Annotated in this window: 48 protein-coding genes and 2 pseudogenes (1 of these 50 cut by a window edge); 24 read left to right on the forward strand and 26 right to left on the reverse strand. The window is 64.7% G+C overall.

Annotation, left to right across the window (positions count from 1 at the left end; genetic code table 11):
• Together AOQ71_RS47240 and AOQ71_RS46230 are read left to right on the forward strand one after the other, a co-directional pair.
• Positions 1-542: pseudogene (locus AOQ71_RS47240) on the forward strand (carboxylesterase family protein); the annotation flags it as partial.
• A gap of 107 nt (positions 543-649) precedes the next feature.
• Positions 650-808 (forward strand): hypothetical protein, encoded by a 159-nt coding sequence (locus AOQ71_RS46230; RefSeq protein ID WP_167353964.1) that lies wholly within the window; start codon positions 650-652, stop codon positions 806-808.
• A gap of 17 nt (positions 809-825) precedes the next feature.
• Here the strand turns inward: AOQ71_RS46230 and AOQ71_RS05735 are convergent, their stop codons facing one another.
• Both AOQ71_RS05735 and AOQ71_RS05740 read right to left on the reverse strand, forming a co-directional pair.
• Positions 826-2,142, reverse strand: coding sequence for an MFS transporter (locus AOQ71_RS05735; RefSeq protein ID WP_057742950.1), 1,317 nt, complete (start codon positions 2,140-2,142; stop codon positions 826-828).
• Between the two features lie 245 nt (positions 2,143-2,387).
• A complete protein-coding gene (locus AOQ71_RS05740) occupies positions 2,388-3,224 on the reverse strand; it encodes a transporter substrate-binding domain-containing protein (protein ID WP_057742952.1) in 837 nt (278 codons plus the stop codon).
• Positions 3,225-3,495: 271 nt separating this feature from the next.
• Between AOQ71_RS05740 and AOQ71_RS05745 the strand changes: the two genes are divergently transcribed.
• The 4 genes from AOQ71_RS05745 to AOQ71_RS05760 all read left to right on the forward strand — a co-directional run bounded on the left by AOQ71_RS05745 (position 3,496) and on the right by AOQ71_RS05760 (position 7,986).
• Positions 3,496-5,157: a thiamine pyrophosphate-binding protein gene (locus AOQ71_RS05745; protein WP_057742954.1), complete on the forward strand. Its 1,662-nt coding sequence runs from the start codon at positions 3,496-3,498 to the stop codon at positions 5,155-5,157.
• Between the two features lie 3 nt (positions 5,158-5,160).
• Entirely contained in the window at positions 5,161-6,426 is a 1,266-nt protein-coding gene (locus AOQ71_RS05750; RefSeq protein ID WP_057742957.1) for an NAD(P)/FAD-dependent oxidoreductase, read from the forward strand.
• Between the two features lie 9 nt (positions 6,427-6,435).
• Positions 6,436-7,179, forward strand: coding sequence for an aspartate/glutamate racemase family protein (locus AOQ71_RS05755; RefSeq protein WP_057742960.1), 744 nt, complete (start codon positions 6,436-6,438; stop codon positions 7,177-7,179).
• A 102-nt stretch (positions 7,180-7,281) separates the two neighbouring features.
• Positions 7,282-7,986, forward strand: a complete 705-nt coding sequence (locus tag AOQ71_RS05760) for a GntR family transcriptional regulator (RefSeq protein WP_245316731.1) — start codon at positions 7,282-7,284, stop codon at positions 7,984-7,986.
• Positions 7,987-8,111: 125 nt separating this feature from the next.
• Here AOQ71_RS05760 and AOQ71_RS05765 read toward each other — a convergent pair whose 3' ends face one another.
• The 3 genes from AOQ71_RS05765 to AOQ71_RS05775 form a co-directional block, all read right to left on the reverse strand.
• The gene (locus AOQ71_RS05765) at positions 8,112-8,903 is read right to left on the reverse strand and encodes an IclR family transcriptional regulator (protein WP_057742965.1); all 792 of its coding nucleotides are present in this window, start codon (positions 8,901-8,903) and stop codon (positions 8,112-8,114) included.
• A gap of 77 nt (positions 8,904-8,980) precedes the next feature.
• Complete coding sequence (locus tag AOQ71_RS05770) at positions 8,981-10,714, reverse strand: FAD-dependent oxidoreductase (protein ID WP_057742968.1); 1,734 nt, start codon at positions 10,712-10,714, stop codon at positions 8,981-8,983.
• Positions 10,715-10,722: 8 nt separating this feature from the next.
• Positions 10,723-11,937 (reverse strand): ABC transporter substrate-binding protein, encoded by a 1,215-nt coding sequence (locus tag AOQ71_RS05775; protein ID WP_057742971.1) that lies wholly within the window; start codon positions 11,935-11,937, stop codon positions 10,723-10,725.
• Between the two features lie 373 nt (positions 11,938-12,310).
• On the opposite strand from AOQ71_RS05775, the gene AOQ71_RS05780 reads away from it, so the two are divergent.
• From AOQ71_RS05780 to AOQ71_RS05800, 5 genes are all read left to right on the forward strand, one after another.
• Entirely contained in the window at positions 12,311-13,612 is a 1,302-nt protein-coding gene (locus tag AOQ71_RS05780) for an MFS transporter (RefSeq protein ID WP_057742973.1), read from the forward strand.
• A 210-nt stretch (positions 13,613-13,822) separates the two neighbouring features.
• Complete coding sequence (locus AOQ71_RS05785; RefSeq protein WP_057742975.1) at positions 13,823-14,284, forward strand: Hsp20 family protein; 462 nt, start codon at positions 13,823-13,825, stop codon at positions 14,282-14,284.
• A gap of 74 nt (positions 14,285-14,358) precedes the next feature.
• Positions 14,359-14,850, forward strand: a complete 492-nt coding sequence (locus AOQ71_RS05790) for an Hsp20/alpha crystallin family protein (protein WP_057743190.1) — start codon at positions 14,359-14,361, stop codon at positions 14,848-14,850.
• Positions 14,851-14,935: 85 nt separating this feature from the next.
• A partial coding sequence (locus AOQ71_RS05795) for a hypothetical protein (protein ID WP_245316732.1) occupies positions 14,936-15,229 on the forward strand: 294 nt, incomplete at its 3' end.
• A gap of 220 nt (positions 15,230-15,449) precedes the next feature.
• The gene (locus AOQ71_RS05800; protein ID WP_057743192.1) at positions 15,450-16,526 is read left to right on the forward strand and encodes a trypsin-like peptidase domain-containing protein; all 1,077 of its coding nucleotides are present in this window, start codon (positions 15,450-15,452) and stop codon (positions 16,524-16,526) included.
• A gap of 70 nt (positions 16,527-16,596) precedes the next feature.
• Here AOQ71_RS05800 and AOQ71_RS46235 read toward each other — a convergent pair whose 3' ends face one another.
• Complete coding sequence (locus AOQ71_RS46235; protein WP_167353965.1) at positions 16,597-16,773, reverse strand: hypothetical protein; 177 nt, start codon at positions 16,771-16,773, stop codon at positions 16,597-16,599.
• On the reverse strand, positions 16,770-16,988 hold the full coding sequence (locus tag AOQ71_RS05805; RefSeq protein WP_057742981.1) for a hypothetical protein: 219 nt from the start codon (positions 16,986-16,988) through the stop codon (positions 16,770-16,772). Before AOQ71_RS05805 ends, AOQ71_RS46235 begins: the two co-directional genes overlap by 4 nt.
• A 396-nt stretch (positions 16,989-17,384) precedes the next feature.
• On the opposite strand from AOQ71_RS05805, the gene AOQ71_RS05810 reads away from it, so the two are divergent.
• Positions 17,385-17,801 carry a hypothetical protein gene (locus tag AOQ71_RS05810; protein ID WP_057742983.1) on the forward strand — a complete coding sequence of 139 codons (417 nt, stop codon included), beginning with the start codon at positions 17,385-17,387 and terminating at the stop codon, positions 17,799-17,801.
• Between the two features lie 66 nt (positions 17,802-17,867).
• Here AOQ71_RS05810 and AOQ71_RS05815 read toward each other — a convergent pair whose 3' ends face one another.
• Entirely contained in the window at positions 17,868-18,719 is an 852-nt protein-coding gene (locus AOQ71_RS05815; protein WP_057743195.1) for an HpcH/HpaI aldolase/citrate lyase family protein, read from the reverse strand.
• A 249-nt stretch (positions 18,720-18,968) separates the two neighbouring features.
• Between AOQ71_RS05815 and AOQ71_RS05820 the strand changes: the two genes are divergently transcribed.
• Positions 18,969-20,135: an acyl-CoA dehydrogenase family protein gene (locus AOQ71_RS05820; protein ID WP_057742985.1), complete on the forward strand. Its 1,167-nt coding sequence runs from the start codon at positions 18,969-18,971 to the stop codon at positions 20,133-20,135.
• On the opposite strand, the gene AOQ71_RS05825 is transcribed toward AOQ71_RS05820, so the two are convergent.
• From AOQ71_RS05825 to AOQ71_RS05850, 7 genes are all read right to left on the reverse strand, one after another.
• Positions 20,132-21,706: an AMP-binding protein gene (locus AOQ71_RS05825; RefSeq protein ID WP_057742987.1), complete on the reverse strand. Its 1,575-nt coding sequence runs from the start codon at positions 21,704-21,706 to the stop codon at positions 20,132-20,134. The genes AOQ71_RS05820 and AOQ71_RS05825 overlap by 4 nt on opposite strands.
• 33 nt (positions 21,707-21,739) lie before the next feature.
• Positions 21,740-22,375, reverse strand: coding sequence for a uracil phosphoribosyltransferase (gene upp / locus AOQ71_RS05830; RefSeq protein ID WP_057742989.1), 636 nt, complete (start codon positions 22,373-22,375; stop codon positions 21,740-21,742).
• Positions 22,376-22,469: 94 nt separating this feature from the next.
• Positions 22,470-22,598, reverse strand: coding sequence for a hypothetical protein (locus AOQ71_RS49625; protein ID WP_283809573.1), 129 nt, complete (start codon positions 22,596-22,598; stop codon positions 22,470-22,472).
• A 100-nt stretch (positions 22,599-22,698) separates the two neighbouring features.
• Positions 22,699-23,076 (reverse strand): hypothetical protein, encoded by a 378-nt coding sequence (locus AOQ71_RS05835; protein WP_057742991.1) that lies wholly within the window; start codon positions 23,074-23,076, stop codon positions 22,699-22,701.
• 18 nt (positions 23,077-23,094) lie between these two features.
• Positions 23,095-23,286, reverse strand: coding sequence for a hypothetical protein (locus AOQ71_RS05840; protein WP_057742993.1), 192 nt, complete (start codon positions 23,284-23,286; stop codon positions 23,095-23,097).
• Between the two features lie 127 nt (positions 23,287-23,413).
• Positions 23,414-23,770: a dihydrodipicolinate synthase family protein gene (locus AOQ71_RS05845; protein WP_083513969.1), complete on the reverse strand. Its 357-nt coding sequence runs from the start codon at positions 23,768-23,770 to the stop codon at positions 23,414-23,416.
• 67 nt (positions 23,771-23,837) lie between these two features.
• Positions 23,838-24,296 (reverse strand): hypothetical protein, encoded by a 459-nt coding sequence (locus tag AOQ71_RS05850; RefSeq protein WP_057742996.1) that lies wholly within the window; start codon positions 24,294-24,296, stop codon positions 23,838-23,840.
• A 437-nt stretch (positions 24,297-24,733) separates the two neighbouring features.
• Here AOQ71_RS05850 and AOQ71_RS05855 point away from each other — a divergent pair, with 437 nt between their 5' ends.
• The 6 genes from AOQ71_RS05855 to AOQ71_RS05880 all read left to right on the forward strand — a co-directional run bounded on the left by AOQ71_RS05855 (position 24,734) and on the right by AOQ71_RS05880 (position 32,993).
• A complete protein-coding gene (locus AOQ71_RS05855; RefSeq protein WP_035698142.1) occupies positions 24,734-24,823 on the forward strand; it encodes a K(+)-transporting ATPase subunit F in 90 nt (29 codons plus the stop codon).
• A 111-nt stretch (positions 24,824-24,934) separates the two neighbouring features.
• A complete protein-coding gene (kdpA, locus tag AOQ71_RS05860; protein WP_057742999.1) occupies positions 24,935-26,638 on the forward strand; it encodes a potassium-transporting ATPase subunit KdpA in 1,704 nt (567 codons plus the stop codon).
• A 31-nt stretch (positions 26,639-26,669) separates the two neighbouring features.
• Positions 26,670-28,784 carry a potassium-transporting ATPase subunit KdpB gene (kdpB, locus tag AOQ71_RS05865; protein WP_057743002.1) on the forward strand — a complete coding sequence of 705 codons (2,115 nt, stop codon included), beginning with the start codon at positions 26,670-26,672 and terminating at the stop codon, positions 28,782-28,784.
• Positions 28,785-28,938: 154 nt separating this feature from the next.
• The gene (locus tag AOQ71_RS05870) at positions 28,939-29,544 is read left to right on the forward strand and encodes a K(+)-transporting ATPase subunit C (protein WP_057743004.1); all 606 of its coding nucleotides are present in this window, start codon (positions 28,939-28,941) and stop codon (positions 29,542-29,544) included.
• 39 nt (positions 29,545-29,583) lie between these two features.
• Positions 29,584-32,307: a sensor histidine kinase gene (locus AOQ71_RS05875; protein WP_057743006.1), complete on the forward strand. Its 2,724-nt coding sequence runs from the start codon at positions 29,584-29,586 to the stop codon at positions 32,305-32,307.
• Entirely contained in the window at positions 32,304-32,993 is a 690-nt protein-coding gene (locus tag AOQ71_RS05880; protein WP_057743008.1) for a response regulator, read from the forward strand. The genes AOQ71_RS05875 and AOQ71_RS05880 overlap by 4 nt, the downstream gene beginning before the upstream one ends.
• A 95-nt stretch (positions 32,994-33,088) precedes the next feature.
• Here the strand turns inward: AOQ71_RS05880 and ku are convergent, their stop codons facing one another.
• Positions 33,089-33,973 carry a non-homologous end joining protein Ku gene (gene ku, locus AOQ71_RS05885; RefSeq protein WP_057743010.1) on the reverse strand — a complete coding sequence of 295 codons (885 nt, stop codon included), beginning with the start codon at positions 33,971-33,973 and terminating at the stop codon, positions 33,089-33,091.
• A gap of 118 nt (positions 33,974-34,091) precedes the next feature.
• Between ku and ligD the strand changes: the two genes are divergently transcribed.
• Positions 34,092-36,740, forward strand: coding sequence for a DNA ligase D (gene ligD, locus AOQ71_RS05890; protein ID WP_057743197.1), 2,649 nt, complete (start codon positions 34,092-34,094; stop codon positions 36,738-36,740).
• 125 nt (positions 36,741-36,865) lie between these two features.
• On the opposite strand, the gene AOQ71_RS42675 is transcribed toward ligD, so the two are convergent.
• Complete coding sequence (locus AOQ71_RS42675) at positions 36,866-37,030, reverse strand: DUF3309 family protein (RefSeq protein ID WP_083513970.1); 165 nt, start codon at positions 37,028-37,030, stop codon at positions 36,866-36,868.
• Between the two features lie 185 nt (positions 37,031-37,215).
• On the opposite strand from AOQ71_RS42675, the gene AOQ71_RS05895 reads away from it, so the two are divergent.
• Positions 37,216-37,533, forward strand: a complete 318-nt coding sequence (locus AOQ71_RS05895; protein WP_057743012.1) for a polyhydroxyalkanoic acid system family protein — start codon at positions 37,216-37,218, stop codon at positions 37,531-37,533.
• Positions 37,534-37,536: 3 nt separating this feature from the next.
• On the opposite strand, the gene treY is transcribed toward AOQ71_RS05895, so the two are convergent.
• Genes treY through AOQ71_RS05925 form a run of 6 tightly spaced genes read right to left on the reverse strand, consistent with a single transcriptional unit; the run spans position 37,537 to position 51,545 of the window.
• Positions 37,537-40,320, reverse strand: coding sequence for a malto-oligosyltrehalose synthase (gene treY, locus AOQ71_RS05900; RefSeq protein WP_057743015.1), 2,784 nt, complete (start codon positions 40,318-40,320; stop codon positions 37,537-37,539).
• A gap of 1 nt (position 40,321) precedes the next feature.
• Positions 40,322-42,076 carry a malto-oligosyltrehalose trehalohydrolase gene (treZ, locus tag AOQ71_RS05905; RefSeq protein ID WP_057743017.1) on the reverse strand — a complete coding sequence of 585 codons (1,755 nt, stop codon included), beginning with the start codon at positions 42,074-42,076 and terminating at the stop codon, positions 40,322-40,324.
• Entirely contained in the window at positions 42,073-44,151 is a 2,079-nt protein-coding gene (gene glgX / locus AOQ71_RS05910; protein WP_057743020.1) for a glycogen debranching protein GlgX, read from the reverse strand. Before glgX ends, treZ begins: the two co-directional genes overlap by 4 nt.
• A gap of 3 nt (positions 44,152-44,154) precedes the next feature.
• The gene (gene glgB, locus AOQ71_RS05915; RefSeq protein ID WP_057743022.1) at positions 44,155-46,302 is read right to left on the reverse strand and encodes a 1,4-alpha-glucan branching protein GlgB; all 2,148 of its coding nucleotides are present in this window, start codon (positions 46,300-46,302) and stop codon (positions 44,155-44,157) included.
• On the reverse strand, positions 46,295-49,588 hold the full coding sequence (gene treS / locus AOQ71_RS05920; RefSeq protein ID WP_057743024.1) for a maltose alpha-D-glucosyltransferase: 3,294 nt from the start codon (positions 49,586-49,588) through the stop codon (positions 46,295-46,297). Before treS ends, glgB begins: the two co-directional genes overlap by 8 nt.
• A gap of 10 nt (positions 49,589-49,598) precedes the next feature.
• Entirely contained in the window at positions 49,599-51,545 is a 1,947-nt protein-coding gene (locus AOQ71_RS05925) for a maltotransferase domain-containing protein (RefSeq protein ID WP_057743026.1), read from the reverse strand.
• Positions 51,546-51,749: 204 nt separating this feature from the next.
• Between AOQ71_RS05925 and malQ the strand changes: the two genes are divergently transcribed.
• The 3 genes and pseudogenes from malQ to AOQ71_RS47250 all read left to right on the forward strand — a co-directional run.
• On the forward strand, positions 51,750-53,711 hold the full coding sequence (gene malQ, locus AOQ71_RS05930) for a 4-alpha-glucanotransferase (protein WP_057743029.1): 1,962 nt from the start codon (positions 51,750-51,752) through the stop codon (positions 53,709-53,711).
• Positions 53,712-53,738: 27 nt separating this feature from the next.
• The coding region (locus AOQ71_RS47245; RefSeq protein ID WP_245316733.1) for a glycoside hydrolase family 15 protein at positions 53,739-54,635 on the forward strand (897 nt) is incomplete at its 3' end.
• Between the two features lies 1 nt (position 54,636).
• Positions 54,637-55,545, forward strand: a pseudogene (locus AOQ71_RS47250) (glycoside hydrolase family 15 protein); the annotation flags it as partial.
• Between the two features lie 149 nt (positions 55,546-55,694).
• Here the strand turns inward: AOQ71_RS47250 and AOQ71_RS05940 are convergent.
• The 3 genes in view from AOQ71_RS05940 to pgl are tightly spaced (each overlapping or abutting the next) and all read right to left on the reverse strand, a layout consistent with a single transcriptional unit that may run on beyond the window.
• Positions 55,695-56,507, reverse strand: coding sequence for a Cof-type HAD-IIB family hydrolase (locus AOQ71_RS05940; RefSeq protein WP_057743031.1), 813 nt, complete (start codon positions 56,505-56,507; stop codon positions 55,695-55,697).
• Positions 56,504-57,046: a gluconokinase gene (locus AOQ71_RS05945; protein ID WP_083513972.1), complete on the reverse strand. Its 543-nt coding sequence runs from the start codon at positions 57,044-57,046 to the stop codon at positions 56,504-56,506. The genes AOQ71_RS05940 and AOQ71_RS05945 overlap by 4 nt, the downstream gene beginning before the upstream one ends.
• On the reverse strand, positions 57,033-57,051 hold the final stretch of the coding sequence (gene pgl, locus AOQ71_RS05950) for a 6-phosphogluconolactonase (RefSeq protein ID WP_057743036.1). It continues 731 nt past the right edge of the window; 19 of the gene's 750 nt are visible here — the last part of the coding sequence; its start codon lies off the right edge, out of view; it ends in the stop codon at positions 57,033-57,035. Before pgl ends, AOQ71_RS05945 begins: the two co-directional genes overlap by 14 nt.

A 57,051-nucleotide genomic window follows, 5' to 3' on the forward strand; every position in this document is an offset into this window, starting at 1 on the left:
CCGCCGCGATGATCCGCACCACCGAGCGCAATTTGCGCGTTGCTTTCGGCGATGCCGGCTGGGAACGGCTGCTGGCCTGCTATCGCGGTTCAGTGCGTCCCGACGAGGACCCGTACGAGGCGCTGCTGTCGGATGCGTTCTGGCATCGCCCGATGGCCGATCTGGCGCGGAGCCACGCGGAAGCAGGCGGCGCGGTGTGGCTCAGCCGGTTCGACCACCGCCCGGCGCTGGAGCCGTTTCTGTCGCAGGGGCCGACGCATGGCGCCGACAATGCCTGCCTGTGGGCGCATCTGCCTGATTTCATCGATCGCCCGATCCTGAAGCGCAAGGGCGGCCCGATGACGCCTGCCGATATCGACGTCGCAGCACGGTTTCAGACCAGCCTGCTGCGCTTTGTGACATCAGGCATGCCCGATGTTGCGGAGGCCTGGCCGCGGTTCGAGCCTCACAAGGAATCGCTCGCCATCTTCGGTCAGCCGTTTCATGTTGTGCCCCTGAACGAAGGCGCACGTGCCCGCCTGTGGGCGGAACTGAGCGCGTGAGACGGGGTGCTCGAAGCCGCGCCCTGTAATCTGCTTCACAGGCGAATGCGTCGATCTGCGCTAGATGAAGTCAGGCCCTGTCCAAGCGGCCGAGTTCGGAGTTGGCGATGATTGCTGCACTGGCAAGAGCAATATCCCGCGCGACGGGAACCAATGTCGATTTCGAAACCCTGAAGATCCTCGTGATCTTCTCGGGCGCGGGCCTCCTGGTCTCGCTCGTCGCCGCGATGATCTACGGACAGGCTCTCAACGCCGCTCTGTTCTGAGCGCGTCGCAATCCCCGTCAGGCCACGGGTTCCTTGGGACGGCTTCGCTCACGCGGCGCCAGCGGCGGCGCCTGCTTCAGCGGAGCTGCTTCGCTTGGCGCGGCGTCGCTGCCTGAGACATGTTCGAGCTGCGCAGGGCCGTTGTCGCGCCAGGCGATGAACCAGATCAGCAAGCCGAGCACTGCCAGCCCCGCGCCGACGGGACCCGTCGACGTCCAGCCGAGCCCCTGACGAATGGCAAGGCCACCCAGGAACGGGCCGAGCGCATTGGCGGTGTTGAACGCCGAATGGTTGAGCGCGGCGGCGAGCGCCTGCGCATCTCCGGCAACATCCATCAGCCGGGTTTGCAGGACAGCACCGAGCGCGACACTGGCTCCAATGGCAAAGATGTCGATCGCGAGCAGCCAGGGATTGCCGGCCACAAGCGGAAACACCAGCAGCGCCACGGCCGCAAACACCAGGATGCCGCCCGCGGTCGGCATCAAGGCGCGGTCGGCGAAGCGCGGCACGAACAGATTGCCGAGCGTGGCGCCGATGCCGAAGATGGCCAGGAAGAACGGGATGACCTCGGTGCTGACCTTGGTGACCTCGATCAAGGTCGTCGCGAGATACGTGTAGACGGCGAACATGCCGCCGAAGCCGATGGCGCTGATCGCGAGCGTGGTCCAGACCCGGCGGCTTTTGAGCGCGCCGAGTTCGCGCAGCGGATCCGACCGGCCGGCCCGGTCGCGCGGCGCGAACGACGCGCACAGCAGCATCGTGAGCAAGGCCAGCACCGACACGAGGCCGAAACTCGCGCGCCAGCCGACCATCTGGCCGATCAGATTGGCCAGCGGCACGCCGATGATGGTGGCGATAGTCAGGCCCAGCATCACCTGGCCGACTACCTGCGAGCGGCGGTGTTGCGGCACGAGCGAGGCCGCAACCAGCGCGGCGATGCCGAAATAGGCGCCGTGGGGCAGGCCCGAGAGGAAGCGGGCCGCGACCATCGAACCGAAGCCGGGCGCCAGCGCGGTGAGGGCGTTGCCGAGCGCGAATACGGCCATCAGCGCCAACAGCTGCGTGCGCCGCGCGAATTTTGCGCCGAGCACCGCGATCAGCGGTGCGCCCAGCACCACGCCGAGCGCATAGGCGCTGATCGCGTGTCCGGCGGTCGGTTCGTCGATATGAAGGTCGGCCGCGAAGAACGGCAGCAGGCTCATCGACGCGAATTCGGTGGTCCCGATCGCAAAGCCGCCCATCGCGAGCGAGAACAGGACGACGGCGAGATGAGGGGGCGCTGAATGGGATTTCGGTTTCGCGCTTGGCGAGGTCGCGTGAGGCGAGGTCGTCATGTGTCCTGCTTAGGTGACGGCAACGGGAACCAGCCCAGCAAACGTCGCCATCCCTGCAGTCTTTGTCTCACCTACTTAAACGCGCGTGGATCAGCGTCAACACCGGAAGCGCCACGTAAGGCGGAGCGCATATCAGCCTCCCGGTTTATTCAGGGCATCCGCGTCAATGTGTCCGGTGCAACCGGCTCGAGCACGTGATCAGCCGCTGGCTGCGCGGCTGACGCGTCCCCGACATGATTGACCGATCAGAACTGCACTTCGCCGGGAATGTCGTCGGCGCTGAGGCCGACGGTTTGATAGGCCTTCAGCAGCCATTCGCGGGTCTGGCCGAGCGACCGGTTGTAGTCGGCCCAGGCGCTGAGGAAATCCTTGTAGCGGCGGTCGGCTTCGGCGCGGATGCCGAGATTGGTCGGCAGTGTCAGGATCGGCCGCGGGATCGCGAGCTCGCCGAGCGTCGGATTCTTCTTCAGTGTGAAGATCGACAGCACCGCGAGCGAGACGTTGCAGTCGGCGCGGCCGGTCGACACGGCGAGGATCGCCTCGTCGCGGGTCTTGAAGCCGAGGATGTCAGCCTTCGGGCAGTAGCGGCGCGCGATGGTCTCGTGCGTCGAGCCGATGTCGACGGCGATCTTGACCTCCGCCTTGTTGAGGTCGGTCCAGGTCTGCGGCTTGGCAAAGCCCTTCTTGGTGATGACGGTGAACGAGTGCACCAGGATCGGGGTCGAGAAGTCGATGACGAGCGAGCGCTCCGGCGTCGGATTGACGGCGAAGGCGAGGTCGACCTTGTCGGCCTGAAGATCGAGGATCTGGTTGCCCCAGGTCGATTCCAGCATCTCGACCTTGGCGCCCAGCTTGCCCGCAATGTCATTCGCCATGTCGATGCAGGCGCCCGACCATTGATTGGTGGCGAGGTCCTTGTGGAAATAGGGGTCCTGGCCGGCGATGACAGCGATGCGCAGCACGCCGCTCTTCTTGATGCGATCGAGCGTGGAGGTCGGCGCGGTGTCGGCCTTGACTGGCGCGGTCGCGGCCATTGCGGCGCCCGCCAGCGCGACGGTGGTGAGTGCGTCCCTGCGGTTCATTGTCGGTACTCCCTGGGGATGGGATCTGGCCCGGCAGGCAGACTATTTCTGTATTCAGAACATAATGCAATATGGTATTGCGGCCTTGCCGGGGATTTGAGCGATGAGGCAGGTTAGAGCCTACTTCGTTGGCAAAGCGAGAGAAAACTTTGTGAAGCCGTGGCGCGCCGATGCTCTCTGCACTGTCAGCATCGGCCTTGCACCTCATGTCCGCCTGTCCTACGCCACCTCGGAACAACAGCGCGTTCGCTAAAGCTTGCAGGGAGCCGTCATGACCATCAGAAACACCCGAACCGGGGGCCAGATCCTGATCGATCAGCTGGTCGCGCAAGGCGTCGAGCGCGTCACCTGCGTGCCGGGCGAGAGCTATCTGGCGGCGCTCGATGCGTTGCACGACAGCCCGATCGACGTCGTGATCTGCCGCGCCGAAGGCGGCGCTGCGATGATGGCGGAAGCCTATGGCAAGCTCACCGGGCGCCCCGGCGTCTGCTTCGTCACCCGCGGCCCCGGCGCCACCAATGCCAGCCACGGCGTCCACATCGCGATGCAGGACTCCACGCCGATGATCCTGTTCGTCGGCCAGGTCGACACCGGCATGCGCGAGCGCGAGGCGTTCCAGGAGCTCGACTACAAGGCGGTATTCGGCTCCATGGCGAAATGGGCCGTCGAGATCGATCGCCCCGACCGCATTCCCGAGCTGGTCGCGCGCGCCTTCCGCGTCGCCATGCAGGGCCGTCCGGGTCCGGTGGTGATCGCGTTGCCGGAGAACATGCTGACCGAGACCGCCGCTGTGGCCGACGCCATGCGCATCGAGCCCGCGGTGAGCTGGCCGGCGCCACCAGACATCGAACGTGTCGGTGCGCTGCTCGCTGGCGCGAAGGCACCCCTGGTCATTCTCGGGGGCTCGCGCTGGACCGATGAGGCTACCAAGAGCATCGCGCGGTTTGCCGAGCGCTTCGATCTGCCGGTCGCGACCTCGTTCCGCCGGGCCTCGCTGATCGATGCCGATCATTCGCATTATGCCGGCGATCTCGGCATCGGGCCGAGCCCGGGCCTGAAGGCGCGCGTCGACAACGCTGACGTCATTCTGCTCATCGGCGGCCGCATGTCGGAGATGCCGTCCTCGTCCTACACGCTGCTCGACATCCCCTCGCCGAAGCAGAAGCTGATCCATGTGCATCCCGGCTCCGAAGAGCTCGGCCGCATCTATCAGCCGGAGCTGGCGATCCAGGCGACGCCGGCCGCGTTCGCCGCTGCCGTGGAAGCGCTGAAGCCTTCGGGCACTGTTGCCTGGAAGGGCGAGGCCGCCAAGGCGCATGCCGATTATCTCGCCTGGACCGAGAAGGCGCGGGAGCTGCCGGGCAATTTCCAGTACGGTCAGGTCATGACCTGGTTGCGTGACCGCTTGCCGAAGGATGCGATCGTCTGCAACGGCGCCGGCAATTATGCCGGCTGGATTCATCGCCATCATCGCTTCCACAGCTTTGCCTCGCAGCTCGCGCCGACCTCGGGCTCGATGGGCTATGGCGTGCCGGCCGGCGTGCTGGCGAAGCGGCAATATCCTGACCGCGTCGTCGTCGCCTTCGCCGGCGACGGCTGCTTCCTGATGAACGGCCAGGAGTTTGCGACCGCCGTGCAGTATGACGCGCCGCTGATCGTGATCGTGGTCGACAACTCGCAATACGGCACCATCCGCATGCACCAGGAGCGCGACTATCCCGGCCGCGTCGTCGGCACCCAGCTGAAAAATCCTGATTTCGCGATGTACGCGAAAGCGTTCGGCGGCCATGGCGAGCGGGTCGAGCGCACCGAGGAATTCGCACCGGCATTCGAGCGCGCGCTCGCTTCCGGCAAGCCGTCGATCCTCCACTGTATCATCGATCCCCGCGCGATCTCGGTCGGCAAGGATTTCACCCCGGCGGTGAAGACGTAAGCGATGGCAGAGGGTCGCCACGTCGCCATCATCGGGGCCGGCGCGATCGGCGTGATCAGCGCCATCGAGGCGCTGCGCGAGGGGCATCGCGTCACGTTGATCGATCCGGGCGAGCCCGGTGGCGAGCAGGCGGCGAGCTACGGCAATGCCGGCTGGCTCTCGTCGCATTCGGTGATCCCGCCGGCCGAGCCCGGCGTCTGGACGAAGGTGCCGGGTTATCTGATGGACCCGCTCGGCCCGCTCGCGATCCGCTGGTCATATCTGCCGAAGGCGCTGCCCTGGCTGATCAAATATCTGCTGTCGGGCTGGACCGAGGCGCGTGTCGAGAAGACAGCGTTCGCGCTGCGCGACCTCCTGAAGGACGCGCCGCTGTTGCACCGGAAGCTGGCGGAAGAAGCTGGCGTGCCTGAGCTGGTCGAGCGCAACGGCGTGATGCATGTGTTCCCGTCGCGCGGCAATTTCGACAACGATCTCGGCTGGCGCCTGCGCAGGAAGGTTGGCGTCGAATGGCTGGAGCTGAACGCCGACGAGATGCGTCAGCGCGAGCCGGATCTGCATCCGCGCTATACCTTTGGTGTGGTGGTGGAGGAGGCCGGACGCTGCCGCGATCCCGGCGCTTATGTTGCCGCGCTTGCCCAACACGCGCTGGCTGGTGGCGCGAAGTTGGTTCGTGCCAAGGCAACCGGGCTCAAGCTGAGCGGCAACAAGCTCGTCGCCGTTCTCACCGACACCGGCGAGATTGCTTGCGATGCCGCTGTGGTGGCCGCGGGCGCGCGGTCGAAGCAGCTGACTGCGTCTGTCGGCGATTCCCTCCCGCTCGAAACCGAGCGCGGCTATCACGTCATGATCGAGAACCCGGAAGTAGGTCCGCGCAGCTCGATGATGGCCTCCGACGCCAAGATGGTGGCGAACTGGACCAACAAGGGCTTGCGCGCCGCCGGCACGGTCGAGATCGCGGGCCTTGCGGCCGCGCCGAACTGGAAGCGCGCGGAGATTCTGCGCGACCACCTTCTCAGCATGTTTCCGAAACTGCCGAGGGACATTCCGGCCTCGCGCATCAAGATGTGGTTCGGCCATCGTCCGAGCATGCCGGACGGACGTCCCTGCATCGGCTACTCCCGCGCCTCGCGCGACATCGTCTATGCCTTCGGCCATGGTCATGTCGGCCTGGTCGGCTCGGCGCGCACCGGTCGCCTCGTCGCCCAGCTCCTGAGCGGCAAGCCGCCCGAAATTCCGCTCGCGCCGTTTTCTCCCGATCGCTTCCTCTGAGCTTGCAACATGACTTATACGTCCAGTTCCTCATCCCGCATCGCTCGTGGCGGCAAGGCCATCTACGGCGCGCCGCTCGGCATTTTGATGCTGGAAGCTCGCTTTCCGCGCATCCCCGGCGACATGGGCAACGGCACGACCTGGCCCTTCCCCGTGCTCTATCGCGTGGTGAGCGGGGCGTCGCCGGAGAAGGTGGTGCTGAAGGGCGCGGCTGGCCTGCTGCCTGATTTCATCGATGCGGCGAAGGACCTGGTGCGGCTCGGGGCCGAAGCCATCACCACCAATTGCGGCTTCCTCTCCCTGTTCCAGAAGGAGATCGCCGCTGCGGTCGGCGTGCCGGTTGCGACCTCGTCGTTGATGCAGGTGCCGTGGGTGCAGGCGACCCTGCCGCCTGGCAAGCGCGTCGGCCTCGTCACGGTATCGGGCTCGACCCTGACGCCGGCCCATCTCGAAGGTGCCGGCGTGCCGCTCGATACGCCGGTGGTCGGCACCGAGCACGGCAAGGAGTTTTTCCGCGTCCTGATCAAGGCCGAGAAGGATGACATGGACGTCGCGCAGGCCGAGCGGGACGTGGTCGGGGCCGGCAAAGAGCTGGTCGCGAAAAACCCCGACGTCGGCGCCATCGTGCTCGAATGCACCAACATGCCGCCTTATGCGGCAGCGCTGCAGGCCGAAGTCGGGTTGCCCGTTTACGACATCTATTCCATGATCACCTGGTTTCATGCCGGACTGCGCCCGCGCACCTTCGGCTGATTCCTGATGTCACACAGCTCCTCGCACCTCTGCTGTTGTTTGCATTGCAATCGCCGCCGCAGCCCCGGTATATTTGGCTGTGTTCGGGCATGAATGCAGTTGATGATGAGCAACGTGGAACTGGCCTCCGACAGTATCGTCGATCGCGTCTATGAACAGCTCAAGGCCATGGCCGTGAGCTATGAGTTCAAGCCGGGCGAGCGGCTCAACGAAGGCGAGCTGGCCAAGCGCCTCGGCGTCAGCCGCACGCCGCTGCGCGAAGCGCTCAACCGTCTCAACACCGAAGGTTTTCTGCGTTTCACGCCGGGCAAGGGCTTCTTCTGCCGCGAGCTCGACGCCCACGAGATCTTCGATCTCTACGAGCTGCGCAAGTCGATCGAAGTCGCCGCGGTCCGCCTCGCCATCAAGCGCGCCAAGGACGAAGATATCGACGCGCTGCTGAAATTCCTCGAGGCCACCGGCCCCGATCCCGGCGACCGCACGTCGGTCGAGCTCGTCGAGCTGGACGAGACTTTTCACGAGCGGCTGATGGCGATGTCGAACAATGCCGAGATGCTGCGCGTCTTGCGCAACGTCAACGCCCGCATCCGCTTCGTGCGCTGGATCGACATGGACAGCATCAACCGTACCAACACCCAGGCCGAGCATCGCGCGGTGGTCGAGGGTCTGATGGCACGCAACGAAGAGGTCTGCGTCTCGGTGCTGGAGAAGCACATCGACCGCCGCCTCGATCGCATCACCTCCGCGATCAAGGAAGGCTATGCGCAGATCTATATGCCGGCGGCGCTGAGAGCTGGGGCGAGTTGAGGTTCTTCTGCAGTATCGTAGGGTGGGCAAAGCGAAGCGTGCCCACCACCTAATCGTGGGCACGGCGCAAGTGCGGCTTTGCCCGCCGTGCGATTTCTGGCTTCCGCCACGACGACTGGGCGAGTTTACTCCGCCGCGACCGTCATCCCATGGCCGAGCCGCTTCGAAATACCCCCCGCGCAATCGCGCAGCGCGTGCGCGATCGGGCTGTCCCAGCGCGCGTCGAACGTGCCTTCCGGCCCCATCGCGGTGATGACCAGCGCGACATGGCCAGCATGATCGAACACCGGTGCGGCGAACGCGTTCACGCCGGGCAGGGGATCGCCGAGCGCGCGGGCGAGCCCGTGCTTGCGGACCTCGGTCAGCATCTCCGCGACCTTGCCTTTCACCGGCCGCTTCGGATTGTAGCCGACGCCCTGGCGATCGAGCCCGCTTTCGAGCGCGGCGTTGATGGTCTTCTCCGGCAGGAACGCTGCGAAGGCACGCCCCGTGGCCGTCTCCAAGAGCGCCATCACCGATCCCGCGCGCATGACGATGTGGACGGGCTGGCCGGGCTCTTCCAGCTGCACCACGGTCGGGCCGTGCGTGCCCCAGACCGCGAGCGAGACCGCGTGGCCGATCTGGCTTGCGAGCGCCGCGATCTTCGGCTGCGCGATGCGCACGCCGGAGAGGCGGCGCAGGCTGATCAGTCCGAGCTCGAGCGCCAGCGCGCCGATCTCGTAGCGGCCGGTGGTCTCGTCCTGCTCGATCAGCCCGATGCGGGAGAAGCTGGCGAGATAAGGATGCGCCTTGGCCGGCGTCATGCCGGCTTCGCGCGCGAGATCGCGCAGCATCATCGGCTCGCCGCATCTCGCGAGCGCGCGCAGCAATTCTCCGCCGACCTCGATCGATTGGATGCCGCGGCTTTCTTTCTTCATGCGTTCCCGATGCGCTTGAGTCCTTGTTTGAGCATGATCTCTTCGGAAAACCACTGCACACTTTTCCGGATCATGCTCTACGCCGCGTCGCGCTTGGTGGCGCAGTCGGCAAGGTGTCGCCCGGCAATGTAGCCGAAGGTCAGCGCCGGCCCAAGCGTGATGCCGGCGCCGGGATAATTGCCACCCATGATGCTCGCCATGTCGTTGCCGGCGGCATAGAGCCCGGGAATCACCCGGCCTTCGGCGTCGAGAGCGCGCGCGTTCTCGTCGGTGACGATACCGGCATAGGTGCCGAGATCGCCTGTTACCATCTTGATGGCGTAGAACGGGCCGTTCTCGATCGGCGCGACGCAAGGATTGGGACCGTGTAGCGCGTCGCCCTGGTAGCGGTTATAGGCTTTTGAACCTTTGCCGAAGGCGGGGTCCTGTCCGAGCGGCGCGGTCGCGTTGAACTGCCTGACTGTCTCCGCAAAGCCCTTCGCGTCGATGCCGGCCTTTGCCGCCAGCGCTTCCAGCGTATCGCCGCGCATGAGATAGCCGCTCGCGAGATGATGTCCCAGCGGCATCGGGAACGGCGGCACGCAGCCGAGGCCGTATTTGCGCAGCGTCTTGTGATCGCAGACGAGATAGGCGGCGATCTCCTCGCCGGGCCTGGCCGCCTTGATCATGGCCTGGACGAAGTCGTGGTAGGAATTGCCTTCATTGGCAAAGCGCTTGCCATCGCGCATCACCGCGATCACGCCGGGCTTGGCACGATCGATGAAGTGCGGCATCACGCCTTTCGAGCCGTCCTTGCGCGTCGTGAGCGACACCGGGACCCAGGCCGCCGCGTTCGGCAGGCGATCCTCGATATGTCCGCCCGCGCTTTCGGCGAGGCGCAAGCCGTCGCCGGTATTGCCTGTCGGCCCCGGCGAGAAATGCTCGGCGCCGGTCGGTGCATGCGGAAACATCTTCTTGCGGCGCTCGACATCATGCGGGAAGCCGCCGCAGGCGAGCACGACGCCCCGCCGCGCGCGGACGCGGACGTCGCGTCCCTCGCGCGACACGATCGCGCCGGTCACCGTGCCATTCTCGACCGTCAGCTCGCGCACCGGCGAGGACAACCACATCGGGATCTTCAAATCCTGCGCGGACTTTGCGAGCCGACCCGCCAGCGCATTGCCGTTGGTCAAGGTCATGCCGCGGCCGTGGCGCAGCACGTCCATCAGGTGGCGCGATAGCCGCTTTGCGACATAGACCGCTGACGTCAGCGACTTCGTGACGCGCATGAAATGGATGATCTCTTTGCCTGACCCCAGCATCATGCCGAACACGGTGAGCTCGGGCAGGGGCATGCCGAGCGTCTTGATGAGGTCGCCCAGCTCACGGCCATCGAACGGGCGTGTCACCATGGAGCGACCGCCTTGCGCGCCGCCGGGCGCCTCGGCGTGATAGTCGGGGAACACCAGTGGCATGTCGAAGCGGAGCGCGGTCTTGGTGGTGAAGAAATCCACCGCCTCGGGACCGGCGCTGAGGAACGCATCGACGCGCGCCGCATCGAAATTGTTGCCGGCCTCGTGGCGCAGATAGGTACGGGCCTGCTCCGGCGTCTCCTCGATGCCGTAGGCTTTCGCCAGGGCGGTGCCGGGAATCCACAGCCAGCCGCCGGAGCGCGCGGTGGTGCCGCCGAAGCGCGGTTCCTTCTCGACGATCAGCACGTCGAGGCCGCGATATCTCGCGGTGATCGCCGCCGACATGCCGGAGCAGCCTGATCCGGCCACGAGCACGTCGCACTCGTATATTTCGCTTGCGCTATGCTCGCTGCCGGCCATGTCTCACCTCACTGCTTCAGCAGCGGACATTTGGATTCGGAGACCGGGCGGAAGGCATCCTCGCCCTTCACGGTCTTGATGATGTCAAGATAATCCCAGGGCTCCTTGGACTGCTCGGGCGCCTTCACCCTGGCCAGATACATGTCGCGGATGACGCGGCCGTCCTCGCGCAACTTGCCGCCATGGACGAAAATATCCTCGATCGGCAGCTCGCGCATCTTGGCCATCACCTTGGCGGGGTCGTCCGTGCCTGCAGCCTTGATGGCCTTGAGATAATGCAGCACCGAGCCGTAGACGCCGGTATGGATCATGGTCGGCATCACCCTGGTGCGCTCATAGAATTTCTTGGACCATGCCCGCGTGGCCTCGTCCATGTTCCAGTAGGACGCCGTCGTCATGTAGGTGCCCTGCGCCGACTTCAGGCCGATCGCGTGCACGTCGGTGTCGAACATCAAGAGGCCGACGAGCTTCTGGCCGCCTTGCACCAGGCCGAACTCGCCGGACTGCTTGATGGCGTTGTCCGTATCCTGGCCGGCATTGGCGAAGGCGACGACGTCAGCCTTGGAGCTCTGCGCCTGCAGCGCAAAGGACGAAAAATCCGCGGTATTGGTCGGGTGCTTGACGCCGCCGAGCACCTTGCCGCCCATCTCGTTGATGAAGCGCGTGGCGTCCTTCTCGAGCTGCTGGCCGAAGGCGTAGTCCGCGGTGATGAAGTACCAGGATTTTCCGCCTTCCTTGATCACGGCGGACGCCGTCACCTTCGACAGTGCGTAGGTGTCGTAGGTGAAGTGCACTGTGTTCGGGCTGCACAGCTCGTCGGTGAGCGAGCTCGCGCCGGGGCCGGAGAGCAGGGCGATCTTGCCCCGCTCGCGCGCCATGTTGTGCACGGCGATGGCGATGCCGGAATTGGGGATGTCGACCACCGCGTCGACCTTGCCATTGTCGAACCAGCCGCGCACGATCTGCACGCCCACGTCCGTCTTCATCTGGTGGTCGGCGCTGATGATCTCGATCGGCTTGCCGAGCACGGTCGGCCCGAACTCCTCCACCGCCATCCTGGCGGCCTCGACCGAGCCCGGCCCGGAGTTGTCGCGGCCCCAGCTCGACAGATCCGTCAGCACGCCGATCCGCACTGCATCGTCGGAGACCTGCGCGCGCGCGACATGGGTCATGACAGCCGAAGTCATGGCCGCGAGCATGGCGCAGGCCAAAAGCCCTCTCATCGATGTTTCCTCTCGTTATTGGCCGCTTGGGTGCGGCCGGTTGTTATGGCGGTAAATTAGATATTAGCGAATAAGTTTGTCAATGACAAATACAGGCGTCAATGAGAGTTCCTTGCTCGCCGAGAAGCGCTGCGGAGACGTGTGCGCAACTGCCTCAGCACCCGTCATTGCGAGCGACGCGAAGCCATCCAGAATCTTTCCGCGGAGACAGTCTGGATTGCTTCGTCGCAAGGGCTCCGCGCAACGACGTTGTTGAAGCAGTTGTGAGCATCCTCTCCCGCTGTGATCCGGGTTGACGGCATTGCGCGGACAAGTTGCAACCCACACCACGATTGGCCATGATGCTCCCGGGATCTCTTGGGGCGGATGGGCAATGACGGCGGCAACAGGGGTCTCCGGCGAAACGGAGCGATCGACGACGACGCATGTTGTGTGGGCGAGTGCGCTCGGCACTGCGATCGAGTGGTATGACTTCCTGATCTACGGCACGGCGGCCGCGCTCGTGCTCAACAAGCTGTTCTTCCCGAGCTTCGATCCCTTCGTCGGCGCGCTGGCGGCATTCTCCACTTATGCGGTCGGTTTCTTGGCGCGGCCGATCGGCGGCGCCATCATCGGGCATTACGGCGACCGGCTCGGCCGCAAGAGGATGCTGGTCGCGACCATGATCGCGATGGGGCTCGGCACCTTCCTGATCGGCTGCCTGCCGACCTACAGCCAAATCGGCGTATGGGCGCCGATCCTGCTTGTCATCCTGCGCTTTGTGCAAGGCATCGGCCTCGGCGGCGAGTGGAGCGGCGCGGTCGTGATGGTGGTCGAGCACGCCGGTAACAGGCGCGGCTTCTACGGCAGCCTGGTGCAAATCGGCTTTCCCGTCGGCGTGGCTGCCTCCACCGGCATGTTCGGGCTGATGACGCAACTGCCCGAGGCCTACTTCCTGAGTTGGGGCTGGCGCGTGCCGTTCTGGATCAGCATTCTGCTGGTCGGCGTCGGTCTCATCGTACGGCTCAAGCTTGCGGAGACGCCGCACTTCAAGGAGGTGGTCGAGCGCAAGGAGGTGCTGGCGCAGCCGGTGTGGGAGGTGCTTCGCCGCGACTGGCGCAGCTTTCTGCTGGCGATCGGCATCACGATCTCGGAAGTCGGGCTCGCTTATCTCCTCACTGTCTTCACCGTGCTTTATGCCACGACAAAACTCGGCCTTCCGCGCCAGGTGATCCTGAATGCTGTCGTCTATGCCGCGCTCGTCGAGTTCGCCACGTTGCCGCTCGCCGGCTGGCTCTCCGATCTTTTCGGCCGCAAGGCGCTGTATGTTGCCGGCGGCGTATTCACGGTGGCGCTTGCCTTTCCGCTGTTCTGGTTCCTCGACACCAGGGAGCCGGTGCTGATCACGCTCGCGCTCGTCGTCACGATGACGCTGACGCATGCGCTGCTGTTCGGGCCGAAGGCGGCGTTCGTGCCGGAACTGTTCCGCACAAAGGTGCGCTACAGCGGCGCCTCGCTCGGGGCAAATGTCGCGGCCGCCTTGAGCGGCGGCTTCTCGCCGCTGATCGCGACCGCGCTGCTCGGCTGGACCGGCACGTCCTGGCCGGTGTCGCTCTACATCATCGCGCTGTCGGTCATCACGATCATTGCGACCTTGATGACGCCGGAGACGGCGCGCGACGCGCTGAAGTCCTGAGGTATCCCGGGGGACCGGCTGGGCGGCCAAAAATTTTTCGAGCCTCCCCCTTGAAATCGCCAGCCGTTTTTCTAATTGATTTTTCGCCGCGAGAGCGGTGTGCCGGGCGCCAGATCGGGCCCGGTGCGGGCGCCGGGCCGGTCGTCGGACCCGTCTGATACCCTGTCCTGCGCTCCTTCGTATCCATCTTGCTCTTTGGAGGACTTGGTTATGAGGACCAGTTTTGACTTTGCGCCCCTGTGGCGCTCCACCATCGGCTTCGATCACCTGGCCGACCTCGTCGACAGCACGCTGCGCCAGGCGACCGAGGACAACTATCCCCCCTACAATATTGAGCGCTCCGGCGAGGACCATTACCGGATCAGCCTTGCGGTGGCGGGTTTCAGCACCAGTGATATCACCGTCACGGCCGAGCAGAACGCGCTCACCATCGAGGGCAGGAAGCCCGAGACCGCCGCGCGCGAATACCTGTACCAGGGCATCGCCGCGCGTCCGTTCCGGCGCGTGTTCAATCTCGCAGATTATGTCCAGGTGAAGCAGGCCTCGTTCCAGGACGGGCTCCTGATCATCGACCTCGTCCGGGAGGTCCCGGAAGCCATGAAGCCGCGTCGGATTCCGATCGCGGGCGGCGCTCCTGCGGCATCGCAGATCGAGCAGAAGAAAGCAGCCTAAAGCGCTCGATCGGTCCAACGGCGGAACGCGGCGTGCAATGCGCGCCGCGCTCCCGATGCATGAAGGAGACAAGCATGGCTTTTCGTGACCTCATTCCCTGGTCGAGAAACCAGGAGCTTGCGCCCACGCGGGACTATTTCGACCCCTTCCTGACGCTTCACCGCGAGATGAACCGTCTGTTCGACGACGTTTTCCGCGGCGTCAGTGGGTCCGGTCTGTCGCCGCTGATGGAAGGCCGTTTCGGCTGGCCGAAGGTCGAACTGAGCGAGACCGACAAGACACTGACGGTGTCTGCCGAGCTTCCCGGCTTGACCGAGAAGGACGTCCAGGTCGAGATCGCCAATGGCGTCCTGACTGTCCGCGGCGAGAAGAAGGCGGAGCGCAACGGCGAGGGCCGGTACTTCACCGAGCGCTATTATGGTGCCTTCGAGCGGCAGATCCCGCTGGAAGGCGTCGAGGAGGACAAGGCCGAGGCGTCGTTCAGGAACGGCGTCCTGACCGTGTCGCTGCCGAAGTCCGAGAAGGCGCGCGAAGGCGTCAAGCGCATCGCGATCAATACGCAATAGCAACAAGCCGGACGGCGGCCTTTGGCGCCGCCGTCCCCCGTCAACGAACCCGTCCCTGAAAGGAGCATGAGGGAGGCAACCGCCGATGACCAACGTGAATACCAATTTCGGCAATCTCAATCCGCTGTTTCATCCCGCCGCCCACTACGATTCACCTACCGAGGTCCTGAATGCACAGGATCTCTCCACGCCGGAGAAGCGGGTCATTCTGTCGTCCTGGGCGTCCGACATGTACGCGGTGGAATCCTGTCCCGCCTTGCGCGAGATCCCCGGCATGGGCCACACGGTCCGGCTCGCCGATATCCTGGCCGCCCTGCGCAAGCTCGACGGCGACAACGACAATGACGACCCGCCGCGCGGCGGCGGCGTCCCGATGCGGNCATGGGCCGCCGCCGAGGGTCAAAGCGCATGATGCTCACACAGACTGTTCTCGGGCTCGTGCTGCTCGGCCAGGCTTCGGCAGTCTGGGCGGTTCCATTTCTGGCTCTGCAAGGCCTCGTCGCCGGGGCGCGTGCCGAGATCTGAGGCAAGAGCTTTTACGTTCCAATCCCAGGCAAGGTAGCAGGTACTGAAGACGCGTGCGTTTGCTCCTGCTGGCGATGCTGGTGCTGACGCCCACGGCGTTGCAGCCTGCTGCCGGCCAAATTCCCGACCTGAAGACCGGCGGCTCGTTGCCGACCCTGGCGCCGCTGGTGCGTCAGGTGACGCCGGCCGTGGTCAACATCTCCGTGCACGGCCGCGTGCGGGAAGATAACCCGCTGTACCGCGACCCGATGTTTCGCGAGTTCTTCGACGTCCCCAGGCAGATCGAGAAGGAGGTCAACGCGACCGGCTCCGGCGTGATCGTCGATGCCCAGCGCGGCTATGTCTTGACCAACAATCACGTGGTCGAAGGCACCTCCGCCGTCCAGATCACGACCAAGGATGGCCGGCAGTTTTCCGCGAAGGTCGTCGGACGTGATCCACCCACCGATGTCGCGGTACTCCAGATTCAGAACCCGACCGGGCTCAGGGCACTCCCCTTCGGCGACAGCGACGCGCTCGAAGTCGGCGACTTCGTGCTCGCGATCGGAAATCCATTCGGGCTGGGCCAGACCGTGACGTCAGGTCTCGTCAGCGCGCTGGGCCGGACTGGAATCGGCAAACAGGGCTATGAGGATTTCATCCAGACCGACGCCGCCATCAATCCGGGCAATTCCGGCGGGGCCCTGGTCAGCCTGCGCGGAGAACTCGTCGGCATCAACTCGGCGATCATCTCGCCGGCCGGCGGCAATGTCGGCATCGGCTTTGCCATTCCGGTCAACATGGCACGCAAGGTGATGGAGCAGATCATCGCCAACGGTCGCGTCGAGCGCGGCCGTATCGGCATCTCGCTGAACGATCTGCATCCCTCGGCCAACAGGGGATTGATTCAAGGCGCCGTCATTGCCGAAGTGGCCGCGGATTCGCCTGCGGAAAAGGCAGGCCTGCGCAGGGGGGATGTGGTCACCGGAGCAGACGACCGCCCGATCCGCACCGCCGCCCAGCTCCGCAACACGATCGGCCTTGCCCGCGTCGGCGAGGATGTGAGGCTCTCGGTCTCGCGGAACGGCGTTCCGCTCACCGTGAGCGTCAGGATCGCGCCCGCGAGTGAATCCAGCAGCGCCCTCGCGGGGCCCAATCGCCTCGTTCGTTGAATCGGTCGCAGCGGGCCGAGGATCAGCGGTGTATCCCCTGCGAGGGTAGTGAGCCGCATGACATCGCGGCTCAAGCCGCGCGGTGATCCTGCTCGCCTTGCAAGTCGCGGATCAGCCTTCGCTCGCGTTCGATCCGCTGGAGATAGAGCTCGCGCTCCTGCTCGGACTTTGCGCCTGCCAGGAGCAGTTCGTAATGGCCGATCACCTTTTCGCTGCCGCGAATGAGCAGCTCTCGCTGGCTGATCATTGCATTGCTCCTCTCACATCGATCGGCGCCTGGGTGGCAGAGAGAGCAACCGGGAAAGTCGCCGCGGTCAGGCTTTCGAGCGCCGACCTTTCTTCCGTGAGACGTCTCTCGATGAACTGGCGTTCGAGCTCCGACAGCCTGGTCTTCAGAAGACGCCGGTAACGGTGGATGTTGTTACGATGTGCACGAATCCGGGCCAAATTCTCATCGAGCATCGTCGTCTCTCCAGACGGTCGCGTTGGATCCTTTGATTTCCCAGGGTGAGAAACACTGTTCTCGCCGCAAAAATATGCAGCGCGAATTTCGTGTCAAGAGATTTGCCAAACGCCGGCCACCACGAGGTCGAGCTCGTCGCCGTAGTGAAATCCGCCGGCTCACATCGTCATGGCCGGGCTTGTCCCGGCCATCCACGCCTTGTTACGCGGCACAAAGAACGTGGATGCATGACGACCTCCGGTGAACGTCGATCTGCGACGCCTAGCGCTCGCGAGGTTAAGGTCATCGCCGCTTCCACCGCCGGGTTCCCCCATCGATTGCCTTTTGTTGGCCGGCAAGCGAACCTCCTGTGGCCATATTTGAGAAGGAGTGGTTTCCGGTGAGGGAGGCACTCCATGAACAAAGCTCTGATCACCGCCGTTGTGATGCTGGCCGCCGTGCCCGCAAGCGCCGTTGCGCAGGAGCGCGCCGGCTCGGCGGCGCTCGGAGCCGTGTCCGGCGCGGTCGTGCTGGGGCCGGTCGGTGCCGTCGCGGGCGCCGTGATCGGCTATACCGCCGGTCCTGCCATCGCCCGGTCATGGGGCATGAGAGGTTCGCGCTCGGCAAGACACCGGCAGCCGCCACGTCGCGAGGCGTATGGGGCGAGGGCCGCCGGTGCGCCCCCACGCACCCGCGAGGCGATGGAGGCCAACGGTCAGATGAGCGCCGCCGGCAATCCGCCGGTCCAAGCCGCTCCCGTGTCGCAACCGGCTCAAGTTGCGCCTGCGGCGCCAGCGGCAACCACGACGCCACCCGTTCAGGGATTCGACTGAAACCAGGCCGCGGTGGTCTTCGGCCGCAGCCGATCCACCGTCCGCGCCATCAGCGCGACCACTTCTCTAGATCTGGCCCAGGATCTTCTTCGCGGCGCGAAGGTGCGGCTTGTCGATCATCTGGCCGTCGAGGCGCAGCGTGCCGGCGTTTGGATGGCTCGCGAACGCGGCGATGACCTTCTCCGCCCATGCCCGCTCGGCGTCGGTCGGCGCGAACGCCGCGTTGACGATGTCGACATGCTTGGGATGGATCAGCGCCTTCGCCGAAAAGCCGTCGCGCCGCGCGGCGCGGGTTTCCTGCTCGAGGCCTGCGAGATTGTCGATGTCGGTATAGACAGTGTCGATCGGCGCCACTTCTGCCGCGGCCGCCGCCATCAGGCACAGATCGCGCGCGAGGCGGTAGGGGCTGTGAAACACGCCGCCCGACGCCTTCTCGGTCGCGCCGAGCGAGGCGGAAAGATCTTCCGCGCCCCACATCAAGCCGGCAAGGCGAGGGGAGCAGCCCCTGTAGCTGCCGAGCCCGAAGATCGAGCTGGCGGTTTCCGTCGCGACACAGACGATGCGTGTTGCGCCTGCTGTGATTCCGGATGCTGCTTCCAGCGCTTCAAGCCAGGTCGCAACCTGGCGCACGTCATCGCCGCCTTGCGATTTCGGCAGCACGATGCCGTCAGGCTTGCCCGGCATGATGGCCGCGAGATCGCTCAGCGTCATGCCGGTGTCGAGCGCGTTGATGCGGACATAGAGCTGGTGCGGGCCGGGGCGGCTCCTGAGCATCGCAAGCGTCAGGGTCCGCGCCTCGGGCTTCTTGTCGGTGACGACGGAGTCCTCGAGATCGATGATCAGGGCGTCGGCCTTGCCTTCGCTCGCCTTCTCGAATTTGCGCGGGGAATCGCCTGGCACGAACAGCATCGAACGCATCAGGCCGGCCTCTTGTGCATCATCGCGGTTTCCCTCCTTACGAAATAACGGCGCGCGTCGCTTTGCGCCGCATGACGCCATGCATGTTAGACACAGTTGATGGACAAATTCACGTATCGGTATGCGGTTTTTCGAGCTAAAAAACCGAAAAGCCAGGGCATGTCGGGCGCGGCAAGCGCCATGGCCTTTACGCGGGGAACGCGATCGGGAGATGGCGCAATCGCGGCTCCCAACAGGGAGACCAAGACCATGGATTTCGCGCTCACCGATCAGCAGGAAGCCATTCGCGACGCCATCGCCAAGATCTGCGAAGCCTTCCCCGACGCCTATTGGCTGAAGAAGGACCACGACGGCGGCTTCCCGCACGATTTTCACAAAGCGCTGGCCGACGCCGGCTGGCTCGGCATCTGCGTTCCCGAAGAATATGGCGGCTCGGGCCTCGGCATTACCGAAGCTGCGATCATGATGCGCACCATTGCCGAATCCGGTGCCGGCATGTCCGGCGCGTCTGCCGTGCATATCAACGTGTTCGGACTCAACCCCGTGGTCGTGTTCGGCACCGAGGAGCAGCGCAAGCGCATGCTGCCGCCGATGGTCGAGGGCCGCGAGAAGGCGTGCTTCGCCGTCACCGAGCCGAACACCGGGCTCAACACCACCCAGCTCAAGACCCGCGCCGTTGCCAAGAACGACCGCTACATCGTCAACGGCCAGAAGGTGTGGATCTCGACCGCGCAGGTCGCGCACAAGATCCTGCTGCTGGCGCGCACCACGCCGCTGGAGGAGGTGCGCTCGCCCACCCATGGCCTCAGCCTGTTCTACACCGATTTCGACCGCAACAGGATCAAGGTCCACGAGATCGAGAAGATGGGCCGCAAGATCGTCGATTCCAACGAGCTGTTCTTCGAGGATTTCGAGATCCCGATCGAGGACCGCATCGGCGAAGAGGGCAAGGGGTTTCAATACATCCTCGAAGGCATGAACCCCGAGCGCATCCTGATCGCGGCGGAAGCCGTCGGCCTCGGCAAGCTCGCGCTGTCGCGCGCGACCGAATACGCCAAGACCCGAATCGTGTTCAACCGGCCGATCGGGAAGAATCAGGGCATCCAGCACCCGCTCGCGGTGAACTGGATCGAGCTCGAGGCGGCCTGGCTGATGGTGATGCAGGCCGCCTGGCAATACGACAAGGGCTTGCCCTGCGGCGCTGGCGCCAATGCCGCAAAATATTTCGCGGGCGAAGCCGGATACCATGCCTGCGAGCAGGCGGTGATGACCCATGGCGGGTTCGGCTACGCCAAGGAGTTTCACGTCGAGCGCTATCTGCGCGAGATCCTGATCCCGCGCATCGCGCCGGTCAGCCCGCAGCTCGCACTGAGCTTCATCGCGGAAAAGGTGCTGGGGCTTGCCAAGTCGTATTAGCTCGGTTCGGCCGCGATCCGCTCCATCGCGATGGTGCGGAGCTTTGCGCGCTGGATCTTGACGCCATTGGCGCTGTCGGTGACCGGGAAGGCATCCACGACATAGATCCGTGCCGGAATCTTGTAGCCGGCGAGCCGCTGGCGCAGGCGCGCCGTCAGCACCTCCTGACGCGGCGGAGCTCCGGCCGCGATCACGAAAGCGACGCAGCGCGCCTGGCCCTTCAGATCGACTGCGACGACCTGGGCGTCGGCAACGCCGGCGCAGGACTTGAGCTCGTCCTCGATCTCCCCGGGCGCGACCAGGAAGCCGCCGAGCCGCATCGCATCGCCTGCGCGGGTCTCATAGACGAAGGCGCCGCCGCGCAGGCGGCCGATATCGCCGGTGCGGAAGAAGCCGTCCGCAGTGATCGCATCCCCGGTGGCTTGCGGATTGTTGAAATAGCCGAGGAAGCACGATGGCGCGCTGATTTCGATCTCGCCGGAGACGCCTTGCGGCGCAAGCTCGCCGGTCTCGGTGTCGCGTACGCGGACTTTCGCATCCGGGGACATCGGCCAGCCGCCGCCCTCGATGCGGTCGGCGAAGGCGTCGCTGGCGCGCCCGATCGAGAACAGCGCCTGCACCTCGCTCGAGCCATAGAGGCCGAACAGCGGCAGGCCGCGTGCCTCGGCCTCCGCGGCCAGCTCGCGCCAGCCGGGCTGGAACGCGGCGAAGCCGCAGACCTGCAGATGCGGGAACGGCCGCCTTGCGTCGGTCAGCGCAAGGATACGGCGGAACATCTCGTCGGAGCCGAAGCTGTGGGTGATCTTGTGCTCGGCAAGGATCTTCAGCGCCGGCGCCGCCTCGAAGGCGTCGAGCACGTGGACGGTGGCGCCGGCGGCGACGAAGCCGAGCAGGCTCGTCATGCCGAAGGTGCCGCAGAACGGCAGCATCGCCAGCAGGGCATGACGCTGCGGCGAAAGCTGAAGCGCTTTGGCAACGGCCTTGGCGTGGCTCGCCAGCGTTCGCTGCGAATGCGTCACCAGTTTTGGCCCTTTGGTCGTGCCCGATGTGGTGTAGAGCAACACGGGCAGATCGATGTCGTGCTGAGCTGGAGCCGGGGGATAATGCTTGTCGAAGGCGTCGAAGCGCACACTGGGCCATTGCGCAGGAACCGCATCCGCGCCGACCACCGCGAGCTGTTGCAGCGCGGGGACATCGGTCTTGGCGATGTCGGCGAGAATGGCAGCGAAATCAATCGAGCGGAACGCCGCCTCGATCACCAGCAGCTTTGCGCCTGACAGCTTCAGCAGATGCGCGACTTCGGCGCTGCGATAACGGGTATTGACGGCGGCGACGATCGCTCCCAGCCTGGCGGCGGCAAACAGCAGCGCAATCCATTCCACGCGGTTGACCAGCCAGACCGCCACGACGTCGCCTTTGCCGATGCCCTGTGCGGCCAGCCAGGCCGCGGTCTGTTCGGCCTTCCGTGCAAACTCCGCGCGCGAGACGGGCGTGCCGTCGAACAGGAAGGCTGGATCGGCAGCTGTGTCCGATTCGATCAGCGAATGCAGTGAGGCATCGTCGGCATGCATGGCAACCGGAGTAGCCCGATCGCGCAAACCTGTCTACTTGGTGCCGAACATCCGGTCGCCGGCATCGCCGAGACCCGGCACGATGTAGCCGTGATCGTTGAGCCGCTCGTCGATCGCGGCGGTCCAGATCGGCACATCAGGGTGCTCGCTCTCGAACTGCGCGATCCCTTCGGGGGCCGCCAGCAGACAGACGAAGCGGATGTCGCGGGCGCCGCGCGCCTTGAGCAACGTGGCGCCGGCGCAGGCCGAGTTGCCGGTCGCCAGCATCGGATCCATCAGGATCACGGTACGGTCCGACAGGTCCTGCGGCGCCTTGAAGTAATATTCCACGGCCTGCAAGGTTTCGGGATCGCGGTAGAGCCCGATATGAGCGATGCGCGCCGAAGGCATCAGCGCCAGCATGCCGTCGAGAAAGCCGACGCCGGCGCGGAGGATCGGCGCCAGCGTGAGCTTCTTGCCGGCGATCTTCGGCGCCTGCATCGGGGCGATCGGCGTCTCGATGTCGACCAGCTCCAGCGGCAGGTCGCGCGTCACCTCGTAGCCGAGCAGCATCCCGATCTCGTTCAGGATATCGCGAAAGCTCTTGGTGGAGCGGTCCTTCTCCCGCATCAGCGAAAGCTTGTGCTGGACCAGGGGGTGGGCGACGACGTTGACGCTAGATGTGCTCATGCGGCCGATCTAACACGGTTCCGCGAAGCTGCGCCAGATCGGCCGGGGCGTTTTCCGCAAGGGACGAAACCCTGTCAGGGCGGTGCGACGGGAGCTAGACGCCGAGGCCGCGCGCCGCGAGCGTGATCACGATCGTCAGGATCGCGCCCCAGATCAGGCTCAACGTCATGGTCAGAATCGTCGTGGTGACCGCGTGCTCGAGATGTCCCTTGAGAAGTGGCATGCTAGCTGTCCGAGGCGGGCGCAGCGGTGACGCGCAGGCCGAGCAGCAGCGCGGCCACCAGTACGAACAGGATGACGATCTTGAGCTCGACCATGGCACGTCACCTCGCAGCGAGCCGCTTCAGGACTCGCCCGGCTAGCGCGGCCAGCACGATCAGCGGATTGCCGCGATTCTCGATGTCGAGCTCGATAGTCTCGAGGGGGAACACCAGCGCGCACCGCGCCGGCGCGCTCTGACGGCTGGCAAAGTCGACGGCCGAGCTTTTGAGCACGAACAGGCCGCCGATGCGCCCGCGCGCCTCGCGTGCGACCCAGAGGCCGGCAGCGTTGCGGCCGATGAAGAAGGCCGGAATGGCGTCGCTGACGACATCAGGGTCCAGCGGCTTGAGTTCTGGCGCCGGCACCTGTCGCGGCTGGCGATGAGTGGTCTGAAGAGCAATCGCGGCCATGGCGGCCTCCTCACACATCTGCAGGGTCATTGGGGTCTCCATTGCCGGTCAGGCGTGAAGGTGCCAGACATAGATGGCGGTCTTCAGCGCGATGAACGCGGCAAGGACGCCGCCCATCGTGAGCACGGCCAGCGCGCGCAATGCGACGTGCTTGAGCTTGGCCTTGCGTTCCCTGGAGGTCAGCGCCGGGCGCTCAGCCCAGCCGGACGGCCGTTCAAACCCCTGCGTCAGCATCGACATGTCGGTCGTCCTTGCCCGTGGGGCGACGCGACGGTCGCCCCAACCTGCCTCTCATGATGCGCATTGCAGCATAGGAATGCGAGAGGGGCGGCGGTGCAGTCATATAGGAGCGCCATAAAGGCGCCTCCTACGCGCCGATGCCGTCGATCAGTTCCTCATCGGCAATCGCCACGAAGGCTCTGATGACCTCGGCCCGCGCGGCGTCATCCAGCGGCACGATCGGCAGCCTGGTTGCCGGCGACATCAGGCCCAGCGTGCTCAGCGCATATTTGAGCGCCGCCGGGCTCTCTTTGCCGAGGCACGCGATCAGCGGAACGAGGCGCTTGTGCAGGTAGCGCGCTGTTTGCAGACGGTCCTGCCTGATTTGCGAGAAAATCGTGCGGCAGAGATCGGGCGCAATGTTGCAGACTTCCGAGATCGCGCCGTCGCCGCCGCCGGCGATATAGGCAGCCGCCCGATCAATATCTTTCTCAGTGGATAGGATTTCGAGAGAGAGCGCGCAGCGATCTCATAGGAACGCCATAAGCCTTCGCACGAGGCTTGGCGCTTGGTCAGCTGAAATTCTCGCAGGCCGCCCGCTCGTAAAGCGCATCCGCGGTGGGGCGCACGCTGGGAACGCTGGGCAGCGAGGTTTCCGCGGTCAGTACCTGGACTTCCACGAAAGCTGACGTCAGCGCGATCGCGAGGTCGCCATGGCACCCCTCGACCGCCGCGTCGAGCCAGTCCGGCAGTTCGCGTTCACGCGATAGCGCGCAGTGCCATTCACCTTCGTCGTAGGCGATACGGCGGATGTGCCACAGGGGCAGCTCCAGCTCTATCAGTGCAAGGGCGGCGTCGGTCCAGGCCTCGGCGTCGATCAGGCGCATGAGTCGGGCGGTGCGCTCGGACTGTCCGAGTGAAGGAATGCGGCGGCAGGCCTTGTCGATGATTTCGAGCATCAAGGGCCGCGTCATGCCTTGCGCCTTGCGCAGGCGATCGCTGAGGAATGGTGGGTCGAAAGCGAAGGTCATGTCAGGCCTCCCGGAAGTGGCGTCGGTCAGTCGGCCGGCCTCTTCAGGATGGCGGGACGGGCATTGGAAAACGAGATGGGACGGGCGGGGGAGATATAGGAATTCCATAAAGATGGGACCCGTCGGCCAGGGGCACAACGAGTCCCTGGCAGCTTGGCCTTTATGAGATTCCTATAACTTTGCCATAGCCCTCGTCTCGAAAACCTATGTCCGTGGTGGCACGTCAGCACGGTCAAAAGTCCAGGCGGTGTGCGGATTCAACTGCTTTTGATTTAGCGCAAATCGCCCAACCAAAACTGCGGAAGAGTTGCGCTGGAACCACGCGCAACGAGGAGCATCCTCATGATGGACATTCTCATGCTGGCGCTGGGCTTCGGCTTCTTTGCCCTTGCGATCGGCTACACCTACGCCTGCGAACGGCTGTGACGGAGCGGACCATGATCTTCGATTATGCGCTCGCCGGTGCCGTCTCGTTCGGCCTCCTGATCTACCTCACTTATGCGCTGCTGCGGCCGGAACGGTTCTGAGCGGTGCTGCTGCTTGTCGAATGCTGCCGGCAGAGGCCTCGCTGTTCGCCTGCCTGTTGATGGTGCCGCTGCCGCAGTTGCGCCGGGCACCTAGCCTGAAGGGTTGATTCCATGACTGTGATCGGTTGGCTCCAGATCATTCTTTTCTGCCTCATCATCGTCGCGCTGACAAAACCGCTCGGCTGGTACATGACGCGCGTGTTCAATGGCGAGACAACGTTTCTCTCGCCGGTGCTGCGTCCGATCGAGGCCGGCATCTACTGGATCTCAGGCGTCGACGAGAAGCGCGAGCAGCATTGGCTGACCTATACGGTCGCCATGCTGCTGTTCCATGTCGGCGGCTTCCTGATCATCTACGCCGTGATGCGTCTCCAGGCCGTTCTGCCCTTCAATCCGGCCGGGCAGACAGCGGTCGCCGAGGATCTGTCCTTCAACACCGCGATCTCCTTCATCACCAACACCAACTGGCAGAACTACGGCGGCGAGAGCACGATCTCCTATCTCGTGCAGATGCTGGGCCTGACGCACCAGAACTTCCTGTCGGCTGCGACCGGCATCGCGCTTGCGGTCGCCCTGATCCGCGGTTTCTCGCGCGCATCAGTGCGCACCGTCGGCAATTTCTGGGTCGACGTGACCCGCTGCACGCTCTATGTGCTGCTGCCGATCTGTGTCGTCTACACCCTGTTCCTGGTCTGGCAGGGCATGCCGCAAACGCTCGGCGACTATGTCGAAGCCACGACGCTCGAAGGCGCCAAGCAGACCATCGCGGTCGGCCCTGTCGCCTCGCAGGTCGCGATCAAGATGCTCGGCACCAATGGCGGCGGCTTCTTCAATGCCAATGCGGCGCACCCGTTCGAGAACCCGACCGCGCTGTCGAACTTCGTGCAGATGCTGTCGATCTTTGCGCTGGGCGCTGCCTTGACCAACGTGTTCGGTCGCATGGTCGGCAACCAGCGCCAGGGCTGGGCGATCCTCGCCGTGATGGGCGTGCTGTTCATCGCCGGCGTCGCCGTGACCTACTGGGCTGAAGCCAGCGGCACCTCGACGCTCCAGGCGCTCGGTCTCACCGGCGGCAATATGGAAGGCAAGGAGGTCCGCTTCGGCATCGTTGCCTCCTCGCTGTTTGCCGTGATCACCACCGCCGCCTCCTGCGGCGCGGTCAATGCCATGCATGACAGCTTCACCGCGCTCGGCGGCATGATCCCGCTGATCAACATCGAGCTCGGCGAAATCGTCGTCGGCGGTGTCGGCGCCGGCATGTACGGCATGCTGCTGTTCGTCATCCTGGCGATCTTCGTCGCCGGTCTGATGGTCGGCCGCACGCCGGAATATGTCGGCAAGAAGATCGAGGCGCGCGAGGTCAAGATGGCGATGCTGGCCATACTGGTGCTGCCGTTGATGATCCTGGGCTGGACCGCGGTCGGCGTGGTCTATCCGGCGGCGGTGGCCTCCATGGCCAATGCCGGACCGCACGGCTTCACCGAGGTGCTCTACGCCTACACCTCGGGGACCGGCAACAACGGATCGGCCTTTGCGGGCCTGACTGGCAACACCTTCTTCTACAACCTCACGCTGGCCAGCGCGATGTTCGTCGGCCGCTTCTTCATGATCGTGCCGGCCATGGCGATTGCGGGCTCGCTCGCAGAGAAGAAATCGATCCCGCCGTCCATGGGCACGTTCCCGACCACGGGCGGGCTGTTCGTCGGCCTCGTCGTCGGCGTGATCCTGATCATGGGCGGCCTGACCTTCTTTCCGGCACTCGCGCTCGGCCCGATCGTCGAGCACCTTGCGATGAACGCAAGCCAACTGTTCTGACTAACCTCTTCTGATTTCCGGAGTGCCCTCGATGGATACGATGAAACTGCAAAAGCGTGCCCCGATGTCGGCCATGCTCGATCCGAAAATCGTGCTGCCCGCCATCCGCGCCTCCTTCGCCAAGCTCGATCCGCGGCTGATGGTGAAGAACCCCGTCATGTTCGTGGTTGAGGTCGTGGCCGCGCTCACCACGGTGATCTTCCTGCGCGATCTCGTCACGGGCGGGGTGAATCTCGGCTTCACTTTCCAGATCGTTGTCTGGCTCTGGTTCACGGTGCTGTTCGCGAATTTCGCGGAAGCCGTCGCGGAAGGCCGCGGCAAGGCGCAGGCGGATTCGCTGCGCAAGACCCGCACCGAAAGCCAGGCCAAGCTCCTGAATGGCGCGGGCCATGATTTCAAGCTGGTGCCGGGCACGAGCCTGAAGGTTGGAGACCTGGTGCTGGTCGAAGCCGGCGACACCATTCCGTCCGACGGCGAGGTGATCGAGGGCGTGGCCTCCGTCAACGAGGCCGCCATCACCGGTGAATCAGCGCCTGTCATCCGCGAGTCCGGCGGCGACCGTTCGGCGGTGACGGGCGGCACCCAGGTGCTGTCCGACTGGATCCGCGTCCGTATCACGGCGGCCCAAGGCTCGACCTTCATCGACCGCATGATCAAGCTGGTCGAGGGCGCCGAGCGGGCCAAGACGCCGAACGAGATCGCGCTGAACATCCTGCTCGCCGGCCTCACCATCATCTTCGTGTTCGCCACCGTCACCATTCCGAGCTACGCAGCCTATGCCGGCGGCTCGATCTCGGTAATCGTGCTGGTCGCCCTGTTCGTGACGCTGATCCCGACGACTATCGGCGCGCTGTTGTCGGCCATCGGCATCGCCGGCATGGACCGCCTGGTGCGCTTCAACGTGCTGGCGATGTCCGGCCGCGCGGTCGAGGCGGCCGGCGATGTCGACACGCTGCTGCTCGACAAGACCGGCACCATCACGCTCGGCAACCGCCAGGCGACGGCGTTCCGTCCCGTGCGCGGGGTGACCGAGCAGGAGCTGGCGGACGCCGCCCAGCTCGCCTCGCTCGCCGATGAGACGCCGGAAGGCCGTTCCATCGTCGTGCTGGCGAAAGAAAAGTACGGCATCCGTGGCCGCGACATGGCCGAGCTTGGCGCGACCTTCATCCCGTTCACGGCGCAGACCCGCATGAGCGGCGTCGATGCCGGCGGCTCGTCGGTGCGCAAGGGCGCGGTGGATGCCATGTTGAACTATGTCGGCGGCGGCGCTCCGACCGCCGTCGCTTCCGGCAACACGGCGAGGGCGATCCAGCCTGCGGCTCTCTCCGAGATCGGCCGCGAGATCCAGACGATTGCCGACGAAGTGTCGAAGTCCGGCGGCACGCCGCTGGCGGTCGCCAAGGACGGCCGGCTGCTCGGAATCATCCAGCTCAAGGACATCGTCAAGGGCGGCATCCGCGAGCGCTTTGCCGAGCTGCGCCGCATGGGCATCCGCACCATCATGATCACGGGCGATAATCCGATGACGGCGGCCGCGATCGCGGCCGAGGCCGGCGTCGACGATTTCCTGGCGCAGGCAACGCCCGAGGACAAGCTCAAGCTCATCCGCGACGAGCAGGCCAAGGGCAAGCTGGTCGCCATGTGCGGCGACGGCACCAACGACGCCCCGGCGCTGGCGCAGGCCGATGTCGGCGTCGCCATGAACACCGGCACCCAGGCCGCCCGCGAGGCCGGCAACATGGTCGACCTCGACTCCAACCCGACCAAGCTGATCGAGGTGGTCGAGATCGGCAAGCAGCTCTTGATGACGCGCGGTGCGCTGACCACCTTCTCGATCGCCAACGACGTCGCAAAGTATTTTGCCATCATCCCGGCGATGTTCCTGGCGTTCTACCCGCAGCTCAACGTGCTGAACGTCATGAACCTGTCGAGCCCGCAGAGCGCCATCCTGTCGGCGATCATCTTCAACGCGCTCATCATCGTCGGCCTGATCCCGCTGGCACTCAAGGGCGTCGCCTATCGCGCGGTCGGTGCCGGCGCGCTGCTTCGGCGCAATCTCCTGATCTACGGCTTAGGGGGTATCGTCATTCCCTTCATCGGCATCAAGGCGATCGACCTAGTAGTGGTCGCTCTGCACCTGGCCTAACTGCGTCATCGAGAGGAGCGATTTTCACTGTCATTCCGGGGCGCCTCGAAGAGGCGAACCCGGAATCTCGAGGTTCCGGGTTCGATGCTTCGCACCGCCCCGGAACGACAGGGAGATGCTTCGCTCACGGTGACGAACTCATAGGAGACCCAACATGCTCAGAGAAATCCGCCCCGCCATCGTCCTGTTGCTGGTGCTCACCGCCATCACGGGCCTGGCCTATCCACTCGCCATGACCGGCATTGCCGGCGCGATCTTCCCTGCGAAAGCGCAAGGCAGCCTGATCGAGAAGGACGGCAAGGTGATCGGCTCCGCCCTGATCGGGCAGGAGTTCAGGGATGACAAATATTTCCACGGCCGCCCCTCGGCGACGCTGGCGCCGGACCCGAGCGATTCGAGCAAGACGATCCCGGCGCCCTACAACGCCGCCAATTCCGGTGGCTCCAATCTCGGCCCGACCAGCAAGGCACTGGCCGACCGGCTGAAGGAGGATGTGGACAGGTTGAAAGCCGAGAATCCGGATGCCGCCGTGCCGGTCGATCTGGTCACGACCTCGGCCAGCGGTCTCGACCCCGACATTTCGCCGGAAGCGGCGCAATTCCAGGTGCCGCGCGTCGCCAAGGCGCGCAAGATGTCGGAAGAGTCGCTCAAGCGGCTGGTCGCCGCCAGCACCGAGGGCCGCCTGCTCGGCCTGCTCGGCGAACCCAGGGTTAACGTTCTGGCGCTGAATCTGGCGCTGGATCGTGCGTCCGCGAAGTAGCGTCTAGGCCGGCAATATCAGGATGATTATATTGGCCTGATGGTTCAGCAACGCCGCGATCCCGAACAACGACCATCGCCCGAGGCGCTGCTGGAAGCCGCGCGCCGGGAGGAGAGCGCGAGCGGCAAGCTGAAGATTTTCGTCGGCGCCGCCCCCGGCGTCGGCAAGACCTACGAGATGCTGCAAAGCGCCCATGCCAGGCGCAAGGCCGGCATCGACGTCGTGGTCGGTTTCGTCGAGACCCATGGCCGCGCCGAGACCGAGGCGCTGGTGCGGGGACTGGAGGTCGTCCCGCGCAAGCGGCTCGATTATCGCGGCCAGATCGTCGAGGAGATGGACCTCGACGCGGTGATCGCGCGGCGGCCGCAGATCGCGCTGGTGGACGAGCTCGCCCACACCAATGCAGCCGGCAGCCGTCACCCCAAGCGTTATCTCGACGTCGAGGAGCTGCTCACGCACGGCATCGACGTCTACACCGCCGTCAACATCCAGCACATCGAGAGCCTGAACGACGTCGTCGCCCAGATCACCCATGTGCGGGTCCGCGAGACCGTGCCGGATTCGATCTTCGACCGCGCCGACGCGATCGAGCTGATCGACCTCACGCCTGACGATCTGATCCAGCGCCTGCGCGAGGGCAAGGTCTACGTTCCCAAGCAGGCCGAGCGGGCGCTGGAGCATTACTTCTCGCCCGGCAATCTCACCGCGCTGCGCGAGCTCGCGCTGCGGCGGACGGCCGAGCGGGTCGATGAGCAGCTGCTCAGTCACATGCAGGCGAACGCCATCGCCGGCCCCTGGGCCGCAGGCGAGCGCATCCTCGTCTGCGTCAGCGAGGATCCCCGCGCGGCCGGCCTGGTGCGCTACACCAAGCGCCTGGCCGACCGGCTGCATGCGCCGTTCACAGCGATCTCGATCGAGACGAGGCGCTCGCTCCAGCTTTCGGACCAGGAGCGCGATCGGCTCGCCGACACGCTGCGGCTCGCGGAGTCGCTCGGCGGCGAGGCGCTGACCATTCCCGCGGTCGGCCGCCGCATTGCCGACGACGTCATCAATTTTGCGCAAGGCAACAACGTCACCCAGATCGTGATCGGCAAGTCGACACGCTCGCGCTGGTTCGAGATGACGCGCGGCTCGGTCGTGCATGATCTGGTGCGGCGCGCCGGCAATATCAGTGTTCACGTCATTCCCGGTGACGAGCTGCCCGGCGAGGCGGCGGCGAAGACGGCGGTGCAGACCGCCGCGCGGGCCGAGCCGTTCAACCCGCTACCCTATCTGAAGGCGCTCGGAATCGTGCTGGTCGGCCTCGGTGCCGCGGAGCTGATCCAGCCCTATTTCGGGATCGAGAATGTCGACCTCGTGCTGCTCACGGCGGTGGTGGCCGTGGCGGTCCGCTATGGCCTCTGGCCCTCGCTGCTCGCGACCGTCGGGGCCTCGCTGTCCTACAATTTCTTCTTCCTGCCGCCGATCTACACCTTCACGATCACCGACCCGACCAACGTCGCCGCCTTCTTCCTGTTCATGGTGGTGGCGATGATCGTCTCCAATGTCGCCGCGCGCGTGCGTACGCAAGCCGACACCGCGATCGGCCGGATCAGGACCACCGAGCAGCTCTATGCGTTCAGCCGCAAGCTCGCCGGCACCGCCACGCTCGACGACGTGCTGTGGGCGACCGCCTATCAGATCGCGTTGATGCTGAAGGTGCGTGTCGTGCTGCTGCTGCCGGAAGACGGCCTGCTCACGGTGAAGTCGGGCTATCCGCCGGAGGACCAGCTCGACCAGGCCGACCTTGCCGCCGCCAATTGGGCCTGGAGCAATGACCGTTCCGCCGGTCGCGGCTCGGATACGCTGCCGGGTGCCAAGCGGCTGTTCCTGCCGATGCGTACCGGGCGCGGTCCGATCGGTGTGATCGGCATCGACAATGACCGCACCGGCCCGCTGCTGACGCCGGACCAGCGCCGGCTGCTGGACGCGCTGGTCGACCAGGGGGCGCTCGCGATCGAGCGCGTGCTGCTGGTCGAGGACATGGATCGCGTCAAGCGCACCGTCGAATCCGAGCGCTTGCGCTCGGCGCTGTTGACCTCGATCTCGCACGATCTGAAGACGCCGCTCGCCTCCGTGCTGGGCGCGGCCTCGACCATGCGCGACCTCGCCGGCGCGCTGTCCGACACCGAGAAGCGCGATTTGCTTGCGACCGTGATCGACGAGTCCGAGCGGCTCAACCGCTTCATTGCCAATCTGCTCGACATGACCAAGCTCGAATCCGGCGCCATCGTGCCCAACACGGCGCTGCACGATCTCGGCGAGATCGTCGGCAGCGCACTGCGGCGGGCCTCGAAGATCCTGACAGCGCACAAGGTGGAGCTGGAGCTGGCGGCCGATCTGCCGATGCTCGAGCTCGATGCCGTGCTGTTCGAGCAGGTGCTGTTCAACCTGCTCGACAATGCCGCGAAATATTCTTCGCCTGAAACCACGATCGCGATCAGGAGCCGGCGCGAGCGTGACCATGTGGTGCTCGAGGTCGCTGACGAGGGCGCCGGCATTCCGCCCGACGAGCTCGAGAGCGTGTTCGACAAGTTCTATCGCGTGCAGAAGGGCGATCATGTCCGCCCCGGCACCGGGCTCGGGCTCGCCATCTCGCGCGGCTTCGTCGAGGCGATGCGCGGCACGATCTCGGCCGCCAACCGCAGCGACCGCAGCGGCGCAGTCCTCACCATCCGTCTGCCGGTTCCGGCACAGACCAAGGCTTTGGATACCGCCGCATGAGCGCTGCCCCGATCAAGGTTTTGGTGATCGACGACGAGCCGCCGATCCGCAAATTGCTGAGGATGGGGTTGTCGACGCAAGGTTACGAGATCCTGGAGGCGTCGAACGGCAAGCTAGCTCTTGAAAAGCTTGCCGAAGAGCCCGCGCTGATCATTCTGGATCTCGGCCTGCCTGACATCCAGGGCCACGAGCTCTTGCGCACCATCCGTGCCCGCAACGAAGCCGTGCCGATCGTGGTGCTGTCGAGCCGTGGCGACGAGGCCGGCAAGGTGCAGGCGCTTGATCTTGGCGCCGATGATTATCTCACGAAGCCGTTCGGCATGGACGAGCTGCTGGCGCGCCTGCGCGCCGCGCTACGGCACCAGTTGCAGGTCCAGGGCGAGCGTCCGGTGTTTCGTAGCGGCGATCTCTCGGTCGATCTGGTCCGCCGCATCGTCAAGCTCGGCGAGCGCGAGATCAAGCTATCGCCGAAGGAATATGATCTCCTGCGCGTGCTGGTCCAGCACGCCGGCAAGGTGCTGACCCATCGATTTCTTCTCAAGGAGCTCTGGGACGAGCTGACCGATGCGCAATATTTGCGCGTCTACGTCCGCCAGCTCCGCCAGAAGATCGAAGCCGATCCGGAGCGCCCGCAATATGTGCTGACCGAGACGGGGATCGGGTACCGGCTGAAGGCAGGGGATTAGGTTGGTCGTCGTTCCGGGGCGATGCGAAGCATCGAACCCGGAACCTCGAGATTCCGGGTTCGCCTCTTCGAGGCGCCCCGGAATGACAGAGAGAGCTACCCCGCCTTTCTCTGCCGCGCCGTCGACCGGTGCGTCTTTTTCGCTGTACGATGTCGTCCCGTCGCACGCCGCGCATGCGACTTGGCCGCCGTTTTTCCGCCGCCGCGCCCCTTCAGGCTCTGCTTCAGCGCATCCATCAGGCTGACAACGTTGCTCGGCCGCTCCTCGGGCTCCGGCAGCTCGATCTTTTTGCCGCTCGCCTTGCGCTTCACCAGCGCCTTCAGCGCGGTCTCGTACTCGTCCTTGAACTTGCTCGGGTCGAAATGCGCCGCCTTGGTGTGCAGGATGTGGCCGGCGAGCTCGACCATGTCCTTGGTGATCTTCGGGCTCTTGATGTCACCGAAGAATTCGTCCTCGTCACGCAGCTCGTAAGGGAAGCGCAGCGTGGTGCCGAGCAGGCCCTTGCCGAGCGGCTCGATCGCGATGATGTGCTCGCGGTTGGTCAGCACGATCTTGGCGAGCGCGACGCGGTCCTGGTCCTTCATGGCGTCGCGGATCACCGCAAAGGCGTCGACCGCGGCCTTGCCGTCGGGCGCGATGTAATAGGGATGGTTGAGATAGCGCTGGTCGATCTCCTCGCTCGGCACGAAGCTCTCGATATCGATGGTGTGGTTGCTCTCGATCTGCACCGCCTCGAGCTCTCCCGGCTCGATCTCGACATATTTGCCCTTGCGCAGCTCATAGCCGCGGCCTTTCTGGTCGCTCTCGACGACGTCACCGGTCTCGGCATCCACCATCTGCTGCTTGAGCCGGTTGCCGGTTTCGCGGTTGATCATGTGAAACCGCGTCTTCTCGGCGGCCGTGGTCGCGGGATAGAGCACGACCGGGCAGCTGACCAGCGAGAGTTTCAACGTTCCCTTCCAATAGGCGCGCGGGGCCATTTCATTCTCCAGTGATTTCAAGGCGTTTTGGAACCCCAACCACCCCATTGGGTTTTGGTTCCGGGTGGGACTTTCGCCGTGATAGGCTTCAACGCGATCAGAAGATGTGGGACCCGTCGTGCTGCAAAAACTCTCCATCTATCGAAAGAAGCGTGATTTCGAAAAGACGCCCGAACCGTCGGGCAAGACCGCGGTGGCGCCCTCGAAGCAACGCCGCTTCGTGATCCAGAAGCATGACGCGACCCGCCTGCACTACGATCTCAGGCTCGAATTCGACGGCGTGTTCAAGTCCTGGGCGGTGACGAAAGGGCCCTCGCTCAACCCGCACGACAAGCGGCTGGCGGTGGAAGTCGAGGACCATCCGCTCGACTATGGCGATTTCGAAGGAACCATTCCCGAGGGCCAATATGGCGGCGGCACGGTGATGCTGTGGGATCGCGGCACCTGGGAGTCCGATGACCCCGAAGCCGGCTTCAAGAAGGGCGACCTCAAGTTCACGCTGCATGGCGACAAGCTGCATGGCAGCTGGGTGCTGGTGCGCATGCGTAACCGTGGCGGCGAGAAGCGCACCAACTGGCTCTTGATCAAGCACCGCGACGAATATGCCAGCGAAGACGAGGATATTTTGGCGGAGGACAAGTCCGTGGCCTCCGGCCGTGCGATGGAACAGATCGCAGGCGGGAAGGGTCGCGCGCCAAAACCGTTCATGCTGGCGAAGGGTAAGGGCAAGGCCGACGCGGTCTGGCAGTCCAACCGCACTGAAGAGACCAAGGGGCGCACGGTCAAGCCGGCGCCTCGCACGGCGCTGAAGAGCAGCAAGGCATCGAAGAAGGCGACATCAGCGACGACGGCCAGGAAGGTCTCGGACATGCCTGATTTCGTGGCGCCGCAGCTCTGCACCCCGGTGGAGCGGCCGCCGGCCTCGGATGGCTGGTGCCACGAGATCAAGTTCGACGGCTATCGCGTGCAGCTTCGCGTCGAGGATGGTGAGGCGACGCTGAAGACGCGCAAGGGCCTCGACTGGACCGGCAAGTTCGCGTCGATCGCGAAGGAGGCCGCCGAGTTGCCGAACGTGATGATCGACGGCGAGATCGTCGCCCTCGACCATAACGGCGCGCCGAACTTTTCCTCGCTGCAGGCCGCGCTGTCGGACGGCAAGACCGATGAGCTGATCTTCTTCGCCTTCGACCTGTTGTTCGCCGAGGATCTCGATTATCGCCGCCTGCCGCTCGGCCAGCGCAAGGCCAGTCTCAAGAAACTGCTGGAGGCGCGCAAGAAGAAGACGAGCCAGATCCGCTATGTCGAGCATTTCGAGAGCGGCGGCGATGCGGTGCTGCAATCGGCCTGCAAGCTCGAGCTCGAGGGGGTCGTCTCGAAGAAGCTGGACGCGCCCTATCGCTCAGGCCGCACCGAGAGCTGGACCAAGGCAAAATGCCGCGCCGGCCATGAGGTGGTGATCGGCGGCTACAAGACCACCAATGGAAAATTCCGCTCCCTGATGGCAGGCGTGCATCGGGGCGATCATCTCGCCTTCGTCGGAATGGTCGGGACCGGATTTGGTGCCGACAAGATCAAGCGCATCATGCCGTCGCTGAAAGCGATGGAAGCCAAGGAAAGTCCCTTCGGCGGCAAGAATGCGCCGAAGAAGACCCGTGACGTGCACTGGCTGAAGCCCGAGCTCGTCGCCGAGATCGAGTTCGCCGGATTCACGGCTGATGGCAACATCCGCCAGGCCGCCTTCAAAGGCCTGCGGCAGGACAAGCCAGCCGAAGAGGTCGAGGCGGAGACGCCTACGGATACCGAACTCGCCAAGCCCTCTACCAGGAAGCGCGTTGCTGCAAAGCCGGCGGCAGGGAAGGGCACCGCCGAAGTGATGGGTGTCGTGATCTCCAAGCCCGACAAGGAGCTGTGGCCCGACGATGGGGAGGGCGCGCCGGTCACCAAGCTCGACCTCGCACGTTATCTCGAGGCTGTCGGCGAATGGATGATCGTGCATCTCAAGGGCCGGCCATGCTCGCTGATCCGCGCACCTGACGGAATCAAGGGAGAGTGCTTCTTCCAGCGCCACGCCATGCAGGGCACCTCGAACCTGCTCGAGCTCGCGCGCGTGTCAGGCGATCGCAAGCCTTACCTGCAGATCGACCGTATCGAAGGCCTTGCCGCGGTCGCGCAGATCGGCGGGGTCGAGCTGCACCCCTGGAACTGTGCGCCCTACGCCTATGACGTTCCGGGCCGGCTGGTGTTCGATCTCGATCCTGCGCCCGATGTCGAATTCCCCGATGTGGTGGAAGCGGCGAAGGAGATGCGGCAGCGGCTCACCGATATCGGCATGGAGAGTTTCTGCAAGACCACGGGCGGCAAGGGCCTGCATGTGGTGGTCCCGCTGCTGCATGGCGCGCGCGACAAGGTGGACTGGAAGGAAGCAAAGGCATTCGCGCAAGGCATCTGTCAGTGGATGGCCGATGACGATCCCGCGCGCTATCTGCTCAACATGTCGAAGAAGCTGCGCAAGGGAAAGATCTTCCTGGATTATCTGCGCAACGACCGGATGTCGACGGCGGTCGCCCCGTTGTCGCCGCGCGCACGTGCCGGCGCCACGGTGTCCATGCCGCTGACCTGGGCGCAGGTGAAGAGCGATCTCGATCCGAAGCGCTACACGGTTCGCACCGTGCCGGGCCTGCTGGCGCGGTCGAAGGCATGGGATGGCTACGATGATGCCGCCGCGTCGATCAAGGCGGCGATCAAGAAATTGGCTGCGAAGAAGTAGACCCGCGCGCCGGGCACAACTGCTGTAGGGTGGGCAAAGCGGAGCGTGCCCACCATCTTTTCGTTGTAGCGAAGATTAGGTGGGCACGGCGCGTCGCGCCTTTGCCCACCCTACGAGATCTCGTCCTAGATCCGGCCCATCAGCAGCAGGACCAGCAGAATGATGATGACGAGCCCAAGCCCACCGCCCCCGTAATAGCCGGTGCCGTAGAACGGACCGCCGCCGATGCCGCTGAAGCCGCCCAGCAGCGCGATAACCAGGATGATCAGAATGATCGTACCGATAGACATGCGAATCTCCTCCAGCCCTTTATCGAAAGGGTTGTTGCAACCTGTCCCGTTGTGTGCGGAGGGCAACTTGCCCGGGGTTTTAAAGTTCCGGGTTTGAAACGGGACGACAGTTCCGACCTGCATGGAACCTTTACGCCTCTATCAGGCATGACTATGTGAGGATCCAGTCACCACGGGGCAGGGCCATGTCAGCACCGCTCGTCGTCTCCATTCCGCATCGCCTCGGTCGCGAGGAGGCGGTGCGCCGGCTCAAGACCGGGCTCGGCCGCGCCGCCGCCAGCATTCCCGTGATGCAGGTCGAGGAGGAGCGCTGGAGCGGCGACACCATGAATTTCCGCATTCGCGCACTGGGCCAGGTCGCGAGCGGGCAGGTCGACGTTAGTGAGGACCATGTCAAGGTCGAGGTGGTGCTGCCGTGGCTGCTGCAGCGCTTCGCCGAGATGGCGCAGGCGACCATCAAGAAGCGCGGGCAATTGCTGCTGACCAAGGATGAGGGAAAGTGAGCGTCAGGCGCCCACGCGCTGTCGCCGGGGCCTGACCGCACTGGCTGCGCGCGCCTTGATGACCGCAGCGGGAAAATCACGGAACGCCTGCGCGAGCGGCAATTCGTTGCCCGCAAGGCCCGGCGCGGTGTAGCCGCTGATGTCGACGGTTGCGTCAAAACCTTCGAGCGCCGGCCACTCGCGTCCCGCTTGCGTGAAGGGCGCGAACTGGCGCGCCACCACGACGATCGCTGCAGCGCGGCCATGGTGGCGGACAAAAGAGATCACATGATCGGCGTGCGCGCCGCGAACATCCAGCGGCTGATAACCGCCTTGCGCAAAAACGTCGGCGAGCTCAGTCCGGAGCCTGAGAAGGTGCCGCGTCCAGGCCAGCTTGAGCCGTCCGTCCGGCCAGGTCCTGATCAGCCCGCCCCAATCAGGTGTTTCCAGCGAAGCCAGCGCCGCTTGCCGTGCAGAAAAATCCACCGGGCGGCGATTATCCGGATCGACCAGCGACAGGTCCCAATATTCGGTTCCCTGGTAGAAATCAGGCACCCCCGGCAGCGTCGCCTTCAGCGTGAGCTGGCTCAGCGAATTCAGCGCACCAAGCAGCGCGATACGGCGGGCCAGAGTGGCAAGCGCATCCAGGAATTCGCCTGATAGGCTGGGGTCGAGAATCTTCTCGATGAAGCTGTTGACGCCGTTTTCATACGCTTCATGCGGATTGAGCCAGCTCGTCTCCTCCTTGCCCTCGCGGGCGGCCTTGAGCGCATAGGCCTGGATGCGCTCGACGAAACTGGCATCCGGCCCTTGAAGGGGCCAGGCGCCGAGCAGGGTCTGGTAGAGCATGTATTCGAACGTTGCCGACGGCGCGCGCAGATTGCCTGACAGCGCGAGGTGCGGCGCGTTCAGCACCTTCCAGCGCGAAACAGTGCTGGTCCATTCGCCTGATATCTCGCTCAGCGCCGTGATCCGCGCTCGCGCATCCTCGCCGCGCTTGGTGTCGTGGGTTGCGGTCGCCGTCATCCCCTGCGGCCATTCCCTGGCGCGGGCGCGCATCGCCTCGTGGAAGGCCGGTATGGTGAGGCCCTTGCTGGCGGGATCGCCGCCGACTTCATTCAGCGCCAGCAGCCGGTGGAACTGGTAGAACGCGGTGTCCTCCAGTGATTTCGCCATCATCGGTCCCGTGAACTGCTGCACCTTCAGTGCAAAGCGGCGCACCCGCGGCGCGCTGTGCGGCGGCCGGCCGGGCTTGAGCAGGTCCATGGTCAGCGCATCGCGCAGGAAGTCGAAAATGCCTTCATCCGCGGCGAACCACTCTGTGCGGGCGCGCGCGATGGTGTCGTCGATCAGCTTGCGGTCGAGCGCGGTCGGGCCGCTATGCGTCAAGTAAGTGCGATAGACCGGGAAGTGCAGCACGTAGAGCTCGAGCGCCTGCCGCAGGCTGTCGGCGGAGAAATCGCGGGTCGAATAGTGCCCGTTGGCGATGCGTGCGAGCAGGCGGGTCAGCACGGTGAACTCGCTGGTCAGCAGCGTTTCCAGCACGCGTCGCTTCGCGTCCTTGACATAGGGCGCGAGCCGCGGCGGCCGGTTGCTGATCTGGCGCCAGGTCTCGTCCAGCGCCTCCAGCCCTTTGGCATCGACCAGCACCTGGGTGATCGCGTTCATCCACTCATAGCCCGTGGTGCCCTGGACGCCGGCGAAGTGCGGCAGCTTCTCGTGCTCGCACAGGATCTTCTCAATCACCGTGTAGAATGGTTTGGCATTGCCTTGCGCGTCGCGCACCAGCCGGCGCAGCCGCTGGCAATATTGCGCAGGGTCGCGCAGGCCGTCGATGTGATCGAGGCGGATGCCTTGCAGTTTTCCGTCGGCGACGAGCTGCTTCACCAGCCGGTGCGTGGCGGCGAACGTGCTCGCGTCCTCGACGCGCAGGCCGGCGAGCCCGTTGACGTCGAAGAAACGGCGATAGTTGATGTCGCTGGAGGCAAGCCGCCAATGGCCGAGCTTGTAGTTCTGCCGCTCCAGCAGGTGATGCAGCGCCAGCGTCTGCGCCGGGCGATCTTTGGCTGCGCGATAGGCGAGGAGGCCGTGCATGACGATGTCGGCGCCGCCTGCGATCTCCTTCAGCTCTGCCTTGAAGGCGGGGGCCTCCTTGCGGTTCGGCCTGCGCAGGCCGGTATAGCGCGCGGCGAGCGAGAGCAGGCGTTTGCCGGCAACGGTATCGGCAGCATCCGCCTCCTTCACGATCATCCGCAATATCTCGCCATAGCGCTCCGGCGCGATCGGCAGGCGGTGCTCGAAATACCAGGCAGAAAAGCTGCCCTCCTCGGGATCGTAGCGCAGCTCAATCTCGCCGCGCTCCAGCGCCTCGCCATAGGACGCGCCGAGGATCGGCAGCAGCACGCCGCCGCGGGCACGATAGGGGAGCTGGTCCCAGTCGATGTCGAAGGAAACGGCGTGCGGCGAGGCCTGGCCCCATTCCAGCACGTCGAGCCACCAGGGATTGTCGGCGAAATGCACGCCGACATGATTGGGCACGAAGTCGACGATCAGGCCGAGGTCGTTCTGTGCGAGCGCCTCGCTCAGCCGGGCAAAGCCGGCCTCGCCGCCGAGTTCGGGATTGAACTGGCTGTGATCGACAGTGTCATAGCCATGGGTCGAGCCCTTGCGCGCTTTCATCACAGGCGAGGCGTAGAGATGGGTGATCCCCAGTGCCTTCAGATAAGGCACGACCGCGGCGGCCTTGTCGAAGTCGAAATCCGCAGTGAGCTGGAGCCGGTAGGTCGCAAGAGGGATCGCGGAAGGCATTTCAACCTCCGAGATGCCAGACCACCGACCAGGGCGGGAGTCGGTCGCCGGCAGCGCCGCCCCAGATCGGCGTGCCCGCGTTGTCGTTGGCATACGCGATGTCGTTGTCGGAAAGATTGGCGGTGAGCCGCAGCGTCGTGCCGTCGCCCATGCGCCAATGCGCGGTGAGCAGGCCGTTGTCTTTCGCCTCGGCATCGCCGAAGCGCGCGTCTTTCAGCCGCGGCATGATCTCCCTGCGGCGAAGCTCGAGCAAGTCGCGCACCAGCGCCAGCCGAGCGTCCTGTTCGGGCGTGCGGCCGGTCCAGTCCAGCACGGCCGATTGCGGCGTGGCAGGATCAAGCGGGTCCGGCACCTCGTCGCCATATTTCGCGTAGGCCCAGGCGTATTCCTGCCTGCGCCCTTTGCGCACGGCATCGGCGAGGCCACCCTGGAAATCGCAAAAAAACGGGAAGGGCATCTTCGAGCCCCATTCCTCGCCCTGGAACAGCATCGGTACCATCGGCGCGAGCAGCGTCACCGCGAGCGCGGCCTCGATCTGCTCGGGCGAGGCCAGGCTCTCCAGCCGGTCGCCGAGCGGGCGGTTGCCGATCTGGTCGTGGTTTTGCAGGAAGTTGACGAAGGTCACCGGCGGCAGCTCACCGCTCGGCTCGCCGCGCGGCTTCTTGCCCCAGAACTCCGAGATCTCGCCCTGGTAGACGAAGCCTGAGGCGAGCGCACGCGCGAGGTCGATGCGCGGGGTCTGGTAGTCGGCATAATAGCCGTTGAGCTCGCCGGTCAGCATCACGTGCCAGACGTGGTGATAGTCGTCGTTCCACTGCGCGCGATATTTGCCGCTCGGCGGCTCCTGCGCGGCATCGAGCAGGCTGGCGCGGTTGTCGCCATTCTCCAGCACCAGATGAATGTGCCGTCCGGTGGCCTTCGCGAGCTCGCCGACGGCGACGCTGAGGTCGTGCAGCATCGACTGCTCGCCCGGGATCGCCATGATGTGGTTGGCGGCATCCAGTCTGAGACCGTCGAACCGGTAGTCAGCCAGCCAGGACAGCGCATTCTCGACCGCGAAGGCGCGCACCTGCGGCATGCGATAATCGATCGTGCTGCCCCAGGGCGTGTGCGCGTCGGTGAAGAAAGATGGCGCGTAGCGGCCGAGGTAGTTTCCTTCCGGGCCGAAGTGATTGTAGACGACGTCGAGGAAGACCATCAGCCCGCGCAGGTGCGCCTCGTCGATCAGCGTCTTCAAGTCCTCCGGACGGCCATAGGCGCTGTCGGGCGCGTACCACAGCACGCCGTCATAGCCCCAGCCGCGCCGGCCGGCGAAATCGGCCAGCGGCATCAGCTCCAGCGCGGTGATACCGGATGCGACCAGATGATCGAGCTTGTCGATCATGGCACGGTAGGTGCCATCGCGCGTGAAGGTGCCGACATGGGTCTCGATCAGCACCGTCTCTTCCCAGGGGCGACCGCGCCAATCCTTGGCGCGCCATGCGAAGGCGTCGTGATCGATCACCTCGCTCGGGCCGAACACATCCTCGGGCTGAAACGCGGAGGCGGGATCCGGCACGTCGATCTCGTCGTCGATCCTGAACTTGTATTGGCTGCCAGGAGCGAGGCCGGCGATCTCGGCGACATACCAGCCATCCTGCCGGCGCTGCATCGCATGTCGCGTTTCGAGCAGGAGATCGACGCGGCGCGCGGCGGGCGCCCACAGCCGGAACGACACGCCGTCCTTGGTCGGCTTCGCTCCGAAGGATGGCCTCATAGCGCCCCCGCGAAGGCGAGCACGGAACGTGGCGGCGCCTTGCTGTCGCTTCCGGACAGTAAATCAACGCTGTTCAGCTTGGCATCCGTCGTGTTCAGGATCTGCTGCCAGCTCTTGTATTCGGGCATTTTGGGCAATTTGAATGCAATCTCTTCCGGGGCGGCGTTCAGAACGATAAAGAGCGCCGCGCTGCCCGGTTCCATCGGTCCCATCACATAAGAGAGGAACCGGCCGTCCGGGAATGTCCAGTCGCTCTCGGTCATCTCATTGCCTTCGGGCGTCAGCCACAGTGCGCCGTAGGAGATGCCGTCCTTGGGCCGGCCGTCGAGCCAGCGATGGCTGCGCAGCTGCGAGAATTTTCGGCGGATGTCTGCGAGATCAGCGACAAAATCGATCATGTCATCGCCGTCCTTGCCGAGATTGTCCCAAGAGACCCAGCCGACCTCGTTGTCCTGGCAATAGGCGTTGTTGTTGCCGAATTGCGTGTTACCGACCTCATCGCCGGCAAGGATCAGCGGAACGCCCTGCGCCAGCATCAGACAGGCCAGCACGTTCTTGCGAAGCTGCCGGCGCAGGCCAAGGATCTTGGGATCATCGGTCGGGCCCTCGACACCGCAATTGTTGCTGTGGTTGTCGTTTGAGCCGTCGCGATTGTCCTCGCCATTGGCCTCGTTGTGCTTTTCGTTGTAGCTGAAGAGATCCGCCAGCGTGAAACCGTCATGAACGGTGATGTGGTTGATGCTTGCGCGCGGCCGGCGCCCGTCGTGATTGAACAGGTCGGACGAGGCCGTCATGCGGCTGGAGATGTCGCCGATCAGGCTGCCTTCGCCGCTCCAGTAGCGGCGCATGGCGCTGCGATAGCGGTCATTCCATTCCGACCATTGCGAGGGGAAGGCGCCGACCTGGTAGCCTCCGAGGCCGAGATCCCAGGGTTCGGCGACGAGCTTGACGGTGGCGAGCACCGGATCCTGCCTGACAGCGGTGAGGAACGAGCTGCCGCGGTCAAAACCGTTCGGGCCGCGCGCCAGCGTGGTGGCGAGGTCGAAGCGGAAGCCGTCGACATGGCAGACCTCGACCCAGTAGCGCAAGCTATCCATCACCATCTGCAGCACGCGCGGATGGGTCAGGTTCACCGAGGAGCCGCAGCCGGTGAAGTCGTCATAATAGCGCGGGTTCTCGCGGTTCAGCCAGTAATAGGAGGCATTGTCGATGCCGCGGTAGCACAGCGTCGGGCCGAGGTGATTGCCTTCGGCGGTGTGATTGTAGACGACATCGAGCATCACCTCGATGCCCGCATCGTGCAGGCGCGCCACCGCGGTGCGGAAGGAATCCAGCGCATTGTCCTGGGCGTAGCGCTGCTCCGGCGCGAAGAAGGACAGCGTGTTGTAACCCCAGTAGTTGGTGAGCTTCTTCTCCACCAGCACGCGGTCGTCGACGAAGCTGTGAACCGGCAACAGCTCGATCGTGGTGACGCCGAGCCTCTTCAGATGTTCGATCATTGCCGGCGACGACAATCCGCCATAGGTGCCCCGCAGATTCGGCGGCACGTCGTCGCGCTTCTGGGTCAGGCCCTTGACGTGGGCCTCGTAGATGATGGTGTCTTCCCAGGCGATGTTCGGCCTGATCTCGCGGCGGCCCCAGTTGAAAGTCTCGTCGACCACGACCGCCTTGGGCATGCCGCGTGCATTGTCGCGCCGGTCGAACGACAGATCCTCGCGCGCCGAGCCGGTGCGATAGGCGAAGTGCGCGTCACTCCAGACCAGCCGCCCGGCGAGCCGCTTGGCGTAGGGGTCGAGCAGCAGCTTGTTGGCGTTGAAGCGGTGGCCGTGCTCTGGCTCGTAGGGGCCATGCACGCGATAGCCGTAGAGCTGGCCCGGCGAGACGTCGTTGAGATAGCCGTGCCAGACATCTTCGGTACGCTCCGGCAGCTCGATGCGCTCGAGCTCGCGCCGACCCTGGCTGTCGAACAGGCACAGCTCGACCTTCTCGGCGTGGGCTGAGAACAGTGCGAAATTGGTGCCGCGTCCGTCCCAGCTTGCACCGAGGCGCGCGGGCGATCCAGCAGTCAGGCGCATCGGTCAGCTTTCCGGAACGAGGAAGATCGCGGCGAGCGGCGGAACGGTGAGGCGGAGCTCGGGCGCCTTGCCGGCAACGGTTTGCACCTCGCCGATGTTCCCGACATTGGTGCCGCCATAATGGGCGGAATCCGAGTTGAAAACCTCTTTCCACTTGCCCGCAAAGGGCACGGGGACGCGGTAGTTGCGATAGACATTGGGGGAGAAGTTGACGACCACGAGACACCGCGCGTGCTCGTCAAAGCCCTTGCGCAGCCAGGCGAACACGTTGCGGTTGGCATCGTCAGTGATCAGCCATTCGAAGCCGGCCTGGTCGCAGTCCATCTGGTGCAGCGCCGGCACTGCGCGATAGAGGCGGTTGAGGTCGCGAACCAGCGCCTGGATGCCCTGATGATATTTGTATTCGAGCAGGTGCCAGTCGAGCGACTGGTCGTGATTCCATTCGCGGCTCTGCGCGATCTCGCCGCCCATGAACAGCAGCTTCTTGCCGGGATGGCCGAACATGAAGCTGTAGTAAGCGCGCAAATTGGCAAAGCGCTGCCATTCGTCGCCGGGCATGCGGCCGAAGATCGAGCGCTTGCCGTGCACGACCTCGTCATGAGACAGCGGCAGGATGAAGTTCTCAGAGAAGGCGTAGTGCAGGCCGAACAGGATCTCGCCGTGGTGATATTTGCGGTGGATCGGATCCTTGCTGATGTAGTTCAGCGTATCATGCATCCAGCCCATGTTCCACTTGTAGCCGAAGCCGAGCCCGCCGAATTCGACCGGGCGCGAGACCTGCGGCCACGCGGTGGATTCCTCCGCTGCCGTTGTCGCCTGCGGAAAGCGCGCGAACAGCTCGGTGTTGAAGCGGCGCAGGAAGTTGATCGCCTCGATATTCTCGCGGCCGCCATACTGGTTGGGAATCCAGGCGCCCGGCGGGCGGCTGTAGTCGAGATAGAGCATGGATGCCACCGCATCGACGCGCAGGCCGTCGATGGCGTAGCGCTCGAGCCAGAACAGCGCGTTCGACACCAGGAAGTTCGTCACTTCGGTGCGGCCGTAATTGTAGATCAGCGTGCCCCAGTCGAGGTGGCGGCCCTGCAGCGGGTTGGCGTGCTCGTACAGCGCCGTGCCGTCGAAGCTGCCGAGCCCGTGCGGATCGTCAGGGAAATGGCCGGGCACCCAGTCGAGCAGCACGCCGATGCCTTCACGATGGCAGGCATCGATCAGCGCCGCAAAGTCCTCCGGCGATCCGAAACGGCTGGTCGGCGCATAGAGGCCGGTCGGCTGATAGCCCCAGGAGCCGTCGAACGGGTGCTCGCTCACGGGCAGGAATTCGAGGTGGGTGAAGCCCATGTCGCGGGCGTAGGCGGGCAGTTGCTCGGCGAGCTCGCGATAGGTCAGCCATTCATTGCCGTTCTTGCGCCGCCACGAGCCGAGATGAACCTCGTAGATCGACATCGGCGCCGACAGTGCGTTGATGCCGTCGGGCGCCGGCCGCGGACGCGGCAGATGCGCCTCGTCGAACACGATCGAGGCGGTCTTCGGCCGCACCTCGCTGGCGAACGCCAGCGGGTCGGATTTCAGCGGCAGCAGATGGCCGTGCGGCCCGATGATCTCGAACTTGTAGTGATCGCCGCTCTTGGCGTGCGGAATGAACAATTCCCAATAGCCGGCGCCGCGCACCCGCATGGGATGACGCCGCCCATCCCAGAAATTGAAATCGCCGACCACGGACACGCGCCGCGCATTCGGGGCCAGCACCACGAAGCCGACGCCGTCGATGCCCTCCAGCCGCATCGGATGGGCGCCGAGCTTGTCGTAGAGGCGCTGATGCGTGCCTTCGCCGAGCAGATAGAGATCGAAATCGGTCAGAATGGGCGGAAAACGATAGGCGTCCTCGAACTCGACGACGTTGTCGCCGAATTTGGCGCGAAGCTGGTAGTGCTTGGAGCCGTTGGGCAGGGCGCCGATGAACAGGCCGGAATCGTGGACACGGTCGAGCGGCGCGACTTCGCCATGCTCGCCGATTGCCTCGACATTGGAGGCCTCGGGCAGGAAGGCGCGCACCACGCTCCTGCCACCCTCGGGATGCATCCCGAGATAGTGGAAGGGATCGGAGTGGCGACCCTCGATGATGGCGTAGGCTTCGGCTGGCAGTTTAGGCATGGGCTTCGCTCCCGGCACTGGACAGAATGCGAAGCAGGCCGGTCAGCGGCGCATGGAGCCCGTCGGGCCGGTGGGACAGCTCGTACTCTACCTCGTCGAACGCTAGGTCAAGCAGGAAAAACCTTAACATGCTTTCCGCGCCGTGCGCGTCTTCCGGCCAGAGCCGCCGGTGGGTCATGGCCTCATGATAGGCGGACAGGAAGGTTGCGGTGGCGCGCTCGCGCCATTCGTCGAGCGCGGCCGTGATCCGGCCTTGTTCGTCGCCGCCGCCCGAGCCCGCGCGGCCAAGCGCTGCGTTAACCGAAAGATCAATCGAGCGCACCAGGCCCGCGACATCGCGCGCGGCAGGCAGCTTGCGCCGCTTGTCGGCCAGTGCGAGGTGCGGATCGCCGTCGAAATCGATGATGAAGATGTCGTCCTTCACGATCAGGGTTTGTCCGAGGCGGAAATCGCCGTGATGACGGATGTTCAACCCGCCGATCTCGGATGGCAAGAGTGCGTTGATGTGGCGCGGCAAGCTCGCGCGCGCCGCGACAATCTGGTCGATCAGGGGCCGGTCGCCTTCGCGCAGGCCGTCCCGGGCATCGGCCAGCCGGTCGAAGACCCGCTCGGCTCGGCCCATGAGGTCGTTCGTCCAGCGCTTGACGTCGGCCTTGCCGGTTGGTTCAGGGGCAAGGTCGGCGGATTTTGCGGCGGCGAGCGCCATGTGCAGCTCGGCAAGCCGGCGGCCAATCTGCGCGACGAAGTGCAGATAGATCGTCTGCTCCTGGGTCGTCCGGTACTCCTCGTCCGGCGGCAGCACCCGCTGCTCGTCGACATAGCGGTCGAGATAGCCCGCCGTGACCGCCCAACCGTCACCCTGGTTCTCGACATAGGCATGCAGCACGCCGATGGCGCTGCGGCTGTCGCCCTCGGCCAGCTCGACGCTGCCGAGCAGCGCCGGTGTATTGGCAAAGCGTGCGACCTCGGTGAGATAATTGCCGATTTCGATCTCGGGATTGGGACCGCTTTCAAGCCGGCGATAGATCTTGGCCACATATTGATTGTCGACCAGCGCGGTGCTGTTGGATTGCTCGATCGCGCGGATGCGCTCGGGCTCCTTGACGGTGTAGTCGGCGAAACGGCTCGTCGCCTTGAACTCGAGCCGCAGATTGTTTTCGTCCACCACCAGGTTCTGAGACAAGCCGCGCAGGAAAAGACCGATGAAGATCTGGTCGGTGGCGACGTCGAGCAGGGTGCCTTCGCGCGCGCCCTGGCGCACGGCGGCGAGCGCCTTCGGGTTGAAGCGCTCGCGGTCGAAGCGCACCCACTCGATCTGCATCGGCAGCACGTAGCGCGTCGTGACATCATTCCCTGCGGTGTCGAAGAACGCGATCCAGGGCCTGTTGTCGCCGATGTCGCTGAACGGCACTGCTGACGTCAGCGTCGCCTTGATGTGCTTGGGATTATGCTCGGGATACCACCGCGTCCTTGCCAGAAATCCCGGCAGCACGTCGCGCTCGAACACGCCGCGCTCGCGGGCGAGCGACACCCAGTTCGAGTTGACCGGAACCACCAGCGTCTCGAACTCCGGCACCGCGCGCGGCACCACCGGCTCGGACTTGTCGCGCTCCTGGAGCTGGAACCAGTAGAAGCCGTAGGGCCCGAGCGTGATCATGTAGGGCAATTCGCCGATCGCCGGAAAGCGGGTGCGGCCCAGCATCTCCTGCGGGATGCGGTCCTTCCACGGCGACAGATCGAGCTCGGTCGCCTGCGCCGCGCGCGACAGATTGGCGACGCAGAGAATGACCTCGTCGCGATATTGCCGGACATAGGCCAACACGGCGCGGTTGGCCGGGCGGATGAAGGTCATGGTGCCCCGGCCGAAGGCCAGCGTCGACTTGCGCACCGAGATCAGCCGCTTGGTGGCGCTGAGCAGCGACGACAGGCTGCGCGACTGCGCCTCCACGTTCACCGACTCATAGCCATAGACCGGATCCATGATCAGCGGCGCGTAGAGACGGGCGGGGTCGCAGCGCGAGAAGCCGCCGTTGCGGTCCGGGCTCCATTGCATCGGCGTGCGCACGCCGTTGCGGTCGCCGAGATAGATGTTGTCGCCCATGCCGATCTCGTCGCCGTAATAGATGATCGGCGTGCCGGGGAACGACAGCAGCAGCGAGTTCATCAGCTCGATCTTGCGCCGGTCATTGTCCATCAACGGCGCAAGGCGCCTGCGGATGCCGACATTGATGCGGGCGCGGGGATCGTTGGCGTATGTGGTCCAGAGATAGTCGCGCTCGACGTCGGTGACCATCTCCAGCGTCAGCTCGTCATGATTGCGCAGAAACAGCGCCCATTGGCAGCTTGCGGGGATATCAGGCGTCTGGCGCAGGATATCGGTGATCGGGAAGCGGTCCTCCTGCGCGATCGCCATATAGATGCGCGGCATCAGCGGGAAGTGGTAGGCCATGTGGCATTCGTCGCCGCGGCCGAAATATTCCTGCACGTCCTCCGGCCATTGGTTGGCTTCGGCCAGCAGCAGCTTTCCCTTGGAATAGGCGTCCAGCTCCTGGCGCAGGCGCTTGATGATCGCATGCGTCTCCGGGAGGTTTTCGTTCGAGGTGCCCTCGCGCTCGCACAGATAGGGAATCGCGTCCAGCCGGAAGCCATCGACACCGGCGTCGAGCCAGCGCTTCATCACCTGGATGATGGCGCTGACGACGCGCGGATTGTCGAAATTGAGGTCGGGCTGGTGCGAGAAGAAGCGATGCCAGTAGAACGCGCCGGCCTCGGGATCCCAGGTCCAGTTCGACTTCTCGGTATCGGTGAAGATGATCCGCGTGCCCTGGTATTTCTGATCGGTGTCGCTCCAGACATACCAGTTGCGGGCGCTGGAGCCGGCCGGGCTGCGGCGGGCGCGCTTGAACCATTTGTGCTGGTCCGAGGTGTGGTTGACGACGAGCTCGGTGATGACGCGCAGGCCGCGCTTCTGCGCTTCCTGGATGAAGCGCTTGAAGTCCTTCATCGTCCCGAAATCGGGATTGACCGTGCCGTAATCGCCGATGTCGTAGCCGTCGTCGCGGCCGGGCGAGGGATAGAACGGCAGCAGCCACAACGCGGTGACGCCGAGGTCCTGCAGATAAGGCAGCTTCTCGGTCAGGCCAGCGAAATCGCCGATGCCGTCATTGTTGCTGTCGGCAAAGGCCTTGACGTGGAGCTGGTAGATGATCGCGTCCTTGTACCAGAGCTCATCCACGACCTCGGCAGCCTCGGCCTTCTTGGTGTCGACGGAAGACAGAACATTCATGGCGTGATCCTTACGCCAGGCAGCGGAAGAGCAGGGCCGGATCGCGGTCGGGATCGATACGCAATTTGATCCCGCCCCATTCGATGCGGGACTGTTCGCCTGTCATGAGATTTTCAACAGCGGTGACGGGGCGGCGTTCGCCGCCGACGTCGATGGTGAGGTCGCCGAGCGGCAACCAGGTCTCGCGCACATGGCGCGAGAGGGCGATGGCCGCGACAACAGTGTTGGCGGGTTCGGCGGCCGCCCTGACGAAGGCGATGGTCTCGCCGTCCTCGATGCCGAGGAAGCGCAGATTGGTGGTCTGCTGCAGCGCCGGATTGTCGTTGCGGATGCGGTTGAGCGCTGTGATCCAGGGCTTGATGTTGCCTGATTTGTCCCAGTCGCGCTGGCGGATCTGGTACTTCTCGGAATCCTGATATTCTTCGTGGCCGGGCACGGCCTCGTGCTCGAGCAGCTCGAACCCGCTATAGAGGCCGTAATTGCCTGATAGCGTTGCTGCCAAAGCGACACGGGACTTGAACATCCAGGCCTCGCCGCTCTGGAGGTGATAGGGCAGCAGGTCCGGCGTGTTGACGAACAGGTTTGCCCGGTAGAAATCCCGCTCGGGATAGCGCGAGAGCTCACCGAGATATTGCTCCAGCTCCCACTTCGCCGTGCGCCAGGGGAAATAGCTGAAGGACTGCGCGAAGCCGAGCTTGGCGAGACCCTTCATCAGCTTCGGCCGCGCGAACGTCTTGGCGAACAGGATCACCTCGGGATGCCGCTGCCTGATCTCGTGGACCAGCCACTCCCAGAACGGCAGCGGCGCGGTGTCGTGATTGTCGATGGCGAAGATGGTCACGCCATGGTCGATCCAGAACAGCATGGCGTTGCGAAACGCATTCCACAGCCCGACCCGGTCGACCGAGGCGAAATCGGGGATGACGATGTCGGAATAGGGGCCGTCCGCCGTCCGCACCGAGCGGTCCGGCCGCCATTTGAACCATTCCGGATGCTGCCTCAGCCAGGGGTGATCCGGCGAGCATTGCACGGCGAAATCGAGCGCGATCTCGAGACCGTATTCGAGGCAGGTCGCGACCAGCGCGCGGAAATCCTCGATGGTGCCGAGCTCGGGATGCAGCGCATCGTGCCCGCCCTCGGCCGAGCCGATCGCATAGGGCGAACCGGGCTCGCCCTCGGTTGCGACCGGCGCATTGTTGCGGCCCTTGCGGCTGGTGCGCCCGATCGGGTGGATCGGCGTGAAGTACAGGACGTCAAAGCCCATCGCGGCGATGTCGGGTACGCGGGCGATGCAGTCGCGGAGCGTGCCGTGCCGGCCGGCCACCGTGCTCTGGCTGCGCGGCATCATCTGATACCAGGCACTGAAGCGCGCCTTGTCGCGGTCGACAATCAGCGGGAAGTTTGGCGAGCGGGTCAGGTCGGGCCGCGCCTGGCTTTCGGCCATGGCCTCGCCGAGATCAGTTGCGAGCAGCGAAGCGACGTCGCCGTTTTGGAGATAATCCTCGCATTGCCTGAAAATCACGGCCGCAGCGTCCTGCCGCGCGCCATGCGCCTTGGTCAAAAGGCCGGCGCCCTCGATCGCATCGAGCGTCACGTCGCCGCCCGAGAGCTGCTTGCGTTCGAGCCCGTGACGCCAGGTGGCGAATTCGTCGGTCCAGGCTTCGATGGCATAGACATATTGGCCTGCTTCGGTTGGCGTGAACGCGCCGCACCAGCGGTCGTCGCCATGATGGGTCATCGGCTCGCGCCGCCATTCCCGGTCCTGTTCGCCACGCCAGATCAGCGCGGCTCTGATGGTCGCCTCGCCGTCGCGATAGATGTCGGCCCAGACCTCGACCCGATCCCCCGCGATCCGCTTCACGGCGAAGCGGCCGCCATCGATCAACGGATAGATATCTTCGATGAGGAAAGCGCTGCCGGCGGCGGCACTCTCGACAGTTTGAATTGTCTTGTTCACGGTGATGCCATTGACAAGAAAGCAGGAGCCCGTTTCCCTTGTCGGGAACCTACGCTTGGTACCACTATAGAAAGCCGCTTGTGTGTCATTGGTTCCCTTGGGAACGGCAGGCCCAGTTTGCGAGTTACCCCTGACTAACCTCTTCCGCGACCTCGTTAAAATCCATGCCCCCGGCCAAACAATGGCCTGCAAGCTGCGTGCCGAATGGATCTTTTAGCTCAAGCCCGGATCAAGGGCGTTCAGTCCGAATTCGTCGATGCCCTCGGCAAGCTGCGGGTCACTGCGCCCGAGGCGCTCAAGTCCATCCTCGATGCCCTGCCGGAAAAGCGGGTCTATCGCTTCGTCAGCGGTCCGGTCGTGGTGCGCGCGCTCGGCAATCCGCGCACCGAGCTCGCTTCCGTCGGCGCCGCGCCGCTGCAATGGAAGATCACGGGCAACGGCAACATGATCGGGCAGGGCGAGACGCACGAGCCTGTCATCGCCTGGCCCGCCGGCCTGCCGCTGGGCTATCACCGGCTGACGCTGACCGACGCTGCGGGCGCGACCGAAGAGGTGCCGATGATCGTGGCGCCTGAACGGGCCTTCGGCGGTGAGTTTGACCGCGGCTGGCTGCTGGCCGTGCAGCTCTACAGCGTCCGCTCGGATCGCAATTGGGGCATCGGCGATTTCACCGACCTCGCCGGCCTTGTCAGGCTCGCCAAGCAACTCGGCGCCGACGGCGTCGGGCTCAATCCGCTCCATGTCCTGTTTGACGATCATCCGGCCGATTGCAGCCCCTATTCGCCGAACAGCCGGCTGTTTCTCAATCCGCTTTATATCGACGTGGAGGCCATCCCCGAATATTCGGCCGACCTCATCCCGGACGCTGCCAGGACCGCGGCGCGGCTGCGCGAAGGCGATCGTGTCCCTTACGCCGATATGGCGGCGCTGAAATGGCTGGGCCTGCGCGCCGCCTTTGACAGCTTCGTGAAGTCAGCGACCGGTGTCCGGCGCAACCAGTTCGATGCTTTTCGAGCGGACCGCGGGCCGCTGTTGTCGCGCTTTGCCTGCTTCGAGGTACTTCGGCATCGTTTCAATGTGCCGTGGTGGGAATGGCCGGTGGAATGGCAGCAGCCGGACGATGCCAAATGCGCTGAATTGCGCAACGGACCCGACAAGCACAAGATCGAGTTCGTCGAATTTGTGCAATGGACGGCGGACAGCCAGTTGCGCGCTGCGAAGGAGCTCTCCGCAGAGCTCGGCATGCGCGTCGGGCTCTATCTCGACGTTGCCGTGGGCGTGCAGTCCAACGGCTTCGATGCCTGGAACGAGCAGACGTCCATCTCCCGCCATCTCGCGGTCGGCGCCCCGCCTGATGTTCTCAATACCGTCGGCCAGGATTGGGGCCTTGCCGGCTTCAACGCCGGCGGCCTGGAGGCGCAATCCTTCGTGCCCTTTGCGAACATGCTGGCCGCCTCGATGCGGCATGCCGGTGCCATCAGGCTCGATCACGTGCTCGGCTTGAAGCGGCTGTACCTGGTGCCGCGCGGCTTCAAGCCCGACAACGGCGCCTATGTGCAGATGCCGCTCGAGGCGCTGCTGGCGGCGGTCGTGTGCGAGAGCGTGACCCATAAATGCATCGTGATCGGCGAGGACCTCGGCACCGTGCCCGAAGGATTCCGCGAGACCATGCAGGATTTCGGCATCTGGTCCTACCTCGTCATGATGTTCGAGCGCGACGACGCCGGCCATTTCCGCAATGTCGACCATTACCGGCCGAACGCGCTGGTCACGCTGAATACCCATGATCTCTGCACCTATGCGGGCTGGCGCTCGTTCAGCGATCTCAAGATGAAGCGCTCGCTGGGGCTCGATCCCGGCGAGAACGAGCAGGCGCGCTGGGACGCGCTCGGTGCGCTCGACGAGATCCTGCGCCAGAACGGGATCAAGGCCAACGATCTCTACTCTGTGCTCGGCTTCCTGTCGCGCACGCCGTCGCGGCTGCTCGCCGTGTCGCTGGAGGACCTGCTCGGCGTGATCGACCAACCCAACATTCCCGGCACCATCGATGAGCACCCGAACTGGCGGCAGCGGCTCCCGGTCGCGCTCGATCAGATCGCCGCCAAGATCGATCTCGCGGCCCTGAAGGCCGCGACGCGGGAACGTTCGCTCGTCGGTGGGCGTTGATATCGAGGGTTTTAGGCTCGCAAAACATTGTCGCAGAGGATCGAGGACTATGCGCTGATCGGCGACTGCGAGACCGCGGCGCTGGTCGGGCGCAACGGCTCGATCGACTGGCTGTGCTGGCCGGCCTTCGATTCCGACGCCTGCTTTGCCGCCATCCTCGGCACGCGCAAGAACGGCCGCTGGCTGATCGCTCCGAGCGAGGACGTTACAAGCATCTCGCGCCGCTATCTCGGCGACACTCTCATCCTTGAAACGCGCTTTGAAACGAAGAGCGGCACCGCCGTGCTGATCGATTTCATGCCGCCGCGCGGCAAGGCTTCCGACATCGTGCGGCTGGTGCGCGGCGTCAAGGGCACGGTGAAGATGCGGATGGAGCTCATCATCCGCTTCGGCTTCGGCGTCGATATTCCCTGGGTGCGCCGCTGCGAAGATCGGTCCCTGCTGGCGGTCGCCGGCCAGGACATGACCGTGTTGCGCACGCCGGTCGAAATCCGCGGCGAGGATCTCACCACGGTGTCCGATTTCGACGTCAAGGCCGGCGAGACCGTGCCGTTCGTGCTGACCTACGGCCCCTCGCATCTCGATCCGCCTGCGGCAATCGACCCGGAGATCGCGCTCCATGAGACCGAAAAGTTCTGGAAGGAGTGGTCAAGCCGCTCCACCCATGATGGCGAGTATCGCAATCTCGTCATGCGCTCGCTGATCACGCTGAAGGCGCTGACATTTGGCCCGACGGGGGGCATCGTCGCGGCGCCGACCACCTCGCTGCCGGAAAAGCTCGGCGGTGGCAGGAACTGGGACTACCGCTTCTGCTGGCTGCGGGATGCCACCTTCACGCTGCTGGCGCTGATGAACTCCGGCTACACCGAGGAAGCCCTGGCCTGGCACAATTGGCTGCTGCGTGCGGCCGCCGGCTCGCCCGCCNAATATGCAGATCATGTACGGCATCTGGGGCCAGCGGCGGCTCCTGGAATGGGAGGCGGCCTGGCTCGACGGCTATGAAGGCGCCAAGCCGGTGCGGGTCGGCAATGCCGCGCATGCCCAGCTCCAGCTCGACGTTTACGGCGAATTGATCGATGCCTTCCATCAGTCGCGCATGGCCAAGCTGAAGCTCGACGATGAGGCGACCTGGGCGCTCGAATGCGCCGTGCTGAATCATCTCGCTGAAGTCTGGGATCATCCCGACCACGGCATCTGGGAGCGGCGCGGTCGGCCGAAGCACTACGTCTTCTCCAAGGTGATGACCTGGGTTGCCTTCGACCGGGCCATCAAGAGCGCCGAGACTTTTGGCTTCAAGGCGCCGCTGCTGCATTGGCGCACCTTGCGCGAGGCCATCCACCGCGACGTCTGCCACAGGGGCTTTGATACCGAAGAGAACGCTTTCGTCGAGTCCTACGGCTCAAAACGGCTCGATGCCAGCCTGCTGCTGCTGCCGGGTGTCGGCTTCCTGCCGGCCGATGACCCGCGCATCCGCGGCACCGTCGCGGCCATCGAGAAGCACATGATGCGCGACGGCTTCGTGCTGCGGCACGATCCGCGCGAGGTCTCCGAGGAGACACAGCCGATCGAGGGCGCTTTCCTGGCCTGCACCTTGTGGCTGGCTGACGCCCACGTGCTCGCGGGCGACCTCGATCGGGCGCAGGCGCTGTTCGATCGCATCGCAGGTCTTGCGAATGACGTCGGGCTGCTCGCCGAAGAATATGATTCCGTGGCACGCCGCCAGACCGGCAACTTCCCGCAGGCGCTGACACATATTGCGCTGATCAACACCGCACACAATCTCTCGGCGGCAAGGCACGCCAGCGACAAGCCGGCGATGCAGCGGTCGAAATAGCTCGAAAGATCAACTTCGATTGCGCGCAAGGATGCCATGTCAGACCCGTCATCCTGAGGTGCGAGCCATGCGACGCGAAGCGAAGCGGTGCTTGGCGAGCCTCGAAGGATGAGCGGCCGGGGCCGCTTCAACCCGCCCTCGCGGGATGCCTAGCCCACCCCATTCCGCTTCAAGATCATCTCCATCGCCTCGGCAAAACCATCCTGCTCGTTGCTCGCGGTGACGTTGGTGGCCTGGTCCTTGACATTGTCGGTGGCGTTGCCCATGGCGATCGAGGTGCCGCTGACGCGGAACATGGCGAGGTCGTTCTGCATGTCGCCGATGGTGGCGACCGCATCCAGGGAAACGCCGAGGCGCTTGGCCATGGCCTGCACGAAGGTGCCCTTGTCGAAGCCGGGCGGGGTGATGTCGAGATAATAGGTCTGCGAGCGCACCGCGGTCGCCTCGCTGCCGAGCGCCTGTTGCATCGCCTTCTCGCAAGCCTCGAGGCCCGCTGCATCGGCGCTGGCGCCGACGATCTTGCAGGCACCGGCGAGATACGGCGCAAAGTCCGTGACGATGGTGGGATCGGAGCGGATCGTGTGCTGCTCATGCGCGACGTATTTACCGCTGGGGTTACCGATCAGCCATTGGTCGGTGGTGAACAGCCAGATGTCGGCGCCGAACTCGCGCAGGATCTGAAGCGACCTTTCGGCGGCGCTTTTCGGGATCAGATGCTGCTCGACCGGCCTCATCTCGGGATCGATGATCGAGGAGCCGTTGAACGGGCCGACCGGCAGCCACAGCGCCAGCGGCTCGATCAGGAAGCGCATGCCGATCGCGGGACGGCTGGAGGTGATGGTGAAGCCGATGCCGGCCTGGTGCAGCCGCTGCACCGCGCTCCTCGCGCGGTCCGTCAGCGTCTTGTCCTTGGTCAAAAGCGTGCCGTCGACATCGGAGACGACCAGTGAAATCTTCGTCATGGCTCAGCCCTGCTTTTCCCGCCGTCGATTTTCAGCTGCCGCACGATGCCGTCGACGATCGCCTCGACGGATTCGTCGATTGAGGCCGTGATGACGTGCTCGCTCGCATCCGGCGGCTCCAGCGCGGTGAACTGGCTGGTGAGCAGCCCGGGCGGCATGAAATGGCCCTTGCGGTGCGCCAGCCGGTCGGCGATCAGCTCCTGCGTGCCTTTCAGGAACACGAAGCGCACGTCGTCACGTCCGCGCAGCAGCACCTCGCGATAGCTGTGCTTGAGCGCCGAGCACGCGATGATGACGTGCTCGCCCTTGCCGCAGGCGCGCGCGATCTCGTCGGCGATGGCGTTGAGCCAGGGCCAGCGGTCCTCATCGGTGAGGGGATGGCCGGCCCGCATCTTCTCGACATTGCTCTTGGGGTGGAAGCTGTCGCCGTCCTCGAAGCGCCAGCCGAGGCGCTCGCCGAGTGCAGCCGCGATCGTGCTCTTGCCCGATCCCGACACGCCCATGACAATCAACGCACAAGGTGCTTTAACGCGGCCCACGAATC

This window comes from Bradyrhizobium manausense, assembly GCF_001440035.1.
GTDB lineage: Bacteria > Pseudomonadota > Alphaproteobacteria > Rhizobiales > Xanthobacteraceae > Bradyrhizobium > Bradyrhizobium manausense.

Excerpts from the sequence above, each read along its gene's own strand:
- AOQ71_RS46230 (WP_167353964.1), top strand. The coding sequence starts at position 650 with ATGATTGCTGCACTGGCAAGAGCAATATCCCGCGCGACGGGAACCAAT.
- AOQ71_RS05735 (WP_057742950.1), bottom strand. The coding sequence starts at position 2,142 with ATGACGACCTCGCCTCACGCGACCTCGCCAAGCGCGAAACCGAAATCC.
- AOQ71_RS05740 (WP_057742952.1), bottom strand. The coding sequence starts at position 3,224 with ATGAACCGCAGGGACGCACTCACCACCGTCGCGCTGGCGGGCGCCGCA.
- AOQ71_RS05745 (WP_057742954.1), top strand. The coding sequence starts at position 3,496 with ATGACCATCAGAAACACCCGAACCGGGGGCCAGATCCTGATCGATCAG.
- AOQ71_RS05750 (WP_057742957.1), top strand. The coding sequence starts at position 5,161 with ATGGCAGAGGGTCGCCACGTCGCCATCATCGGGGCCGGCGCGATCGGC.
- AOQ71_RS05755 (WP_057742960.1), top strand. The coding sequence starts at position 6,436 with ATGACTTATACGTCCAGTTCCTCATCCCGCATCGCTCGTGGCGGCAAG.
- AOQ71_RS05760 (WP_245316731.1), top strand. The coding sequence starts at position 7,282 with ATGATGAGCAACGTGGAACTGGCCTCCGACAGTATCGTCGATCGCGTC.
- AOQ71_RS05765 (WP_057742965.1), bottom strand. The coding sequence starts at position 8,903 with ATGAAGAAAGAAAGCCGCGGCATCCAATCGATCGAGGTCGGCGGAGAA.
- AOQ71_RS05770 (WP_057742968.1), bottom strand. The coding sequence starts at position 10,714 with ATGGCCGGCAGCGAGCATAGCGCAAGCGAAATATACGAGTGCGACGTG.
- AOQ71_RS05775 (WP_057742971.1), bottom strand. The coding sequence starts at position 11,937 with ATGAGAGGGCTTTTGGCCTGCGCCATGCTCGCGGCCATGACTTCGGCT.
- AOQ71_RS05780 (WP_057742973.1), top strand. The coding sequence starts at position 12,311 with ATGACGGCGGCAACAGGGGTCTCCGGCGAAACGGAGCGATCGACGACG.
- AOQ71_RS05785 (WP_057742975.1), top strand. The coding sequence starts at position 13,823 with ATGAGGACCAGTTTTGACTTTGCGCCCCTGTGGCGCTCCACCATCGGC.
- AOQ71_RS05790 (WP_057743190.1), top strand. The coding sequence starts at position 14,359 with ATGGCTTTTCGTGACCTCATTCCCTGGTCGAGAAACCAGGAGCTTGCG.
- AOQ71_RS05800 (WP_057743192.1), top strand. The coding sequence starts at position 15,450 with ATGCTGGTGCTGACGCCCACGGCGTTGCAGCCTGCTGCCGGCCAAATT.
- AOQ71_RS46235 (WP_167353965.1), bottom strand. The coding sequence starts at position 16,773 with ATGATCAGCCAGCGAGAGCTGCTCATTCGCGGCAGCGAAAAGGTGATC.
- AOQ71_RS05805 (WP_057742981.1), bottom strand. The coding sequence starts at position 16,988 with ATGCTCGATGAGAATTTGGCCCGGATTCGTGCACATCGTAACAACATC.
- AOQ71_RS05810 (WP_057742983.1), top strand. The coding sequence starts at position 17,385 with ATGAACAAAGCTCTGATCACCGCCGTTGTGATGCTGGCCGCCGTGCCC.
- AOQ71_RS05815 (WP_057743195.1), bottom strand. The coding sequence starts at position 18,719 with ATGCGTTCGATGCTGTTCGTGCCAGGCGATTCCCCGCGCAAATTCGAG.
- AOQ71_RS05820 (WP_057742985.1), top strand. The coding sequence starts at position 18,969 with ATGGATTTCGCGCTCACCGATCAGCAGGAAGCCATTCGCGACGCCATC.
- AOQ71_RS05825 (WP_057742987.1), bottom strand. The coding sequence starts at position 21,706 with ATGCATGCCGACGATGCCTCACTGCATTCGCTGATCGAATCGGACACA.
- upp (WP_057742989.1), bottom strand. The coding sequence starts at position 22,375 with ATGAGCACATCTAGCGTCAACGTCGTCGCCCACCCCCTGGTCCAGCAC.
- AOQ71_RS49625 (WP_283809573.1), bottom strand. The coding sequence starts at position 22,598 with ATGCCACTTCTCAAGGGACATCTCGAGCACGCGGTCACCACGACGATT.
- AOQ71_RS05835 (WP_057742991.1), bottom strand. The coding sequence starts at position 23,076 with ATGACCCTGCAGATGTGTGAGGAGGCCGCCATGGCCGCGATTGCTCTT.
- AOQ71_RS05840 (WP_057742993.1), bottom strand. The coding sequence starts at position 23,286 with ATGTCGATGCTGACGCAGGGGTTTGAACGGCCGTCCGGCTGGGCTGAG.
- AOQ71_RS05850 (WP_057742996.1), bottom strand. The coding sequence starts at position 24,296 with ATGACCTTCGCTTTCGACCCACCATTCCTCAGCGATCGCCTGCGCAAG.
- AOQ71_RS05855 (WP_035698142.1), top strand. The coding sequence starts at position 24,734 with ATGATCTTCGATTATGCGCTCGCCGGTGCCGTCTCGTTCGGCCTCCTG.
- kdpA (WP_057742999.1), top strand. The coding sequence starts at position 24,935 with ATGACTGTGATCGGTTGGCTCCAGATCATTCTTTTCTGCCTCATCATC.
- kdpB (WP_057743002.1), top strand. The coding sequence starts at position 26,670 with ATGGATACGATGAAACTGCAAAAGCGTGCCCCGATGTCGGCCATGCTC.
- AOQ71_RS05870 (WP_057743004.1), top strand. The coding sequence starts at position 28,939 with ATGCTCAGAGAAATCCGCCCCGCCATCGTCCTGTTGCTGGTGCTCACC.
- AOQ71_RS05875 (WP_057743006.1), top strand. The coding sequence starts at position 29,584 with ATGGTTCAGCAACGCCGCGATCCCGAACAACGACCATCGCCCGAGGCG.
- AOQ71_RS05880 (WP_057743008.1), top strand. The coding sequence starts at position 32,304 with ATGAGCGCTGCCCCGATCAAGGTTTTGGTGATCGACGACGAGCCGCCG.
- ku (WP_057743010.1), bottom strand. The coding sequence starts at position 33,973 with ATGGCCCCGCGCGCCTATTGGAAGGGAACGTTGAAACTCTCGCTGGTC.
- AOQ71_RS42675 (WP_083513970.1), bottom strand. The coding sequence starts at position 37,030 with ATGTCTATCGGTACGATCATTCTGATCATCCTGGTTATCGCGCTGCTG.
- AOQ71_RS05895 (WP_057743012.1), top strand. The coding sequence starts at position 37,216 with ATGTCAGCACCGCTCGTCGTCTCCATTCCGCATCGCCTCGGTCGCGAG.
- treY (WP_057743015.1), bottom strand. The coding sequence starts at position 40,320 with ATGCCTTCCGCGATCCCTCTTGCGACCTACCGGCTCCAGCTCACTGCG.
- treZ (WP_057743017.1), bottom strand. The coding sequence starts at position 42,076 with ATGAGGCCATCCTTCGGAGCGAAGCCGACCAAGGACGGCGTGTCGTTC.
- glgX (WP_057743020.1), bottom strand. The coding sequence starts at position 44,151 with ATGCGCCTGACTGCTGGATCGCCCGCGCGCCTCGGTGCAAGCTGGGAC.
- glgB (WP_057743022.1), bottom strand. The coding sequence starts at position 46,302 with ATGCCTAAACTGCCAGCCGAAGCCTACGCCATCATCGAGGGTCGCCAC.
- treS (WP_057743024.1), bottom strand. The coding sequence starts at position 49,588 with ATGAATGTTCTGTCTTCCGTCGACACCAAGAAGGCCGAGGCTGCCGAG.
- malQ (WP_057743029.1), top strand. The coding sequence starts at position 51,750 with ATGGATCTTTTAGCTCAAGCCCGGATCAAGGGCGTTCAGTCCGAATTC.
- AOQ71_RS05940 (WP_057743031.1), bottom strand. The coding sequence starts at position 56,507 with ATGACGAAGATTTCACTGGTCGTCTCCGATGTCGACGGCACGCTTTTG.